Below are 57671 nucleotides of genomic sequence, written 5' to 3'. Positions count from 1 at the left end.
TTTTCCTGCTCAACCAGCTAATTCTTCGCAAATAAATCCTGCGGTACGCATTGCCGACATCAACTCCTCAACAGGCAGGTCTTCATATTCTATTCTCAATATCCTGTCGCAATCATCTAAATCAAAATTCCATTTGCCGCGGGTCGTAACCAGCTTATCGAGCAGGTACGCAACCTGCCGGGCCTGCGTTTTATTTTGTACCGATGTTTTGAATACCCAAATCATAGAGCTAATTTAACCTGTTGCTTTTTTTGAATATGGTTGTTTAAAAAATACATGAGCAATATGGCTACCATCATAGACAGCACTACTACATAACCGAGTGTGTTGTAATGCACCAAAGCGCCGCTGCTGTTTTGCACCACAATCATTCCCGCTATAGCTGAAGCTACGCCACCCGATATTTGCTGCACAGCAGCATTGATACTCATAAAAGCGCCCCTGTCCTGTGGCTGTGGAACCGCGGTTAATAATGCCGATGCTGAGATCATCCGTGATGAAATTCCTACAAACAATATTACATTCAGCGCTATGGCTATCCATAGCGGGGTAGCGCCTAAGTTTGTGTATATAAGGACCATGCACATGCTGAGCACAGATCCGAACGCAAAGATTTTATATTTTCCAACTTTATCGCTTACCCTCCCTATCAATGGCCCGAAAAGGATGGAAAAAATTCCCATTACACCATATAATAAAGGCAGGCTCTTTAACGGGATGTTCATATTATTGGTCATAAAAGCGCTGCCAAACGGCATTAGCATAAACCCGCCTGTAGCGAGTAAAATGGTGGCCGTAAACCCTTTCACATAATCAGGCTTGGAAACCGTTTTCCATAAATGCTGAAATGCACTCCTGTTGTGTTTTAAGAGAAGATGTTCGGTTACCGGTTGCATATATATCCAAATAATGCATCCCACAATAACAGTAAATCCGGCTATCATCCAAAACGGCGAATGCCAGCCGAAATAATTGGCCAGCAGCAGTCCAACAGGAATGCCTAATACCTGGCTTGCCGCAAAAGCCATTTGTACAAACCCCATTACGCTTCCTCTTGTTTCCAGCGTAAATAAATCCGTAATAATGGCAAAACTTACAGACCCTATAACGCCTCCAAATAAACCGGTTACTATGCGTGCTATCAGTAAAAAATGGTAATTGGGTGCAACGGCACACAATACAGTACCGGTAATAAACCCTGCATAAAAGAACAACAGCATTTTTTTCCTGTCGAATTTATCGGCGAAGCCTGCAGCCAGTAATCCGGAAACGCCGGCGCTGAAAGCATAAGCCGATACCACTAATCCAAACTGAGAGGGCCTGATATTTAATTCCGGCAGCAATATGGCTCCAAGTGGAGACAATACCATGAAATCTAAAACAATTGTAAACTGCAATATGGCCAATATGGCAATTACAAATTTTTGATACCTGGTAAATGTATGTTTAACAATGCTTCCCTGATGATTCATGTATGTTCAGATAAAAGTGAATACGATTTATTCGGGTTGTAATGCTTTTATAACCAGTTTAAATGTTTGTTTCATAATAGTATCGGTAAGCTTAAAGTTTTCATTCATCATAGACTTTTCATTAAGGTGAAACCGCACAAGAGCATAAAAACTACCATAGGCAAGCGACCAGAAAATTTCGGGTTCCATCCTGGCAAGTTCACCGCGCCTTATGGCATTCAGCACAAAATGTTTCATGTTATTCTTAAAAACAGACAGGTTAATATCGCTGTGATTAATTAAAGGTGAGTTCCTGAATTGCTCGTAAAACTGGTAATGCACCGGGTATTTCAGAATGAAGCGCAGCCTGTTTTTCCATTGCAACCATAAGCCTTCTTCAAAAGACAGCTCGGGACTGAAACCCGCCAGCGCTACATCCGAAAAAGTTTGTTGTACCTGTATAAACAACTGGTTCAGCAGGTCTTCGCGGTTTTTAAAATAGATGTAAATAGTAGAGGCGGAGATATTGGCAGCCTTAGCTAATTTTTGCATGCTCAGCCCGTCAAAGCCATCCATCACAATCATTTCCATTGCTTTTTCACGGATGGCTATTTCTTTATTTTCATCTTTCTTACGCATGATGAAACAAAATAAACGAATATTCGTTCATTTTATAATAAAAGATTTCCACATTCGTCTGTTTATCTCCCAAGTTTCATGAAATAAAAATGACGACATTATTGCGTAACCAATCGGTTTCATATATATTTGTGGAGACTAAAAATGAAGCGCAATGAAAAATGAACCTTTTATAATAGAACGCAGTTTTGCTGCTCCCGTTAAAAAAGTATGGAAGGCCATAACCGATAAGGATGAGATGAAACAATGGTATTTTGATCTGCCGGAATTTAAACCAGCGATTGGATTTGAATTTCAATTTTATGGTGGAACTGAAGAAAAACAATACCTGCATAAATGCAGGATAACAGAAGTAGTAATTGAAAAAAAACTTACCTATAGCTGGCGGTACGAAGGATATGAGGGCATTTCCTTTGTAACTTTTGAATTATTCGCCGAAGGGAATACTACCCGGCTAAAACTTACTCACGAAGGACTGGAATCATTCCCGTCAACGAATCCCGATCTGGCCAAAGAAAATTTTGCCGAAGGATGGAAACAGATCATTGGTGAATCTCTGAAAACATTTGTTGAAAAGTGACTCCATACAGCTTTAACAAAACTGCTGTATAATAAATTCTAATTTGCAGGCGTTTTGTAGGTTAAAAAGCCATATTCTGCAAATTAGCTCCCATGAAAAAACTTATCTACTTATTCGTGTTCTTTTCCGCTACGGCCGTGCTGGCACAAAATAATAAAAAACCTGCAGCATCCACAGCATTGCCTAAAATAGCCATCACCATTGGTGGCTTTAAAGGCGGCGATATTACTTCGGATATACTATCCCGTATAATTGATTCATCGCTGGTGGCCCGCGACCAAAATGGAAATAAGTATCCTATTGCCCGTTTCCGTTCTATATACAAATTTAAAAGCAGCTACGAAGATCCGGATACAGGAGAACGCAAAACAACCGATGACATGCGGGTAAATGATTTCAGCGATACGAATATAATGTCTGAACTGTGGCGGCAAAGTATTAAAGATAATATTATCAAAGGTGACCAGATGATCCTTGACAATGTGATCGTGCAATTGAAAAACGGAACCAAAATAATGGCGCCGGCCATTACATTTAAAGTAATCCAATAAAGCACTTAAAATCTGCGCATCTGCGGCTAACAAATAAATGATTTTTATCAACGGCTCAGCAAATCTACCGGTAAAATAAATTCCCACAAACCTTTATTCACTGCTCCTGCTATATCATTATCCAATAACCGGCTGTAGCGCACACCAAAAGCAACAGGCTGCTGGTTCCACCATTTGGTATCAAAAAAAACTTCCGCTCCCGTACTCCTGAATGAAAAAACATCACCTGTACGCAAACTTTTGGCCTGTGCATAATCGAAAAAAAGGTTTGCTCTTATCCGCATGAAATAAACGAGTTGTCCAAAACCCCAATCGGGATAAAACAATGGAAAATGGTAATTGACACTTCCCTTCCACATTCTTGGTGCATCAACACTATTGTATCCGCGGGCAAAAGGAAAATTATTTGAAAAACGGTATTGATCCGCTGTATCACGTGCCTGGAAAGCACCGCTAAGCACAAGGCTGTGATTGATGCCAATGCCCGGGAAATACAATGATCCGGATGCCAGCAACTGACTGGCGCTATAATCATTAACAACCGTGCGGTATCTCACCAAGAAACTTTGTGCGAAATGCGGATTGATGTGCTGTACCGCTTTTTGGGTTTGGCTACCCCAGTTCACCGAAAACTGGAGATAATTGAACACGGGACCTGCGATGCTGTCTTTATACTTTCCCGTGATATTTAATTGTTCTACGTTAAAAGAAGAAGCCAGCGTAAGGTTTTTATACCAGTTTCCTTTTGTAAAATTTAGCGGGAGGGAAAGCCCGATGTTGGCATTCAATTCATTCCAACGTATGGTTCTGATGCTGTCGCTTACTTTTCTGTTGAAGGTATAAGACAGTCCCCCCGTTATCCACGGGAACCATGCGCCGAACATTCCGTTAAACCCTGTTTTATGACTTCCTTCATTTTCATTATAGGTATAATACAATTGCGATTGAATGGTATTCAGAATATTTTGTCCGTATACTGTAAAACTCCATTCCGGCTGTTCGTAATAAGGCCGCCAGCTATGAAAATTAAACGGAGCCGATAATTTTCTATATTTCGAAACCGGCAATTGCTGGTATGGAATATGGTCTAAAATATTTCCGCCTGTTTGCTGCAATGCCGTGGGCAAATAAAGATCAGGTGTATTTATGGTGGCCGCACTCATCAGGGGTTGCCAGTCACCCGCTTGTAGCTGTTTTTCTTTGAGTTGAAGGCCTGCCGCCGTAAAACTGCTCCATACCAATCTTCCTGCGCCGTTGATAGCCGGCTGGTATGCGCCCAACGGTTCGTTGGTAAGTTTAAAAAGATTTCCTGTTTTTATATCCACCGTAAAAATATCATCCTGGTAACCTTTACCAGCCGAAAAATAAACCGTGTCGCCTTTCAGCACCGGAAATCCTTTTACTTCGTAACTCCATGGCAACAGGTTATCGGTTTCACCGGTTTGCAAACTGATCATAGCCAATGTCATTAAGCCCTGTTCATTTCTTATACAGGATATAACATGATTGCGGTCGTAAAATTTCGGATAGGTATAAACGAATTGCGCTGTCTTTTGGGGCACAACCTTCAGCAACAATCCGGTGGTTGCATCCAGCACATGCAACTCTGATCTTTGATCGGGCGCAAATTGCACTGCAATAATGGTGTTGCCGTCCTGCGAAAGATCGGGCTGAAAGTATTTGCTCCTGTGCGTTAATTGCTTTACCTGCCTCGTTGCTGCATCAAGCACTTTTATTACACTATAATCTCTTTGGCCCCAGCGTGCATCCGGCTCATACGCGGTATAAATAATTTTGCCGTTCCGGTAAGCATAGTAGTCATCACGCGAAATATCTTTAACCCTTATTTTTTCTTCTCCATTTTTTGTAACCCAGTACCATGCAGGATTGTTCCGGTACGTTTTTTTTAACACCAGTATGGAGTCTTCTCCTTCAAAATAAGGCAATACATAATCCGATACATATTTGTCATTCCCTTTTGTGATAAAAGAAGTGCCGGAAGAAAGGTCAGATTTTTCTTTATAAAACTGCATCGCATTTTTTACAAAACCATTATATGGCAATCCTGCATACTTTTTTACAGCATGCTGAAAGGGATAAAATAAACCTTTAAATCTTGCCGCATCATCTGTTACCCTGGTCCAGAACCTGTCTCCATATTTTTCCCTGCCATAGCCTGTCAATAAATAGCCCAGAGCATAATGATCCGGAATATAATGCCGCAATGACCCGTTCCGGAGTTTCATATAGCTGTATTTTTTATCGGCCTGCCACAATGAACGGTAAGCGTTAAAAAAATAAGGCAGTCTTCCCCTCCCCTGCTCACTTACTGCCGTTTCCTGAAAAACAGCATCACCCTCAAAAAACCAGTTGGGGATGGCCGCACCGTTGGCAATGGCCTCTCCCTCTTCCCCCAGGATGATATATGCCAGTTTTGATAATCCCTTCCTGTAATTCATATACTGTTGTACATGCCTGTATTCATGAATGGCTAAATTATCGGCCCAGGGTAAACTGCCCAGTTGAAAACTGTTGAGTTGCGGAGTGAGAAAAAATTCGCTGCGCCATGGCGCCAATCCAACATAGGCATTGGATTGGGTGGTTTGGTTTTGCAGCACCATATTGATCTTACGCTGAGCCGTACCCGCAGTGGCATTGGTATGTTCATTGAGGTACTGAACAATACCCGCAATACGCCGCGCTATTGAATCGGTACCATAGGGATATATCACACGAACTGCCGGTGTATTTACCTGCTGCCATTTAACCGAAGGCGGATTGCCGCCAAATTCCTGTGCGAAAACGGAAACCGATGTAATGAGTAATAAAAAAAACAACAGGGAATATGAACGCATATTCAAAAAATTGCAGCCTAAATATACGCTCAAAATGGATAGCCCTTAACCCACATCATCAATATGCCTCATCAATAACATTTTATTCAAATGATATCCGGCTTCATTAGAGTATAAAAATCAGATTTACTTTTTGACATGATTTGTTTGTTTTTTTTATTAAAAAATCCGATAATTACAGGATAGTTATTATTTTTTCATCATCGTATTCAAATTACACGGCCCATAGAAATGCAGTTTTGCAATCCGGATTATTTCCATCCGGCATTCATTAAGCCCTTACCGGCACTTCCATATCCTTACCTGTAATTAACAATACCAATATGTATACATATGATTAAGGCCAGGCGGACCGGCATTCCACATGGCAAAAAATTGATCTTTAAAAAAGCTATCGGGTTAAAATCCGTTAATGCAATATTAAGTCAGGCATTGTTTCCTGCATTGCAATTACACGACAGCACATGACAGCACATGACAGCTTTAACAAGGGTATAGTATACTTTTGAACATAGATTGTTTCCACCACTTGAAAAGACAAATGAATGCAGGTAATTTTAGGAATTGTTTATCATTTTATCGGAGGTTTTGCATCGGGCAGTTTTTATACTCCCTTTAAAAAAGTAAAGGGCTGGGCATGGGAAAGTTACTGGATAGCGGGCGGCATTTTTTCATGGTTAATTGTTCCCCCATTGGCTGCTTATTTAACCATTCCCGGTTTTGCGGAAATCATTAAAAGCACCGATGGCAGCATTTTAGGCATTACTTATTTGTTTGGTGTGCTTTGGGGCATAGGAGGATTAACCTATGGTTTGGGCGTACGTTACTTAGGCATTTCGCTGGGCACCAGTATTATATTAGGCTTGTGCATGGTATTTGGTTCACTTATACCTTCCATATACTACAATTTTTTTCCAAAAGAGGGTAAGGATACTTTTAGTATGCTCATCCATTCAACATGGGGACTGTATGTACTTGCAGGACTGGCAGTATGTGTATTGGGAATCATTTTCTGTGGTAAAGCAGGGATGATGAAGGAAAGAGCGTTAAACAGCTCCGGAACCGATCCGCATGGCATGCAAATGAAGATTGAATACAAGTTTGGGCTGGGTTTACTGGTATCCATTGTGTCGGGAATCTTAAGCGCCTGTTTTAATTTTGGTATAGAATCGGGAAAATCAATGGCGCATACCGCCAATGAAATATGGAAAACAGCACATCCCGGGCAAGGCGAATTTTTGTTCCAGAATAATGTAATTTTCGTTGTAATACTCTGGGGAGGGCTTACTACTAATTTTATTTGGTGTATGATCTTAAATGCACGCAATAAAACGTTTGGAGATTATACGAATGCAAAAACACCACTACTGTCCAATTATATTTTCTCCGCTTTGGCCGGCATTACCTGGTTTCTCCAGTTTTTCTTTTACGGCATGGGCGAAAGCAAGATGGGCAATGGCGCCAGTTCCTGGATATTGCATATGGCATTTATTATTTTAATAGCTAACTTTTGGGGTATTGTGCTCAAAGAATGGAAAGGGGTAACCGCTAAAACAAGGACCATGATCACGCTGGGAATTGTTACCATAATAGTAGCTGTTTTACTGGTTGGATATGGTAATTCGTTAAAATAAATTTATTGAAACACTAAAATAAAAAATATGCCTTCTGTTACAACAAATGAATTTAAGCATGTGAGTTATTTATGGGATGATGCAAAAGCTGCAGCGCTTGCAGGAGATGAAGTGGGCTTACTGATTTATCGTTCCAATTTATTAGGCGCCGATCTGCGGCTAACGAATTATGGCGGCGGTAACACTTCGTGCAAAGTAATGTCGAAGGATCCGCTTACCGGCACGGAAACAGAAGTGATGTGGGTTAAAGGTTCAGGAGGCGATTTAGGGACATTGAAGAAAAGCGGGCTGGCCGCTTTGTATGTAGACCGTTTAAGAAGTCTCACCAATGTATACCGTGGCATTGATCATGAAGATGAGATGGTGGAACTGTTTAATCATTGCATTTTTGATCTGAGTTCCAAAGCTCCTTCTATTGACACGCCTTTGCATGGTTTTCTGCCTTTTAAACATATTGACCACCTGCACCCGGATGCCGCAATTGCCATTGCAGCCGCCAAAGACGGCAAACGCATTACACAGGAGCTTTTTAACGGCACCATAGGCTGGGTTGAATGGCAGCGGCCGGGCTTTGATCTTGGATTAAAATTAAAACAATGCCTTGATGAAAATCCGGGAATACGCGGCATTATGCTCGGCTCGCACGGTTTGTTTACATGGGGTGATACGGCATTTGAAAGCTATATTAACACATTGGAAGTGATTGAGCGCTGTGCAGCCTACCTCGAAGAAAACATAAAAAATAAATCCGTATTCGGTGGCGCAAAAATAGAATCCTTACCGAAAGAAGAAAGGCTGGATAAAGCAGCCCTTTTAGCACCTGTGCTCAGGGGATTTTGTTCTTCCAATGTAAAAATGATTGGTCATTTTACAGACGATGACAGGGTTCTGGAATATACCAACTCCAATGACCTGGAAAGATTAGCGCCTATGGGCACCAGTTGCCCCGACCATTTTTTAAGGACTAAGATCAGTCCCCTGGTACTGAATCTTACTCCCGCTGAAAACCTGGCGGATGTAGCGGCCATAAAAGAAAAACTGAAGCCGCAGTTTGAAGCCTACCGGAAAATGTATACGGAGTATTATGAAAAATGCAAACATGCCAATAGTCCTGCTATCCGCGATGCCAACCCGGTGGTGATACTATACCCTGGTGTGGGCATGTTTACTTTCGCTAAAGACAAACAAACAGCGAGGGTAGCCGCCGAATTCTATATTAATGCTATTAATGTAATGAAGGGTGCCGAGGCCATTTCTGAATATACTTCCCTGCCCCGGCAGGAGGCTTTTAATATTGAATACTGGTTGCTGGAAGAAGCTAAATTGCAACGTATGCCAAAGCCAAAAGCTTTGTCGGGAAGGATTGCTTTGGTAACAGGCAGCGCAGGAGGAATTGGTAAAGCCATTGCTAAAAAGTTTGCAGACGAAGGCGCTGTGGTAATGGTAAATGATAATGATGCGGAAAGATTAACCAATGCAAAAAAAGACTTTGCAGCTCATTATAGTAAAGATGTTTTTTCGGCAGAACTATTAGATGTTACGGATGCCAACACCATTCGCAAAACTTTTAAAGCTACGGCATTGGCCTTTGGAGGCGTTGATATTGTAGTAAACTGTGCCGGTTTATCTATTTCCAAACCATTGGAAGAGCATACCGAAAAAGACTGGGATTTATTGTATGATGTATTGGTAAAAGGTCAGTTTCTCATTACACAGGAAGGCGCAAACATGATGCGCAAACAGGATATGGGCGGTGATGTTATTAATATTGTAAGTAAAAACGCACTGGTAAGCGGTCCTAACAATGCAGGCTATGGCTCTGCTAAAGCGGCACAATTGCATTTAAGCCGTTTGAATGCCGCTGAATTAGGGAAAGATCATATCCGCGTTAACGTGGTAAATCCGGATGCAGTTATTTCCGACAGTAAAATATGGGCAGGCGCATGGGCACAGGGACGTGCCAAAGCATATGGTGTAACAGTTGAAGAGCTGCCGGCTTTTTATGCCAAACGTACCTTACTGAATGAAATTATTCTGCCCGAAGATATAGCCAATGCATGTTTCGCTTTTACAGGAGGGCTATTGAACAAGGCCACAGGCAATGTGCTGAACATTGACGGCGGCGTTGCCATGGCTTTTGTAAGATAGGAGTAAACATTAAATCCGAAGCCTTAAATCCGAAATTCGAAGAAGGCTGTCAGCAATCAGCTTTGGGCAACGAGCAATACAAGAAGAAGAGATGTTCAGCCTGTCATTAGCAGTTACTCAGCTGATAGCTGACGGTTGAAACCTGTAACTTGAAACCTGTAACCTGTAACTTGCAACTGAATCAAATTTTAAATCTCAAATTCATACATGCACCGTCTCGCGTTTATAATGAAACTGAATAAAGGCTTTGAAGCCGAATACCAAAAGCGGCATAACGCGATATGGCCGGAACTGCAGGCATTATTAAAAGAAAGCGGCATACAGGAATATTCAATTTTTCTGGAGGAAGCAACAGGAAACTTATTTGGTTATTTACAGGTCGGTGATCAATCGGCTATGAATGCATTACCCCAGCACCCCGTTATGCAACGCTGGTGGCATTATATGAAAGATATTATGGAGGTGAATGATGATGAATCTCCTGTAAGCATTCCGCTTAAAGAAGTGTTTTACATGCCATAAAAACAAACTTATGCAGATAGAAAAATATAAAATTGAAAACCATAATGAATCTTTGCTGAAAGCACATCGCAGCAAATTTGAGTATAGCAGTGCAACTATTGAAAAAGCGGAAAGCATCGTAAAAAAACTTACAGATTTCCAGGTAGCCATTCCCAGCTGGGCTTTAGGAACAGGTGGTACAAGGTTTGGAAGATTTTCGGGTGGCGGCGAGCCCCGCAACCTGGAGGAAAAAATTGAAGACATTGGTTTGCTGCATGCCCTCAACAAATCAAGCGGCGCCATATCGCTTCATATTCCATGGGATATTCCCGAAAATCCTTCGCACATCAAAGCGCTGGCGGCACAAAACGGCTTACAGTTTGACGCCATGAATTCCAATACCTTCCAGGATCAGCCCAACCAGCAACTGAGCTACAAGTTCGGGTCGCTGCAAAATGTAAACGCGGCGGTTCGCCGGCAGGCAATTGATCATAATATTGAAGTGATCCGTTATGGTGCAGAACTGGGTTCAACCTCTTTAACCGTATGGCTTTCCGACGGCTCCTGTTTTCCGGGACAACTCAATTTCCGGGAAGCATTTCAAAACACATTAAGCGGGTTGCAGGAAATTTACAAGGCCTTACCAGACAACTGGAAGATATTTGTGGAATACAAAGCATTTGAACCCAATTTTTATTCCACTACAGTTGGCGACTGGGGGCAATCGTATTTGTATACCAGCAAACTGGGCAATAAAGCATATACATTGGTAGACCTCGGGCATCACCTGCCCAATGCCAATATTGAACAAATCGTTTCGCTTTTACTGATGGAAGGAAAATTGGGTGGCTTTCATTTCAATGATTCCAAATACGGAGATGATGATCTTACTGCCGGAAGCATTAAACCCTACCAGCTTTTTCTCATATTTAATGAACTGGTAGAGGGAATGGACGCCAAAGGAATGAACCATGCCACAGATCTGGGCTGGATGATTGACGCATCGCACAATGTAAAAGATCCGCTGGAAGACCTGGCACAATCTGTAGAAGCCATACTCATTGCCTATGCCCAGGCTTTATTAACCGATAGCAAAGCATTACGGCAGGCCCGCCAGGACAATGATGTAGTAAAGGCACAGGAAATATTACAGCATGCTTTCCGTACGGATGTACGTCCGTTAGTAGCCGAAGCCAGGCTGCGCGCCGGGGCGGCATTGGATCCTATAGCCTTGTTCCGTAACGAAAAGATACGCGAACAGCTCATCAAAAACCGGGGAACAAAAACGGTAGCTACCGGGCTGTAGAAGAGGTGAGTGGCGAGAAGTGAGTAGAACACCTTATGCTTCTCTTGTATGCATTCTTTTTTCACACGCTGATTTTTGTCTTTAAACCCCTACCGCTTACCTTTACAATTATGAGTAATAGTTTGTCCGTTATTGCCATTTATGATATTGGCAAAACCAACAAAAAAGTATTTCTGTTTAACGAAGCATACGAAGTAGTATATGAAAAAAGCGCCACCCTTCCTGAAACAACAGATGAGGATGGATATCCCTGCGAAAACCTGGAATTGCTAACACAATGGATCAGGGAATCGTTTACCGAAATAGCCGGATTAAAGGAATTTAATATCGCAGCTATCAATTTCACTTCCTATGGCGCCAGTTTTGTGCATATTGACGAGAATGGTAAGCCTCTAACGCCGTTGTACAATTACCTTAAACCCTACCCGGAAGATTTAAAAAAGAAATTCTATAGCCGGTACGGAGGAGAAATAATGCTCTCCATGCATACGGCTTCCCCTGTATTGGGCAGCTTAAATTCGGGCATGCAACTGTACCGTTTAAAATATGAGCAAAAAGTGGTATTTGACCAGATCGCTTATTCCCTGCATCTTCCACAATACATAAGTTATTTGCTTACCGGGAAAACCTGCTCGGATATTACCAGCATTGGCTGCCATACCAACCTGTGGAATTTCCCGCAGAACAATTATCACGAATGGGTATACAGGGAAGGACTGATAAGTAAATTGCCGCCCATTTTTGCTTCAGATAAGGTAAAAGAGCTAATACTTTCAGGAAAAAAAATCATGGCCGGCATGGGCTTACACGATAGTTCAGCAGCGCTTATCCCCTATCTCACCAATTTCAGGGAACCATTTATATTGATTTCCACGGGCACATGGTCCATCAGCTTTAACCCATTCAACAATATGCCCCTCACGGTGGAAGAGCTGCAGCAGGATTGTTTGTGTTATATGACCTATCATGGCGCGCCGGTAAAAGCTTCGCGTTTATTTGCAGGATACGAACATGAACAGCAGATAAAAAGGCTGGCTGAACATTTTAACAAGGGCACAGATTATTATACTACTGTACAATTTGATAAAAGCATTGTTGCGGCATTGCGATTGCAACCGCCCGCCCCTGCAAAAAACGCATCTTCCATAACAGTGTTCCCCGAAAGGGACATTAGCTCATTCGGGAGCTATGAACAGGCCTATCATCAGCTTATACTGGATATTATCAGCCGCCAAATCAGTTCTACCGGACTGGTGCTGGAAGGCACGGATGTGAAAAGGATTTTTGTTGACGGAGGATTTGGTAAAAATCCGCTGTATATGCATTTGCTGGCAGAGGCCTTCCCGGGTATAGAAGTATACGCCGCATCTATAGCCCAGGCAACTGCCCTGGGTACTGCGCTTGCCATACATCCCCACTGGAACAGCAAGCCTGCTCCGGCGGATACTATTAAATTGGTCTATTACAATATCGGTTCCGAACAAAAGAAATAGCACTGAACCCCGGAACTGAGCTTTTAAATACCATATATCTCTACTTGTCCACCTGCTGTGGAAAAAAAGAATAGTATATATCCATTTGTGCAACCGATATTTATCTAAATTCTCTTACAATAAAAGGCGGATTCATGCGTCTATACCTTATTCATAGTTCCCATGGAAGAAACCCGTGAAATAAATGCGTTGCTGCATCTTATAGATGATCCGGATAACGAGGTATTTGATACCGTGAGCAGCAGGATCGTAAGCTATGGCAAACCCATCATCCCCAACCTGGAACAGTTGTGGGAGAACACTCCTGATGAAATAATCCAGGGAAAGATTGAATTACTCATACACCGGCTCCATTTTCATGAATTACAGGCTGATATTTCAGCCTATGCAAAAGCAACGCGCCATGATCTTTTGGAGGGGGCACTGCTGGTAGCAAGGTACCAGTATCCCGACCTGGCAGATACACCTATTTTTCAGGAGATAGAAAAAATAAAGCGCAATATCTGGCTTGAGCTCAACAGCTATCTTACCGCACTGGAGCAGGTAAATATCATCAATCGTATTTTCTTCACTTATTATAAATTTAAAGGTGTTGAAGTTTCTTATCAGCACCCCGAAGAATTCCTGGTCAATAAAGTGCTGGAAACCAAACGCGGCAATTCGATAATGAACGGCATAATATACCAGTTGCTGTGCGGGCTGCTTGATATTCCGGTAAAGGCAATTAAGATCCCGCGCCAGTATCTGCTCGCTTATTTTGATACATCATACGACTATTTTAACCCCAAAAAAGAAAATGACAATAACATACATTTTTATGTTGACCCTATGAACGGTCATGTATACACGCATAAAGATGTGGAAAATTATTTCAAAAAAATAGGCGTCCCCATCACTACATCCTATTTCAAGCCAATGGACCACAGGCTCATTTTGCAGTTTCTGCTGGAAGAATTGGCCAAATGTTTCGACACCAGCGATAAACTGTACAAGCAAACGGAATTGCTTATTCTTGCCGATGTTATGGGGCATGACAATACCTTAAAATGAAGAAGGGACGTTTAACGCGGTATCTTATTTTACTGCTGGTATGCTGCGGCTTGTTCTGGTTGTATTACAGCAACAATGCTCCGCAGCAGGATACTGAAGCAGATGGCAGCTTTAACCGTGATCTTACGCCGCTTATTTATACCCGTCATGCACGGTGCAGGATGGGCTGCAGGCATATTGACGACAGCGAAATAAAAGAGATACTGCAAAAAGGGAAGATCAATTACAGTAAGAGTGATCTGCATTCGAAACCAGATCCCAAATATGCTTTGGAAGGCATAACACATGATGATCAGCAGGTACGTATTGTTTTTGCACCTTCAAAACGGGGCATGGTAGTTATTACCTGTATAGATATGAATGAAGAATGGGAGTGCAACTGTAATTAAATACATCACGAAGAACATAACTGTTCATGAATCTGTTGGTTAAAGCAGTTCGGTGGCTCTACAATATTTATGCAATGCTTCTGTTCGTATTGCTTATGCTTATTGTATTCCCCTTTGTGCTGATTGCTTCTTTTATGGGGCCTGTACAGGGAGGAAATGCCATATACCGTATCTGCATGTTATGGGGTGATATATGGTTTCCGCTGGTGGGTATTATTCATAAAAATATTTATGAATCGCCTCATGATAAAAAGAGAGCATATATTTTCGTCACCAATCATATTTCCTTTCTTGATGCTGCTGTAATTGTAAAAACCTACCGGCAACCCATACGTGCTTTAGGAAAAAAAGAAACAGCCGGCGTTCCGGTGTTTGGCTATATCTATAAAAATGCAATAGTAACGGTAGACCGCGACAATGCAGCGGATCGTTCAAAAAGCGTAAGAAAATTAAAAGCAGTGCTGAGAAGACATATTTCCATTTTAATATTTCCGGAAGGAACTTTTAATGAAACAGGCAATGCGCTCAAGTCTTTTTTTGATGGTGCTTTCCGCATCGCCATTGAAACACAAACTCCCATTAAACCCGTACTGTTCTTAGATGTATACAACAGAATGCCTTATGGAAAATTATTCACGCTTACGCCGGGCAAAAGCAGGGCTGTTTTTATGGAAGAAATTGCAGTAGCCGGCTTAACGCTAAAAGATATAGAAACACTGAAACAAAAAGTATATGCACAAATGGAAGAACGGCTATTGCATTATGGAGTGGGCCGGATAAGTTAATGCAGGGTGCAGGGTGCAAGTTTCAGGTTAGCGGGCACAGAGTGCAAGGCACACACAACTACTCACTATTCACCTCTCACTTATGCAGCTTCACCTCCTCAATCGTATGATTCAACCTGCTTTTTTCGGCGGCAAAAGCCATCAGGTGACTCACTACAGACACATCAATAGTGGAAGAAAGGATTTGCGCATCGTGATGCCCTACAGCCTGCACCCAGTCCTGCACTAAGCGGTGATCGCCGCCACCATGGAAATCGGTTTTTAAGCTCCATGTGGTTTTTTGCCCGGTTCTGAAATCTGTAATGGTATAGGCTTCCATATCTCCAACAATATCGCCTTTGGTACCCATTATACGGGTGCTTCTGCCTTCATAGGAAGTAAGTCCTTCCATAGAAAAAGCCGCGGTAATGTTTTTTCCGAAACGCATATTAACCGTTAGATGATCGGGCTGGTCGTTATCCATCCGGTATACACAACGGCCGTAATCGGTTGTTTTTAATTTCTTTAGAATAATATAATCCCAGTTGCGGCGCTGTTCGGGCAAATCAAAAACATACAATCGCTTCCTGTCGCGGTAATAAATCTGCAGGGCAGAAAAAGGACAGGTATCTTCCACGGCGCAATTATCTGTGCATCTTTCGGTGCTGCCGGCAGGTGCATTTTCTTTCGTAAACAACCGCAATCCTCCAAAACATTGTATATCTTCAATGGGCTCATTAATAAGCCATCGTAAGATATCAGTGTCGTGGCAGGATTTTGCCAGTATAATGGGTGAAGATTTAGTGCTGTTGTGCCAGTTACCACGTACATAAGAGTGCGCCATATGATCAAAGCCGATAGGTTCTATATGCTGCACACTTACAATATCTCCGATGGTATTAGAAGTAATAATTTCTTTAAGCTGTTTGAAATAAGGAGAATATCTTAATACATGACATACGCCTACGATTCTGCCTGTTGCTTTGGCCTTTTCGTGTATCAGCCTGCATTCTTCTTCTGTAAGAGCGATGGGTTTTTCCAGCAACACATCGTAACCTGCATCCAAGGCGCGCAGGCAGGGACCGGCGTGCAAAGCATCAGGGGTTGCAATAATTACCGCGTCTGCAAATTTTTCTCTTGCAAAAACAGCTTCCCAGTTGTAAAAGCGGTTCATTGCCGGTATATTGTGCTTACGTGCAAATCTTCCGTTACGCACGGCATTTTGGTCGGCAACACCGGTTATGTTTAATTCATTGGGATGAATGAGCGCATAATCTGCATATATGTTTCCCCTGTTGCCCGCCCCAATCAGAATAGCAGATACAGGTTTACTGAGCGGACGGTGTAGAGGATTTTTATAAATATCCTGGTTCAACCCTAATAAGGCCGCAATTTCTTTCCAGGTAAGGATAATGGATTCTGTTGCCTGATTAAATGTGTCTACCGCTATGTTCCTGAATGAAAAATTTCTTAAAGGCATGAATGTAATTTTATATTCATCAACTGTACATATCCTCCTGTAAATTTAAAGATCATATGCCAAACGGCAAATCAAAGCATGATATTGGCATTCTGAAAAAATTGCTTACCTTAATTTCAATTTATAAAAATAAAATTCATGTCATCAAGAAGAAATTTCATTCAAACATCTGCCATTGCTTTGTCTGCCTCTTCCCTGCTGCCATTTGCAGGTGCTGCAAATACTATGCGGAATAAGTTAATGATGAAAAAAGAATTTTTACAAACAGGAATGGCGGGTTATTCTTTTGTTAATTACAATATTGATCAAACCATTGCTATGATGAACCGTGTGGGAATAAGTAATCTTTCTGTTAAAGATTTTCATCTCCCGCTAAACAGTTCGCAGGAAACAATTGATGAAGTATTGGCCAAATTTAAAAGTGGCGGCATACAGGTATATACAGTAGGGGTTATTTACATGAAAACGGAAGCGGAAGTTGATCGCGCCTTTGATTATGCAAAGCGGGTCGGTGTAAATCTGATCATTGGCGTTCCGGGTTATGATTTACTGCAGTATACAGAAAAAAAAGTAAAGGAATATAATATCAGGATGGCTATTCATAATCACGGACCGGAAGATAAATTGTATCCTGCTCCTAAAGATGTGTATGACCGCATCAGCAAAATGGACAAACGCATGGGACTATGTTTGGATATAGGACATGCATTTCGTGCAGGAGCGAAACCTGAAAAGGCCGTGACAGATTATGCGGCAAGAATTTTTGACCTGCACATTAAAGATGTTACTGCCCCAAAAGCAGACGGCAAAGCAATAGAATTGGGACGGGGTGCTATAGATTTCGTTGCATTAATACAGGCATTGCGTAAAATACAATACAAAAGTGTATGCAGTATAGAGTTTGAAAAAGATATGAAGGACGCATTACCCGGGATTGCTGAATCGGCAGGATATTTAAAAGGAGTGATGAGCTGATAAAGATCAGATCAGTTTACTTTTAATTTATTCACGAGGTTAATATATTCCTGCATTGCCACCTCTTTTGTCTTTCCTTTTATGCCCAACCATGCTTCGTACTTGGCTTTAGCAACAAAATCGAAAGGATTAGACGGAGGGTCGGTAGTATTATCGCCTTCAGTTGATTGTTTATACAAAGAATAGAGTTGAAGCAACGTGTCGTTACTTGGTTTTTCCGGCAGCATTTTACTTTCTGCTGCAGCCTGCTCAAATTGTTGCTTCAATTCCATATGTTCGTAATTTTGTGTGAAAATAACAAGTCTTGCTCATAACAAAGGATCTGGTTTAAATATTTATTTACCCTGAACTTTTTACCATATGAACTTTTGGGAAACTTTATACAATGAGGTTATTGGCTTTTTTGGTATGGGCTCTCTTATTAATATGTTCAAATCGGGCGATTACAGAGAGTTACTAACACTGAAAGGAATTATCGGCGCCATCTCTCCCTTCATCCCATTACTGCTTATTATTGAGATCATCCGGAGTGCTGCGTATAAAAAATTTAAAGTAGAAGATTATAAAGTCCCATTCCTCATTTATGTTTTCAATCGCTTTGTGTCGCGGTTCATATCCATAGCTGCTGTTGCCTTTTGCATTGGATTGTTTGAAAAATATGCCGTCTTTAAAACTTCGTTTACGTGGTACTGGCTGATTTACGGATATGTGATATGGGAATTTTCGCATTTCATCTATCATTATCTCGCACATAAAGTAAGGATATTGTGGTGTTTGCATTCCACACATCACGCTCCTCAAACCATGAATCTTTCGGTTACTTATACCCATTTTTTCTTAGAAGCCCCTTATGCTGATGTAATACGGACTACGATCTGCATTCTTGCCGGCGTAAACCCGCCTCTGCTTTTCTTTATCATGTTCATTGACGGCACATGGGGTGCATTTATTCATGTAGGCGAAAACATTATGAAAGATGGCCGCATGGGCTTTTTAAACAAGATCATTCTTACACCCTCGCACCACCGGGTACATCATGCCAGGAACCCGCTGTATATGGATACCAATTTCTGTAACCTGCTGAATATATGGGACAAGGCTTTTGGCACACTGGAAGATGAGCGTAAAGATATGCCACCAGAATACGGCATTACCCGCCCCATGAACGCCAACAGTTTTATTGATGTAAACTTTGGTGAGTTTGGGGTTTTGTGGAAGGATATCCGTCATGCACCCGGTTTCAAAAATAAATTATTGTATTTAATTAAGCCCCCTGGATGGAGTCATACCGGCGAAAATAAAACGGCAAAAATGGTTAAGCGGCAATATCTCGAAATGCATAACCGGTTGAAAGATTAGTGTTTATACCATTCAGAACATAATTATTGAATGGTAGCTCCTGAATATAAAGACTCTTTTAAACCAGGTAAGTATTCCGGCAAACCCTCTTTACACTAATTGTTGCATGATTATTGCACGGGATTTTTTCTATAAAAGGTAAAATACCGGAAAAGACGTAAAGCACGGTTTAATGGCGCATAGCATATCCCTGAATTACATTACCTCATTTCCATTTTAAGAATTTCTCTGTTAAACGCAAAAGAACGGTTTCTTATCGTATGAAATTAACTGAGTTTTAATTAACCGGAAGGGATACATAATGTTTGAAACCAACCGTTTATGTTCCCGATAAAAATTTAAATCTTTCCTCTCAGATATTGTTAAGAGGATCAATAATTTACTAAGGTCAGAAAGAAGATTATACCAATCATGCAAAAAATTAACCTTAAACCTTATTGCTGCTTTTTAAAAAGATCTGCAACAGAAAAAATATTGCCATTACACAAAATCCGCTATGCCAGCCTGCGAATAAATAAAATTATTCTTACAGCACTGGCAATATTATTAACATGCACAGTTGGTTATGCGCAGCCCGACCTGGAAGGGGCCGTACCATCAAATTACACGGCAAAAAAGGGTACACTTTCCATAAGTGACCGGCATTACCGCCTGGGAACCCAATCTTTACAATGGGACTGGACGGCAGGCGATACGCTTGTTATTGAGCTTAGTGCCGGGGAACAACAATACATTAATGCAAATTTGCTGGTTTGGGGCCAGAATCATTTCGAGATGTGGGCGCACAATGAAACCCCATCTCCCGATACATTCGATGTGAAATTCCTGAGTAAACGGGATATTTATCAATTCCGGTTCCGGTTTAACATCAATTATGAAGGGTGGAGGAAACTGCAGCGCAGCTATCGTCACGATATGATAAAAGAGCTTGTAACGTATGATCCATACTGGTGGAATGTAGTGCAGATTCATATCCTTGCACCGCTATCGGGTAGTGGCACTATATTCATTGATAATATGCAGTACATGCGAACTTCTGAGATGAAGTATGCCGACAGGCAAATGCCCGATTTATCTGCATTGGCCACTGAGCCATATTATTCCAGCGATTTTTTTCACCAACTGGATACACTTACGCCAACGATCCCATTGAGCCAGCCTACCGCAAAAGAGGTAGATGATCTGAACCTTATTCGTGGACGCATTAAAGTTATTGACAGGGGAACAGCACCTTCTGCTTCGGAATTAAGTGATGCCAATGCCCTGTACGCCACTTACAACATAGTGCCTGACGGAAACCTCATTAAAGGAAAAGACATTTCCGATTTATCGGAGATTGATACCATGTTCGCCGTTTTTACCAGGAGCTATATACACAACAACAATACCGATAGCAGGGATAAAGCAATTAATATTCTGAAGCTGATGCTGGATAACGGTATTGCGGCCGGCAGCGGCAGGTGGTTTGCCGGAAATTCGTGGGGCTATGATGACATGCTTTTTTACAAGGCTCTGATTAATGCCGAAGATTTTATTGATGAAGATTTAAGATATAAGATATGGGATTGGTTGAAATGGAGCATGGGCATAAATATGGGCTGGAATGAAAATTCAGATGGGCTTTTTGATGAAGACAACCTTTATGTATTGCAGGACGCCTTTTTGTGCGTTATTTTATTTAGCCCGGATGATGCTCATGCCGTTCAGGACCTTCAGCGCCTTAAATTGTACATCGAAAGGTTTTTAAAAAATCAAAAGGGAAACACCGATGGCATGAAGCCCGATGGAACCACCTTTCATCATTATGGGCATTACAATTCGTACGCGTATTCTTTTCAGGCCATTATTGATCCGGTACTGTATACATTCAGGGGTACTGACTTTCTGATAGATGCCGAAGCATATGAAAATTTAAGAAAAGTAGTATATGCACAGTATTTAATGTGCAATACCATTCAATTTGCCAATAGCCTTACCGGCAGGCATACTTTTTTCTCTCCTATTACCTTTTCGGGTGGGTTCTTTACCAGGATGGCACAAATTGGGGGCGAAATCCTGAATACCTCCATTGATCCTATCGTTGCAGGCATGCGCACCCGGATATATGGAATAGACAGACCGCCTTCAGGCGTTCCGGCAGAGCCTTTTCCTTCAGGCTTCTGGCAAATGAACTACAGCCCCCTGGCGATGCACAGAAAAGATAATTGGGCAGCCACCATAAAAGGCATTAACAATTATTTCTGGGGAACAGAAATCTCTACCGGCGCCAATCGCTATGGGAGATATCAGAGCTACGGCGCCCTTGAAATTATGTATCCCGGAGGGCTTGCCGCGAGTGGCTTAACGGCTACCGGCTGGGACTGGAATAAAGTACCGGGAGCAACCACTATTATCCTGCCCTTTTCCCAACTGATGGCGCCGGCCTCGGTATCTTACCTCGCAGAAAAAAATGCCTACAATTTTGCCGGCGGAGTGAAGTTTGGAATACCTGCACCCAATGCACCATCTGATGTCATCCTGGCTGACCTGCATGGTGATTACGGCATGTTTGGATTAAATTTTAAGCAAACAGCCGCTACAGCTACCCATAACCCAAGCTTTATTTTCCGCAAATCCTTCTTTTGCTTTGGTGATAAGATCGTTTGCCTCGGCAGCAATATCAACAACAACGATGACGCCAATAAAACCATTACCACTCTGTTCCAGGGTGCTTTATCTTCTACCGGAACACCAACGGTAGTAGATGGCGCTTCAAAAACAGGGGTTTCCCAGTCGGAGAATCTTGACAAAGCCAGCCCTCACTGGCTTATTGATGCCTATAAAACAGGTTACTATGTTTTACCGGGCAATACCATACATGTAGAAAGGCAATCGCAAACCAGTCCCGACCAATCGGGTTCAGGCGCCACTACTACGGCTAATTTTGCCAATGCGTTTATCGATCACGGCAATGCACCGGCAAGTGCTAAGTATGCATATGTTATTGCACCCAATACTACTGAGAATGATATGACTGCCTTTGCCGCTGATATGCAGTCTTCATCTACCCGTGCTTTTGATATCCTGCAGCTGGATACAGCCGCTCATATCATCCGCGAAAACGCAAGCGGGGTTACCGGCTTCAGTCTTTTTTTACCCAATGACAACCTGGTTTCCAATGATATTTTAAAAGGCAATGATGTGCCCTGTGTTGCCACGATGCAGGTAAATATTGACACCCTTCGTATTTCACTGGTGAACCCTGATTTAAACCTGGTGAATAATGTAAGCACAGCAGTTCCCATTACCTTAACACTCTATGGCAAATGGTCAAAGCTCCCCGGTATACCTTCAAAATATGCCAACGTAATATCAGCAGAACCAACCCAAACTATTGTTCAGTTTAATCCTGCCGATGGTTTGCCTGCAGAGATTGCCCTCATTAAAAGCAATGAAGTGATCCTGCCAATAGAATTATTGTCTTTCGCGGGCCATTCTGATCTTTCCGGCAACAGGAATGTGCTCGAACTGAAAGTTGAAAATGATAATGAAACGATGGACTATTATCTTGAACGTCAAAACGCGGATAATGGCGCATGGACTACCATAGACAGCTACACTTTTGCAGCAACAACCGGTGAACAGCAGTATACTTTCTACGATAAAAATATTGAAGCACCTGCTTATCTGTATCGTGTAAAATGGCAGGAAAGCGCAGGAATTTGGCAATACTCAAATATTGTACTGCTTAAAAACAAGCAACAAAATGCCATTACCATTGCTCCTAACCCGGCAAAAGATGAGTTTTTCATTCGCTTAAAACAAAAGCCGCAGGGTTCAGTGAACTGGCTACTGGCTGACGCTTCCGGAAAAACAGTGAAACAGGGACGCCTCACCAGCGCATCTGAAAGAATATCCGTTCAGGGACTTGCATCAGGTATGTATTTTTTACGTTTATCAACCGGCGAAACAATGGGCATTTCGGTGATTCGCTGAAATTTGTTAACCAAAAAGGAAAAGCATAATCCAATAAGCAACATTATTGCAGCAGAGATTTATTACAAAGATCCAGTACATTTTTTCTGTATATTATCTGCCATTTTCTGCATGGGCAGGTCATTGCGTCTTTTCCAAATGGCTCCTCAATAATTGATGCATTTTTTCAAAAAGAAGCGGTTCGATTAAGGCAGCCCAGGCATTGTTTGGTTATGCCTTTATCGGAAAAATGCCTCCAAACTCCCGCTTTAAATTGATATCCAAAACACTTACCTTTGCCCGTTCAAAAAAATAAAAAAAGGAGTTCCGCTTTAAGGGAACAGGGTACATGAAGCATATTCGGAATTTTTGTATAATAGCACATATTGACCACGGTAAAAGTACCCTGGCCGACCGCCTCCTGCAGGTTACTCATACCATAAGCGACCGTGATATGATGGACCAGGTTTTAGATAATATGGACCTGGAACGTGAAAAAGGGATTACCATTAAAAGCCATGCCATCCAGATTGATTATAAGCACCCTAACGGTGAACAGTATACGCTTAACCTCATTGACACCCCGGGACATGTAGACTTCAGCTATGAAGTAAGCCGTGCACTGGCAGCCTGTGAAGGTGCTTTATTACTGGTAGACGCAACACAAGGTATACAGGCCCAAACCATAAGCAACCTCTATCTCGCTATTGATAATGACCTGGAGATCATTCCTGTTATTAATAAAATAGACATGGACGGAGCCATGATTGAAGAAGTAAAGGACCAGATCATTGAACTGATTGGCTGCAAACCTGAGGAAATTCTGCTGGCAAGCGGTCGTACCGGCGTTGGCGTAGATGATGTTCTTGATGCTATCGTGAACAGGATACCTCCTCCAAAAGGCAACCCCACTGCTCCTTTGCAGGCGCTGATCTTCGATAGCGTGTTTAACAGTTTCAGGGGAATTATTGTGTATTTCAGGATCCGGAATGGTTCCATTAAAAAGGGCGATAAAGTAAAATTTGTTTCCACCAACCAGGAATACGAGGCTGATGAAATAGGTATCTTAAAATTAAAGATGACTGAAAAAGCAGAAGTGAAATGTGGCGACGTGGGCTATATCATTACAGGCATCAAAAATGCGAAGGAAGTAAAAGTGGGTGATACCATCACCACATCTGTTAATCCAACACAGGAAATTATTAAAGGTTTCCAGGAAGTGAAGCCCATGGTATTTGCAGGCATCTTTCCAATAAACACCGATGAGTTTGAGGAGTTGCGCGATTGTATGGATAAGCTGCAGCTCAATGATGCCTCTCTTACGTTTGAGCTGGAAACATCACAGGCTTTGGGATTTGGTTTCCGTTGTGGATTTTTGGGCTTGCTGCATATGGAGATCATCCAGGAGCGCTTAGAAAGGGAATTTAATCAAACGGTAATTACCACTGTACCCAACGTAAGTTTTATAGCCTATACCACCAAAGGAGAAAAGGTTATTGTAAATAATCCTACCGAATTTCCGGATCCTGTAAAAACGGAGCGGATTGAAGAACCTTTTATTAAAGCACAGATCATCACCAAACCCGAATATATTGGCAATATAATGACGCTATGTCTCGGTAAAAGAGGTATGCTCATTAACCAGAGTTATCTTACTACTACCCGCGTGGAACTGGCATTTGAAATGCCGCTTACCGAAATTGTATTTGATTTTTACGATAAATTAAAAAGTCAGACCCGTGGTTATGCTTCTTTCGATTATCATCCCATCGGATACCGGGAAGCCGATATTGTAAAAATGGATATCTTATTAAACGGTGATAAAGTAGATGCATTAAGTGCATTGATCCACCGCAGTAAAGGGCAGGACTTTGGGAGAAAGCTTTGCGAAAAATTAAAGGAGCTGGTTCCCCGCCAGCAATTTCAGATAGCCATACAGGCAGCTATTGGCGCAAAAATACTAGCCCGTGAAACGATTTCGGCTATGCGTAAAGATGTTACGGCAAAATGCTATGGTGGCGATATCAGCCGTAAACGCAAATTATTAGAAAAACAAAAAGAAGGTAAAAAGCGCATGCGCCAGATTGGTAATGTAGAAGTTCCGCAGGAAGCTTTTCTTGCCGTGCTGAAGCTGGAAGACTGACGGATTTGAAATTTATGATTTGAAATTTGAGATTGTATTCCCTATGAAATGTCATGCAAATGCGGGATGAGGATCCCTCCATTTCAAATCTTAAATATCAAATTACAAATCATAAGGCCGAAACGGCTGCAATACCCGGTAATGTTTTTCCTTCAAAATATTCGAGCATAGCGCCGCCGCCGGTAGATACATAGCTCACTTTATCTGCAAATCCAAACTGGTTAACGGCAGCTACAGAATCACCGCCACCAACTAAAGAATAAGCGCCGTCTTCGGTGGCTTCAGCTACGGCCTCAGCTATGGCTTTGGTGCCCAACTGAAACTTTTCCATTTCAAAAACGCCCATAGGCCCATTCCACAAAATCGTTTTTGATTTTTTGATCACATTGGCAAATTCACTTCTGCCCAGTTCACCAATATCTAAACCTAACCAGCCATCGGGGATATTATTGCTGGGGGCAGAAGAAACTTTTGCATTGGCATCAAACTTATCGGCAATAATGGAATCGGAAGGTAAATGAATATTTACGCCCATATCTGCTGCCTTTTTTAATAATTCATTTGCCATATCCAGGCGGTCTTCTTCACAAAGTGAATTGCCTATTTTACCACCCTGCGCTTTAATAAAGGTATAGGCCATTCCGCCACCAATAATGACGTCATTGGCCTTCTTTAATAAATTTTCTATGATCAGTATTTTATCAGATACTTTAGCACCGCCAATAATAGCGGTAAACGGCTTTTCAGACTTGTGCAATACTTTTTCAGCGCTTTTCACCTCTCCTTCCATCAGCAGTCCGAACATTCTTTTTTCTACCGGAAAAAACTTAGCGATCACTGCCGTTGAAGCATGTGCACGATGCGCCGTTCCAAAAGCATCATTCACATAAATATCAGCAAGTCCGGCCAGTTTTTTCGCAAAGGCCTCATCTCCTTCTTCCTCCTGCTTATGAAAACGAAGATTTTCCAGCAGCAGCACTTCCCCCGGCTTCATCATACCGGCCGTTGTGTAAGCCTGTTCTCCTATACAGTCGTTGGCAAATAAAACGGTTATACCGCCTAAAAGATCGCTTAAATGTTTGATGAGTGGTTTTAAAGAATATTTTTCTTCGGGACCTCCTTTTGGCCGACCCAGGTGACTCATTAATATAACCATGCCGCCATCATCCAGTATTTTTTTAATGGTAGGCACGGCTGCACGCATACGGTTATCATCCGTAATTTCAAATTTATCATTGAGCGGAACATTAAAATCAACCCTAACCAATGCTTTCTGACCCTTGAAATTACAGGAAGAGAATTTAGACATAGTACAAACGATTTAAAGATACCAACCGAAAAGAGACGGTTAGCAGTAACAAAGCCGCCATGATTTCCGGTTTCCCGGAAACAAACACATTATTTGCCGATCAGTTTGGCAAAATAATGAACCGTGCGCACCAACTGGCTTACATAGCTCATTTCATTATCGTACCAGCTCACCGTTTTCACCAACTGCGTATCGCCTACAGACAACACCTTGGTTTGCGTGGCGTCAAAAAGAGAACCATAGCTCATACCAATAATATCACTGCTTACAATTTCATCTTCATTATAACCGTACGACTCATTGGAAGCTGCTTTCATAGCGGCATTTATTTCATCGGCGGTTACTTTTTTACCGAGTATGCTGGTTAATTCGGTTAATGAGCCGGTAAGAACGGGCACACGCTGTGCGGTACCGTCTAACTTTCCTTTCAGTTGTGGTAATACCAAACCGATTGCTTTTGCAGCGCCGGTACTGTTGGGAACAATATTTTGCGCAGCGGCTCTTGCACGGCGAAGATCACCCTTGGGATGCGGGGCATCCTGTGTGTTCTGATCGTTCGTGTATGCGTGAATGGTAGTCATTAAGGCCGAAACGATACCGAACTTTTTGTCTAAGGTATCGGCCATGGGCGCCAGGCAGTTGGTGGTACAGGAAGCGCAACTGATAACCGTTTCACTACCGTCTAAAATATCATGATTTACATTAAATACAATGGTTTTGATATCGCCTGTGGCAGGTGCGGATATAACCACTTTTTTAGCGCCAGCCGTAAGGTGTGCCGAAGCTTTGTCTTTATCGGCAAAGAAGCCGGTACATTCAAGCACTACATCTACCTGGTGTGTTCCCCAGGGAATTTGTGCGGGATCTTTTTGCGCGTATATCTTAATTTCATCGCCGTTTACAGTAATCGAATTTTCGGTTGCTTTAACATCCGCATCAAAGCGTCCCTGTGCCGTATCGTATTTTAATAAATGCGCCAGCACTTTGGGGCTGGTTAAATCATTGACAGCTACTATGTCAATGCCTTCCATATTATATATCTGGCGGTATACTAACCGTCCTATTCGTCCGAAACCATTAATTGCAACTTTTACTGTGCTCATTGTACAATTGTTTAGCTTTTTAAAATGAGATGCAAATTTACGACATGAAATCAATAAACAGGGAAGAAATGATTAAACTGTGTTATATTATGCATGTAAAAAAGCCGCTAAATGCGGCGGGAAGCGGAATTAAAACTATTTAAGAAAAAGTTTTGGAGGGATATGCCTGTAACTTTATCTTTGCACTCCCAAAATTGATAAGGCCCGTTGGTCAAGGGGTTAAGACGCATCCCTTTCACGGATGAATCACGAGTTCGATTCTCGTACGGGCTACCACCTAAACCATGAGATATAATACAGTATTATGTTTCATGGTTTTTCTCTTTCTATTACTATCAGTTTTATTAATAAATTGATCCCAATGGCAATAAGTATTGCAATAAAGCAAACTGTACTGTTTTCGATGTGATTAAGTTTCAAGGTTGAAAGATGAAAACGTAAGCTATTTAAAAAGCCAAATAAACCCAATTTACAAAAGCGGCTTCCTTTTCTGGGTCAAAAAACTTTTCCCTTCCTCCGATAGCTTACCAATCATTACCGCGTCAAACTTCAGTATCCGGTATCCGCTGTACTGTGTTTCTGCCTTTAGTGGATATTGCCTTTAGGGATTATAACTCGTGGATCAACTGATGGCATATATTAAAACATATAACAAGGAAAGGGCAAAACCTTTTAACTGGACATACAATGCAAGTTAGTATACTTATTAAGAGATTGCTACACTAGCAATAGCGTAACCATTGAATGGGAAAGGACATTTAGCACCTGATGGAGAGATTGGCTGTCTGGTAAAAAAAGTACCTTTATTCATCAGCGGTTTTTTTGTGTGGCAACTTAAAATACCGAAAAGGTGACTTCCCCGTCTCCTTTTCATATATTCAATCCAGTTTTTACCGGACACTAATGATGCGAATTCCTTAACGTTTTTGTAAACTAAATAACGCACAGGCATTGCTCAGCCATAGGGTATTTCACAGGTCTGCCTCATTCACTTATCAATTCCTACAAAAGCTTTGCGAGTGCTGCATGTCAAACCTGTCTCTTAAACTCAGAAGGTGTTTTTCCAGTTATAAGCTTAAAAAATTTATTGAAATTGGAAATGCTGTTGTATCCACATTCATACGCAATGGCTTTAATGGCTGCATCTTTTGCCGTTAACAGTTTGATAGCCTGTGCAATCCGTATTTCGTTGATAAACTCCACCACTGTTTTTTGTGTTCTGGCTTTAAAAAACCGGCAAAAAGCCTGCTTATTCATATTAGCAAGGCTGGCCACATCGTCCAGTTTTATTTCAGTGGAAAAGTTATTGAACAGGTATTTAAACACTTTGTCAATTCTTTCATTATCCCTTGCATGGTATGTATTGATATAACCTGCTCCTGCCAGCAACTGATATTTTTTTGTGACACATAGAATCTGTAATAGTTGTAATAACAAGATCAATTTTTCTGATCGTTCTGTATCTGCCATTTTCAATAACAACGCTTTCAACTGTTCTTTGGCAGAACCGTGAAAACTTATTCCTCTTCTGGCGGTTTGCAGTACTTGCTCCAGTTTCTTTGTATTATAAAAGCAGGATAACAGTTTAATTAATTTATCCGGATCAAAAAATAGCGCAACAGATCTGACATGCTTTTTTTGTTTTGCTCTTTTATTTAAGTTTTTTTCTTCATTGTGCCATACATGAGGAATGTTGCTGCCCAAAAGGATCAATTCGTCACTCGTAAATTTCTCAACGCTATCCCCGATGATTCTTGTACCCTCACCTTCTAAAATATAACTCAACTGGCACTCCTTGTGAAAATGAAATTCGGTGGTGAAATAAGGACGGTCAATATACCGGGTAGCATACACTTCATTATCCCATCCCTCCAGCACTTTAGCAAAAACAGGTTTCATATTAGCTGCAATATTCAAATTTATTTATCAATTGGCTAATATAAAGTAAGCAATTGTCAATAACGGATCATACATTTTAAAAACCGGCAGGTAATTTTGCTATCTCGAACATTGAAGTAAAACAAACGTAATGCTTTCTAACAAAGTTATTCTTCTAACAGGTGGCGGCGATGGTATCGGATGGGAGTGTGCGAAGGCCTATGCCAAAGCCGGCGCCCTTGTTTGTATTGCTGATAAAAGCCCCGAAAATCGGGATAAACTTTCTTTATTAAACGGACATGGCCATCAATACCTGGTATGCGATATTTCCAGCGAAAATGAAGTGAAAAGTCTTTTCGATAACATTTCAGATAAATTCAAAAGGCTTGACGCGATCCACAACAATGCTGCTATTGCTCATCCATCTCAACCCTTGCATGCTACTACTGACGAACAATGGGACACCCTGTTCAATGTAAATGTAAAAAGCATTTTACTGACCACTAAACATGGTATTGATCTTTTGAAATTGTCCAAAGGAACAATACTCAACACCGGTTCGCTGGTGGCATCTATTGGCCAGGATAACCATGCTGCATATGTTGCCACCAAAGGGGCTGTGAATGCATTAACCAAGGCTATGGCGCTTGACTATGCGCACTGGGGCGTAAGGGTAAATGCCATTGCTCCAGCCGCCGTTAAAACACCTATGCTGGAAGCATGGATTAAAGAGCAACCCCAGCCGGATGAAATGGTGAAATACCTGGACAACCTCCAACCCCTTGGCAGGATGCCAGGAGGCGATGTAATTGCTGATGTTGCTATTTTTTTATTGAGCGATTCGGCAAGATTTATCACGGGTTGTATACTGCCGGTAAGCGGAGGCGCCGAACTGGGTTACCGAAAGTTATTATAAATAGCTGTTGAATATTTTATGATAAAGAAAGCGGAAATACACGACAAAAGATTTACACTCCGGTCCAATGCAGGCAGCGATGCCATTCATAAAAACCCGCAATACTCCTATGCTGTTACCCGCCTAACCGATGATGGTGGAGAAACCGGTGCCGGTTTGGCATTTACACTTGGTGACGGAAACGACCTTGTGTGCGGGGCTGCGCAGTTTTATGCCGGGAAACTGAAAGGCCGGGATATTGAAGAATTGATGCACAGCTTTGGTAACACATTTAATAAACTGTCAAATGAACAGCAATTCAGGTGGCTGGGACCCCACAAAGGTATAGTGCACCTGGGATTGGCTTCGGTTACAAATGCATGCTATGATCTGTGGGCAAAAAAAAGAGGTGTACCACTTTGGAAATTGCTCATTGATTTATCTCCCGAACAAATAGTAAACACCCTTGATCTTTCTTATTTGGAAGATGTATTGACAAAAGAAGAAGCGGTTGATTTACTAAATGTTCAATTAAGTGGCAAGTTCGACCGTATGAACATTTTACAAAAAGGCTACCCTGGCTATGATACTTCGGTGGGTTGGTTTAATTATGATGATAACCAGGTAAAAGAGAACTGCAAAAATGCAATTGCCAAAGGCTTTACGGCCATGAAATTAAAAGTGGGTTCTTCAAACCCTCAAAGGGATATTCGCAGGGCAAATATTGTGCGGGATGCTGCTGGTGCAGATGCAAAGGTAATGCTCGATGCCAATCAGCAATGGACCCTGCCGCAGGCTATTGCTATCTGCAACGAATTTAAAAAAATGAACCCCTACTGGGTTGAAGAGCCAACGCACCCCGACGATGTGCTGGCACATCAAACACTGGCTAAAGCCATAGCACCAGTAAAACTGGCGCTTGGTGAGCACGTTCCCAACCGTATTGTATTTAAAAACTATTTGCAAACGGGCTGTGCCGGATTCGTTCAGGTAGATGCCGTACGTGTAGGCGGTGTGAGCGAGTTTATTACGGTCAGTTTGCTTTGCAAGAAATTTGGCGTACCGGTGGTACCACATGTAGGAGACATGGGCCAATTGCACCAGCACCTTGTATTGTTTAATCATATTGCCATGGGACATGAAGCATTATTCCTGGAACACATTCCGCATTTAAAAGAACATTTTGTTTACCCGGTAAAAATTGAACATGGTGCATATGTAACGCCCCAGGAGCCGGGTAGCAGTTGTGATTTAATATAAGAATAAGCAGCAAGATGCCGGGAGGCCGCATATCTGTCACCAGGATTGCACAAATTGTTTTATAAGAGGCCTGATCACTTTGCCTAAAAAATGAGTGTCAAAACGGTTCTAACGACTAAATAAATAAACAAGAATGGTCAGCACTCCCGACATCATTATCACGATTGCTTATATCCTGTTTATTGTAACGATCGGACTTTGGGCAGGCGCAGGTAAAAAAAGAAGAAAACCACGTCTGCTGAAAATTATTTTTTAGCCGGCAAAACGTTGCGCTGGCCGATGATAGGACTGGCATTGTTTGCGACTAATATTTCATGCATCCATCTTGTAAGTCTTGCCCAAAGCGGATTTGATACAGGTTTGCTGAATGGCAATTTTGAATGGATGACTGCTTTTGTACTTATTTTATTGGCTTTGTTATTTATTCCTTTCTATATCCGTTCGGGGGTTTCCACCCTTCCGGAATTCCCGGAAAGACGTTACAATAAATCCTGCCGCGACTGGTTGGCTTTGATTTCCATTATATCAGCGATCATCATACATATCGCTTTTTCCTTTTTGGCAGGAGGCACCAAAGGCCTAACCGTTCCAGCTGCACCACCGAGTATCTGTTGATTATGCCAGCCATTGGTGAGTACCGTCACGATTCATATTGACGGCTATCATTTTTATATCAATAACTTCAAAATAAATTTGTATGTCTAACCCAAATTTATGGAAGCCGGTAACATCGTTATTAGCAGTCTTCGCAATTGGCAGGAGTATTAGAGAAAGGAGACCTTAAAACAGCGACTCACCAAAAGCAGCCGGAGACAGCTATTGCCGGGATTTGCAAGCGGGATGTCATAACAGAAACGGAAGGAGCATTTAAGACGATTTCAATACCCCGTTTAAAATTGGTAAACTAAATTTTCATAAAATTCATTTCGATGAAGCGAATACTGGTTCCCATTGATTTTTCCCCTTATGCAGGCAACGCAATTGATTTTTCTGTAAAGATGGCTAAAGTTCTGGCGGCGGAGATTGTGCTTCTGAATGTATATGAACATCCCGGTTCAACATACACAGATTACGTGGGACTCAACAAAGAGTTCAAAGCAGCAATGATGACTGAAAGATTGCAAAAATTAAACCAGTTGAAAAAAAATATTGAAGAAACAGAGCGCATCACAGTGTCGGTCGTACAATATGAAGGGTCTGTAAAAGAGAATATCATAAAATCATCAGAACAGAGCAAAGCATATATTATTGTAATGGGAACATTAGGGAATGGTGGTATAAAGGAAAGATTATGGGGAAGCAGCACAGCTGCAGTAATAGGCGCGAGTAAAATCCCTGTAGTGACCATTCCTTTGGAATATGATGGACATCTTCCTGATAAAATCCTGTTTACCACGAACCATTTTGAAGGATCGCCCGGGATACTGGATACCCTGTTTGAACTGGCTGCCATTAATATGGCACAGGTGTTTGTGCTGCTTTTCATTACCGAAAATGCAGAGTACACCGTCGGAATCAAAGACAGGTTAAAGAAATTGGTGGAATATGGGCAGAAGCTGCAAAATAGTTACCATGATCAAAGTCTTGTAACGGAATATTTGTCGGGCAATGAATTTGAAAAGACCATAGAGCAATACATCAGCAATAATGACATAAAACTACTGGCAATGATAAGTTACAAGCGAAGCTTTTTTGAGAGGCTGGTTTATCCAAGTATGACAAAGAAAATGTCTTATCATATAAAGATCCCGCTACTGGTTATTCCTGCAGAAAAATAATTGACTAAATTCTTTTTTTCATCCCGTTATTTATCCGTACAGGAATCTGCTCCCGGAAAGTCTTTTCAAAGATGTGCATTCCATTCATGTGTAGCAATGAGAGTCATTGGCTGTAAGTATGATGATGGTCAAATATGGTTTAAGGAAACCAAAACAGCTATTGAGATCAATGCGCAGCCAGACCGGCTCGACCTTAAAGATGATTTGGTAAAGGAAGCTATTGGAATGGGTGTGATTATTACGATCAGTACGGATGCTCACATGCTGAACCAGTTTGAGTTTATGGAACTGGGTGTTTCCGTTGCAAGACGTGGCTGGTGTACAGAGAATAGTATTCTTAATACAAAATTATGGGAGGCAGTTGAAGCATTTAAAAGAAATAAATCCGGGAAACAAAAAAGAAAAGCAAAAGCGATCCATTAATACTTAAAAAAATATATGTCAAAAGAAAAATTGATAGATGATGATTTGCACATGTTACAAAATGCTAAAGGAAATATTTGTATTTCCATTATTGTGCCGGCACATCGCAGATCACCTGAGCGAAGAGCAGATATATTAGTAATAGAAAAAGCTGTTGATAAGGCAAAACAATTACTGAACTATAAATACCCGGGGCAGGAAAAAATAAAGCCATTGCTATCTTCAATGGATGAATTATTCCAGGGCATTGATTTCATGCACAACGAGGAAGGAATCGGTTTATATATATCTTCAGACCTTAAGCTTTCCGTGAAATTCCCCTTCGCTGTAGATGAAAAAGTGATAGTGGCGGATAGTTTTGAAATGCGTGACCTGCTATATAAAGTAAATTATACAAATCCTTATTTTGTTTTAGTGTTAAGTGAACAGGGCGCCCGTCTTTTTCAAGGCAAATGGGATAACCTGCTGGAAATAAAGGATAATAATTTCCCGATGAAGTATGAAGATGATTATGAGCACAAAAAACCCGTCCACAGTTCATCCCTTGCCGGGTACGCTCATCTAAAAGATTTTGCAAAGGACAAATCGCAACTGGAAGCCATCCGGTTCAGCGATTTTTTTAGAAAGATGGATAAACTAATTGGCACATACCTGGCTGAGGATGTGCCCCTCATCGTAATGGGGGTTGAAAAAGAACTCTCTTTGTTTTCGGGGGTTAGCAGTCACAACAAGCACATTATTGATACAATTGCCGGCAGCCATAATTATGATAACACAAAACAACTGGCTGATCTGGCCTGGCCGGCTATGCGTACTCACCTTGAAAACGAATCGAAAAAAGTTGTAAAGGAATTTGAAGAGAAAATTGGCGAAGGCCTCGGTCTTACCGATATTCAGGACATCTGGAGGGCAGCACAGGAAGGCAGGGGATTCAAATTAGTGGTAGAAAAGAATTACAGGATCCCTGGATTTTTGGCAGACAATGACGATCACCTTTACCTGCGTCCTCCGCAAAAACCACATAAAATTTTACCTGATGCCATAGATGATATTATCGAAACAGTTTTAAATAAAAATGGTCATGTTTTTTTTGTTGACAACGGAGCACTCAAAAATTATCACAGAATCGTCTTAATCACACGATACTAAAAAAAATATTCCGTAACAAGAGAATATGAAAAAAAAAATCGGCAAAAGACTTACTAAAACAATGAAAAAATACAGAAACATGTTGACCGCATAATTGCATCTGTACATTCGCTTACTGATATACTCAATGACTTCCTGCCCCTCGGCAAAATTGAGGATGGCAAAATAAGGAATAATATTGACGAGCTTGACGTTGTTGAATTTTGTAAAAGATGAAGGTTTGGGCATACCGGACGAAGATCAGTCTCATCTTTTTCAAACATTCTTCAGAGCAAATAATTCCCCGGGCATACAAGGTACCGGGATGGGTTTGTATATCATAAAAAGGTACCTTGATATAATGGGTGGGCTAATTCAATTTACAAGCAAACTGAATAAAGGAAGTATATTACTATTCAGTTCCCTTCACCGGAACCGGCAGGTGCAAACTAATTGTTCTTTATGCGCTGACACTATCAAAAAAGTGATGACAATTTCTATATTTCCTGATTGTGGTTATTTGGCCTTTGCTACTTATTTGCGAATTTTGTTAAGATTATGATACGGCATGAAAAAGATCAACATGCCGCACACCTGTTCATTTTTTTATAAACCCATGAAAACTGGAAAAGCAGGGTTAGCAGTTGCTGTTAAGAATAAGCCTGACCTGATTATATGTGATATAGAAATGCCGGATATGAATGTATTTGAAGTGCTCAAAAAATTGAAAACGGAAACCTTTACCCAAAAAATGCCATTTATATTTTTGACCGCCAGGGCTGAAAAATCTGAAGTAAAAAACGGAATTACATCCGGAGCAGATGATTACCTTACCAAGCCCTTTCGGGGAGATGAGCTATTGGATATGGTTGCAAAGTATTTAGAAGTTTAATCAATTCCTGTCTGGAAGCCTGAGTGATATTTTTTAAAACACTATACAATGGAAACAGAAGTAATCAATGAAATGCAAATAAAATCCGAAACATTAAAAACCATCTATGAAAGAAGGGCAGTAAGAAAATACAAAGATCTGCCTGCTGATAAAAAAGTTATTGAAAAGATACTGGATGCAGGAAGAATGGCTCCCTCCGCCCTTAATGAGCAATCCTGGAAATTTTATATTGTCACCAACAAAAAAACCATCCATTTATTTTCAAAAGCAATAACCAAAATAGCTGCCAAAGAATTTATTAAAGCGGGGCCAAAAAAAATTATAAAAAGTATTATAAACCTGTTTCGCTTCTCTCACGGTTTACATTTCCCCAAAATCACAGATCATGTATTTTATGAGGCTCCGGCAGTAATTTTTATTACTGCGCCAAAAGATAATGAGTGGGCTGCTTTAGATATCGGCATGTGTGCACAAAATATGATGCTTGCTGCAAAATCAATGGGATTGGACAGTTGTCCGGTTGGATTTGGAAAATACATTAAATATACAGAACTCTACCCTCAATTGCATATCCCATCATCAGAAGAAATACATCTTTCCATCATCTTTGGATACGGAGATGAAACCCCTGAAGCTCATAAAAGAGTTACTAAAAATGCAACTTTTATTGATTGAAAAGATTAGCTGAGTTAGCATCCGGCAGTGGTGGCATCCCGATCACACCTATCAGCGGCGACAACGTGTTTTATAGATAGCTTTTTAATACAGGCAATCAGTTTCTATTGCTTTAGCTTTTTACAGAATGAAAATAATTATCACTAATAAGATAAAATGCTTTCTGCTAATTTACTCAATCGAACTTATTATATAGTGAATGGCATAACACTCTACCGCAAGATAGCTGCCTTCTTGCTGATTTTATTGATTGTAAACCACCAGCCTGAAATATTTTTGACAGATGCTGTTGATGGTTGCCTTGCACGCCGATATAAAGTAGTTAGCGTGTTGGGGCAAAACTTGATTCCATTGCTGATGATCTCATAGAAGAAATTATTCTTGTATTGATACTGCCCCATTGGAAAACAGACGTAAAGGGTTTGTATTGGGTCATCCACGGGAGGCACTCACGACGATTATAAAGAACTCCTGGCGGCCAACCTTGGCGCAGGATTCTTCAGGGGTTGTCAAGAAGATTTACATTCCAGGAATGTTTTCTTATTGCCTGCTCCAAGACCATTCGACTGGATAGAATTTAATGATAATTTCCGGTAAACCAATGTGTTGAATGAAGTAGCATTTCTTTGTATTTCTTTGTATGGCAGTATTCTATTTATTATAAAAGCTACTGTGCCAACATACGTACAAAAGTCAATAACCTCCGGGCAAAGAGTACGGAAGACAGCACTGAAAGTATAAAAGCCCTTTTTGCCGTTGATAAATATCTTTCTTTGAATGGATAGCTATTTCAAATCCAAGTCTACTGTATTAAAGCAATAAATCCATCAGCCCGCAATCCATCCTCCGTCAACAGACAGCGCATGGCCTGTAACAAAGGACGCAGCATCAGAACATAACCACACCACGGCTTCAGCAACTTCTTCCGGGTGCCCCATCCGTCCCACCGGTTCCATGCCGATGAATTTTTTTTCAGCTTCTTTGTCTTTGCCTGTAATACGATCAACCATGGATGTTTTAATTACCCCGGGACATACCCCATTGATCCGAATGCCTTGTTTTGCATTTTCCAATGCAGCTGTTTTGGTCAGTCCTATTACTCCATGTTTACTTGCCACGTAGACCGGAAGACCAACAAGTCCAATAAGCCCGGCAACAGATGCACAATTAACGATGGACCCTTTTCCCTGTTTTAGCATGTAGGAGATTTCATATTTCATGCACAACCATACACCTTTCAGGTTGATGCCAATTGTTTTGTCCCAGTTCTCTTCTGTGCATTCATGAGTATTAGCGGTGGCTCCTTCAATACCGGCATTATTAAAAGCAAAATCTATCCGGCCATATGTGGAAATAGTTTTCTCTGTCATGGATTTCACATCGCTGCTATCAGATACATCGCACTTGATAAATATTGCTTCACCACCACTTGCCTTGATCATTTTCATTGTTTGCTGGTCTTTATCCTCCACCCAGTCTGCAACAACTACTTTAGCTCCCCGGGAAGCAAAAGCGACTGCTGTGGCACGGCCAATGCCAAAACTTCCTCCTGTAACGATAGCCACTTTGCCATTGAATATTTTTTCCATATTATTTTTTTTATAAAATATATTTTCTGACACCATTTATTACACTTTTACCGTACTGGTCAGTTCATCAGGAGGTTCATTTTGGTTTTTAACCTGTTGTTTCACCATCTTGTTCAATTTCCTGACTACTTCTTTTGCTGATGTTTCAAAATCATCTGTTCTGGCACGGGCAAGAAGGTCGTTGCCATAAACAGTCAGCCTTATTTCGCAAACCTTATTTTCAGCCGGAATAAAAGTTTCATCCTCTTTTAATATAATTTCAGCTCTTGAGACCTCCTTATTGATATGTGAAAGTTTTAGCATTTTATTCCTGGTATTATTTATCAGCTTTTCTGAGACTTTACAATTAGGTGTGTGAAATTCTATTGTCATAAAAAAGTGTTTTAACCAGTTGTCGCGGCTTAACAACAGTGAAAATAAATGATTGTATATTCAGCAGGAATGATCTTCATCAGCCTGGGAAATGATATTGGAATGCTCAATCAATGTAACCTGGTTTATTTCTTTTGCTTCATTATGTAACTAATCAATTGCCGTAACGTAGCAATCTTTCCATAATCCGCTTCCGGTGTTTCGATGCCAAAATGCGCATCCAGCGCCACAACAAATTGCAATGCATCAAAAGAATCTATTTCCAGTGTGCGCCGGATATCATCGTCAGGCTTTAATTTTTCCGGTTCAGTGTCCGGTGCAATTTTCTTCAGCAATTGAAAAATCGTTTGTTTTATATCCTGTTCGGTCATAGCTCTGCTGGTTTATCTAAATAATTTTTTACTGTCATCAAAAAACGACTGCCTGTTGCTCCGTCTGTTGCCCGGTGGTCGGCTGACAGAGTAATGTTTAGTACAGGCCGGACATCCAGCATTCCCGTTTCTGCCCAGGGTTGTTCGACAATACTTCCAAAACCAATAATGGCCACCTGTGGCGGATAAATTATACCATACACTGTTTCTACGTTGCCTTCACCCAAATTGGTAACGGTAATAGTTGATTCACTTAATTCAGAACTCCGCAACTTCATGGCCCTTGTTCGTGGAATAATATCATTCAGTGATGCCATCAGTTCATCAATTGATTTTTTATCAGCATGATGAATAGCCGGTATCATGACGCCGCCGGAACGTAACGAAACAACAAACCCAATATTGATATCATCCTTTTGCTGCAAACCGTTTTCCCAGTAACCATTCAACTCAGGTACTTCGGTTAATGCTTTAGCAACTGCTTTCAACAATAAAACCACAGGCAGTAGTCGTTGCTTTACACTTCGCTGCTTGTTTGCTTCACTCAGCCAAACCAATGCCTTGCTCATATCCACTTTTGTTTCTAAATAATAATGAGGTATTTCACGGTTTGATTTACTCATAGCCGCTGCAACCGCCATCCGTATACTCTCCGTAGAATCAATTTTCCTCTCTTCTTTAGGTGCTATATTTTCTACTATTGCTCTTTCTACATCTTCTTTTGTAATGGCGTCACCTTCACCTGTTCCTTTTATTAAATTTAAATCTATTCCTTTTTCCACCGCTATTCTTTTCGCCAGTGGAGAGACTTTAATGCCGTGCCGCATTTCAGTTACTGGTAATTTTTCAACAGGCTTTTTTTCTTCAGTTATCTTTGCAGGCATTTTTTCTTCTTGCTTTACAACCGGTTCTTTATCGGATGCTATCAATGCCATCACTGTACCTACCGGCACCTTTTCCTTTTCTTTGATCAGCAATTCATGAATAATCCCTTCATCGAATACTTCAATATCAATCAGTCCCTTTTGTGTATCTACTACGGCAATAACATCGCCCCTCTTTACCAGGTCGCCGGGTTTTACCAGCCATTCTGCCAGGGTACCGGCTTCCATATCGGCACCTAAACTGGGCATCTGAAATTCAATCATGCTGTAACATTTTCTTTACCTTAGTAATAATATCTGCAGGCTGCGGAATAGATGCATTTTCGAGGTGTTTTGGATAAGGAATAGGCACTTCTACACCTCCCAACCGCTGCACCGGTGCATCCAGTTCATAAAAAATGTTCTCCATAATTCTTGCACTTGCTTCTGATGACACATTAACAGAGCTCCATGCTTCTTCTACCAGCAATGCCCTATGTGTTTTCTTTACTGAATTAAAAATGGTGGTTTCATCCAGCGGCCGCAATACCCGCAGATCAATTACTTCTGCATCAATCCCTATACTGTTTAAGTCAGCTGCTGCATCCAATGCTTTATATACTCCGGCTCCATACGTAATGATCGAAATGTCTTTGCCTTTACGCAATACTTTTGCTTTTGTAATATCGACAGCACCTGCATTGGCAGGTAATTCTGCTTCTTTGTTTAATAAAAAGGTGTATTCAAAAATGATCACCGGGTCAGGATCCTGCAAAGCCGTTAACAACATTCCTCTGGCATCTTCATGTGTTCCGGCTGATAAAACTTTCAACCCGGGAATATGTGCATACAATGGTTCCCAACTGTGCGAATGCTGTGCAGCCAATTGCCTTCCGATACCACAACCCATTCGTATAACCACCGGTACATTCAATTGCCCGCCCGACATGTGCAATAGTGTAGCAGCATTGTTTACTATCTGGTCCATTGCCAGTAAACTAAAATTTACCGTCATCACTTCTACAATGGGCCGCATGCCATTCAACGCGGCGCCGATACCGGCTCCCACAAATCCCGATTCAGACAAAGGCACATCCATGATGCGTTCTGGTCCAAACTCCTGCAACAATCCTTTGCTCACAGCGAATGCGCCGCCATAGCGGCCCACATCCTCACCCATTAAAAAAACTTTTTCATCTTTTTTCATCGCTTCACGGATGGCCTGTTTAATGGCTTCGCGATAGGTGATCTTTAAAGTGCCGTTATTATCCATTTATTTTTTTTGTTTAACTATCTGCCCTCATTTTAATGCACTATTAGCAGGTCGATTGTCTTTTCTTATTTCGTTAAATTGATTACTTGAAAGCAATTCTGAAATAAAGTTGTGTAAGGCCTTCGCCAAAATGTGTGATTTACAATATTGTTTATGGAGCGTTTTGCATATCACTTATTCTGTTTCATTACCTTTTTAAAATTCTTTACCATTTTTCCAAATTCCTTGTCTTTTCTACGCTTCTCCTGAATTGTACATTCAAAATGCTTTTTCTCTTTTTTCATTTTTAGGTAGTTTTCATAGGAAGCTTTATCTATTTCTCCATTTTCAACGGCTTCAATAACAGCGCAGCCAGGTTCATTAGTATGAGTACAATTTTTAAATCTGCAATTGTCTGACAGGTTAACAATCTTATCAAAGGTTATTTCCAGCCCACTATTTGCATCTGCAATGCCAACTTCTCTCATGCCCGGGTTGTCAATTATAATTCCTCCGTTTTCAAGAACAAATAACTCCCGGTGGCTGGTAACATGCTTCCCTTTATTTGTACTTATACTTATTGCATCTGTTTTCATTCTTGCTTTTCCTGATATCTTATTCAATAAGGTTGATTTACCTACACCTGATGAGCCGAGTAAACAACTTGTTTTCCCTTTCCGGATATACGTGTTTAATTTTTCATAACCCGTATTTGTTTCATTACTAATAGCGACTACCGGGACATCTTTAATACGTTCATTTATGCTGTCCAAAATTATTTTGAGCCGCAAATCATTAATTAAATCAGTTTTGCTAAGTACAATAACTGGTTTTACGTTTGAAGTATTACAAATGGTCAAATACCTTTCTAATCTATTGATGTTAAAATCTCTGTCAACCGCCTGAACTAAAAGAGCATAATCAACATTTGCCGCTATTATCTGAATCGCTCCAAGTTGTCCAACTGCCTGCCTTTTAATTATTGAATTTCTTGGAAAAATCTTATGAATTAATGCAGACCAGGCACCATGTGTCGTAAAAGCGACCCAATCACCGACAGCAGGATAATCTTCCCTGACTTTAGCTGTGAACCGTATGTTACCGGTAATCTCAGCCGCATACTCGCCTTTTTCTGTCTTAACAATATAGCGTTCTTTATTTTCTGCAATAACTCTTCCTATCTCAAAATTGACCAGGCCCTGTTCATTTCTGAATTTTTCAAATTTATGATTGTATCCTAAATCTTCTAGTGTCATGTCAATTTCTATCGTTGTATCAACTTTGAAGGATTGTGCGTTTGTATTTCTGCACGGCAAAATGTCCGTATGCTAATGCTGTCCTCAGATGATTTATGTGATCACAATGAAACTGTTTTAGCTCTCCATCTTTTCAGGTTGGGCAAACTGCTAACTGCCATGTTAATTATCCCAGCGTCTATCTTTCTTTTTTCCATTTGTTCTTTCACTAATGTTTTCATTTCATTCAAAGTCATAGTTGGATTAATGAATGCTCCATTTTGGTAGCAGTAAGTACAATACTCTTTACTTTTGCTGCCATCTTTTTCAGTGCCCATCATTTCGGGTTTGTCGAGCGGCATGCTGCAACTTTGACAAAAAACTTTGTTTTCCATAATTTAAGTTTTTATTTTTTAGATGTAAACAATTATACTGTTTTAAGTTGCTTTCTTTCTTTATCGTGAGCTTCCCGTATCCACTCAATCAATTCTTCATCTATGTTATCGTCCTTCATTATATCAATCACATGCAGGTAACGATGAGCCGACATTTGAACCCACCGATTAATCCGCCTGCTCTTTATCTTGCGACTTAGACTAAAATCAGCCCGTATTTTGTCTTTGAATATTTTAACGGCTGCAAATGTGAAAGTGCTTACAAACTGCCTTCGGCATTTTGGACAAGTCCATGATCTTTTTATTTCAAGATTGGTTTTCACTGTAAACGAATTTCTTAAGTTCTTCTACCGGCTCCCATGTTCCTGCTTCTGCAAATTCAACTGCTTTTTGCACTTCTTCTTCTATCTGTTTGTTTACAGTATCAATTTCATTTTGTGTTATCGCTTTTTCCTTGAGCAGTAATTGCTGCAATCTGGCAATGGGATCACGTTTCTTCCATTCCTCTACTTCGGCTTTTTCACGGTAAAGTTCAGCATCAAACATGCTATGCGCCCGGAAGCGATAGGTATTGCATACTAAAAAGAATGGTTTTCCTGATGCTCTTATCTTGTCAGCGGCTTCCTTTGCTGCCTGTTCCACAGCTAAAACATCCATACCGTCCACAACTTTTGTTTCTATTCCATAGGCCGGACCCTTCTTTTCTATCTCTACAATGGAATGTGAATATCGAATGGCCGTACCCATCGCATACAGATTATTCTCACATACAAACCATACCGGTACGCTCCATAATGCGGCCAGGTTCATGGCTTCATGAAATTCACCTTCGGCGGCCGCTCCTTCGCCAAAGAAACAGCAGGTAATAGTATTTTTCTTTTGTTTTTTGGTGGCCAGGGCCATACCTACAGCAACACATAAGTGCCCTGCCACAATTGCATTGCCCCCATAAAATTTCTTCGTTGCATCAAATAAATGCATGGAACCACCACGACCCCGGCTGCAACCTTCCTGTTTGCCATACATTTCTGCCATGATGGCTCCCGCATCAATACCTCTTAACAATGCGTGTCCATGTTCACGATAAGTGCTGAGCACATTGTCTTCTAAGGTCAATGCCTGCATCACACCTGTAGCTACTGCTTCTTCTCCCACATATAAATGAAGAAAGCCACGGATCTTTTCTTTTGTATATAGTTCTGCGCTTTTCTCTTCAAACCGCCGGATCAGCATCATTTGATAAAGAAGTTCAATGCCGTGATCTCTTGCTATCACCGAGGCTTTTGGTATAGTTAATTTCTGCTCCATAGTTACTATGACTGCTCTAATGTTGAAATATCGCCCTCGGGCAATCCCAGCTCTCTTGCCTTCAGTAGCCGTCTTAATATTTTTCCGCTTTTTGTTTTAGGAAGACCTTCCACGAAAGTGATTTCCTTTGGCGCAACTGCAGGGCCTAATTTTTTTCTCGCATGGCCGATAATTTCCAATTGCAATTCTTCACTGGCTGTAAACCCCGTTTTTAATACCACAAATGCTTTGACCAATTCGCCGATCATGGGATCCGGCTTACCGATCACGGCCGCTTCAGCTACTGCAGCATGTTCCATCACTGCGCTTTCAACTTCAAAAGGTCCTACCATATGACCGGAGGTTTTGATAATATCATCTGCTCTTCCAACAAACCAGTAATAACCGTCTTCATCCTTTTTTGCCAGGTCACCAGTGAGATACCAATCACCTCGAAAACATTTCTTATAACGTTCCTCATCATGCAGGTAGCCACGGAACATGGAAGGCCATCCCTTTTTCAGCACCAAATGACCTTGTTTGGGTTCAGTTATCAGTTTTAATTCCGCATCCGTTACTTCTGCTATTGCTGCTTCTACACCAGGCAGCGGTTTGCCCATGCTGCCGGGTTTTACTTTCATCGTTGGGTAATTAGCAATCATAATGCCACCGGTTTCTGTTTGCCACCAGTTATCTAATATGGGCATGCCGAACATTTTCTCGCCCCATAGTACTGCTTCTGCATGCAAGGGCTCTCCAACACTGCAGATCAATCGCAGGTGGTCCAGTTTATATCTTTCTTTGGGTAAAATATCCATCCGCATTAACCTGCGAATAGCAGTTGGAGCCGTGTACCACACATCTACTTTTTGTTCTTCCAAAATGGAATACCACCTGGCTGCATCAAATTCTTCTTCATCCACAATATTGGTTACGCCATTAACCAATGGTGCAATAACGCCATAGGACGTTCCTGTAACCCAGCCAGGGTCTGCTGTACACCAGAAAACATCTCCTTCATGAAAATCCAGAACATATTTACCTGTAGTATAATGCATCAACACAGCGCCATGCACATGCAAGGCGCCTTTTGGCATACCGGTAGTGCCACTGGTGAAATGCAATAATGCCGGATCTTCAGGATCAGTTGGAGGGATAAAAAAACCGTCATAAGCTTCTTCCATTAATCTTGGAAGTGATAAAATTTTTTGATTGGTGTGAGATTCTTCATCAGCCAGTAAAATGTATTGAAGAAACGGTAATCTATTCAGCAGTTGATTGACTTTTTTTTCAAACAATGCCTTTGTTGTAACCAGAACTTTTGCATCGCCCTTACTCAACCGCTGGTACACCGGTTCAGGGCCAAATACAGCATATAAAGGGCAGAATACGGCTGTTGCCTTTAAGGCGCCTAACATGGCAATATATAATTCAGGGATTCTACCCATTAATGCAAATACGCTCTCCCCTTTTTTAACACCTAAGGTTGTCAATACATTGGCAAAACGGGAACTGAGTCTATGTAACTCCTGGTAAGTAAAATCTTTTGTTGTTCTGTCCTTTTTTATCCAACGAAGGGCAATGGTGTCCTTTAATTTTCCTGCAGCATATCTTTCTGTTGCTTCGTAAGCAATATTCAATCCCTTATGTCCAGGCAATCCGGTTAGAAAGTTTTGCTCATTCTTCCAGTTGAAAGAATGGCAGAGAAACTCATAATCATTTAAATTAGGAGTGATAAGCGGCGTCAAAAGAGTTGCTGTTGGGTTCACCATTAGTCGTTCTTTTTCTTTAATCTTTCAGATAAAAACTCAGAACAGGCGTACCTTGTATCAATGTATTCCTTTTCCGTTTGTTGCATATCCCACCGCAACCCGTTCTGCTTCTTTTCTGTTTCGGCATGTATTAATTTATCATCAATAAATGCGCTGTCGGTTTTAAGTGCGGCTCCCTGTTTCCGTATTTGTATCCGGATCCGGTTAAACTTTTTCATCATCACATTCAACTTATCCTGCTGTTCTTCCACTTTCGCTGCAATATTGGGAATGGAATTTCGCTGAATCACCTCAGCCAGTTTGGTTTCAAATTCAGTTGCCTCCTGATCATAGAAGGCAATCAGACGGCTCCAGTCAACCAGTTCGCCTGTATAATGCTCCGCAATAGTTGTTGCCATACTTATGCATTTTAATTAATACCTAGTGCGTCTGCCAAAGAATTCAGTTTTATTAGCTCAGTATAATTTTTCCGGGCTTTCCCTCACCTTATGTAAAAAACGACTATACCTACTGCTTGCTTCCGGGCTTTTTTGATGCTACTGTAAAACTCAATTTTCAGATAACGATAAAAATCGGAGAAAACTTCCTGAGTTGTCTTATCCTTGATTTCTATGTGCATATTGATTGTTTATCTGCTGCTGTAAAGTCTCTTCGAAGGTATTCATTCCATTCACGTGTAACAATGACAGTCATTAGCGGTAAGTATGATGATGGTCAAAATATATTCTTAAAGAAAAGCCATAAGGCCCGTCATAAAACCTTTTGACAATCATTGTTTATCCAGCGATATCGGAAACTTCATTTGCAGTAACTGAAAAATAATAACATGGAGCGTTAAAAATCAGGACATTGTTGTGTTATTGGCGGTTTGTTAAGCGGTTGTGATACCGCTTCTCATATAAACGTGGATATTCATTACACAAACCTGCGTGGGCGCCGCCATATTGTGCAGGAGTAAGGTATTATTACCTTTCGGATATTGAAGTGTATTACGATCTATCCAACCAGGAATTTGCCCTCCAAAAGTATATCTGAAGATTCCTTGTAAGCTTACATACTGACCAATCTCATGGATTTTACTGACCATCATCTTTGGTGACGGCTGCCGCCGGAAATAGTTTTGTAACGTAAACAAAAATTAAAAATTTAAGAAACAAGGAGGTTAATATGTCAACACAAACATTGGCCAAAACAGGCACACGATTTCCATCATTATTCAATGATTTTTTTACACCATTCACCGATTGGTTTGATGGCGCCGGTTTAGCGGGAAGGGAAATGAACATCCCGCCAGTAAACATCACCGAACAAAAAGATGATTACCTGGTTTCACTGGCAGCACCCGGATTGAAAAAAGATGATTTCCACATTGATGTGGATGGCAACATGCTCACCATCAGCTGCGAAAAGGAAGAAAACAAAGAAGAGAAAGATATAAGGTACAACCGCCGAGAATATAGTTATTCTTCTTTTGAACGCAGTTTTACTTTGCCCGATGAAGTGAACAAAGATAAAATTGATGCAAAATATGAGGATGGTATTCTTAAACTTGTTTTACCCAAAAAAGAAGAGGCAAAAAAAGCAGCCATCAGCAAACATATTGCTGTAAAGTAAAAAAAACAGGAATACCTTAAATGCCCCGCCAAAAGCTCAGAGGCTGGCGGGGCAAAATAATACGGGTGTTTGAACCAATAGGATCATCAACTTTTAAATTAAAAATTATGAAACACGCTAACATGATGTTGTTCTTTGGCGCCTTACTAGCCGTATTCGTTTATCTTCTTTTGCACAGGAAGTATTGCCCGAAGTAACTGTAACTGCCGTAAAGTATAAATATCTTTCAGCGGTTAACAACAAAGAGCTTGCCCAGCCAGTAAAGCTTCTTGAACGGAAGGCTGCGGAATTTGATATTAAAAATTCAGAATATTACGATGATGAGTATGATGAATATTCTATTACCTTTTATATTCCTGACAGATATATCCTTGCTACATATAATAACGACGGGAAGCTTTTGCGTACGGCCGAAAGATTTAAAAATATTGCTCTGCCCCTGACTGTGTCTAAGGCTGTGGCAAAAAGATTTCCCCAGTGGAGTATTCCAAAAGATGTATATCTGGTAACTTATGAGGATGAAAAAGGAGCAACAAAAGTTTGGAAGCTCTTATTGAAAAATGGAGATAAGAGATTAAGAGTAAATGCAAATGAGAAAGGTGAATTTATGGAATGAAGCCGTAAACGATCTCTTCGGTTTTTATAATTATCATTCTTATATTGGACAATGGCAGGGAACTTTACTTTTATGTTTTCTTTGCTATTTGCGCTTAAGCATTAAGGAATTTAGTCATCGCAGGTATACGAGGGTTAAAAGCCTTTAATTACTTGTACGAGGTATTAAGGTTTTACTATAACCGAAAACAGCAGACAGCCATTAAAGCGAAATATTACACCGATGAATTGATTGAGTGGACCCGTAGCATTATATTCTATAAATGGGAAATAAATTACCCCGAATCTAAGCTTGCGGAAGCAATTCGCAAAAGCACTGTACCTGATATTGCTGCAAAATAGCACAGCTTAAACCAACAACTTCTTCCGCCTCTTCATTAATTGAAAACATACAGATTGCAAGCGGTAAACTGAACGACAAAAATAAGCCGGTGGGCATGATCCTTCATTATGAAGAAATAGCAAATGACCTGAAAGAGATCATAAACGTCTGAAAACAAGCAGTAAGAAATTAGGTGAGTACCTTGAAGCTATTCAGCATAATTTTCTGTTCAGTGACTTTTTCAGGAAAAAGGCAAAAAATAAAACCACTAAAAAACAACAGGTATCAGGAAGTATAAATAAAGTCAATTCCGCATGCTCATTATAATAACAGTTCTGGCCTTTCTTTCTACCCTTGCCGGAGGGTTGTTTGCTTTAAAGTTTAAAGATAAACTGCACCTGATACTTGGATTCAGTGCCGGGGCTGTTATTGGTGTAAGTTTTCTTGATCTGCTGCCTGAAGCTTTATCACTTGGTCGGGATCATTACAGCATTGATTTTATTCTTACGATAGTTGCCTTGGGGTTTATCATTTATATGATTCTTGACCGGTTGACTTTACTCCATTTTCACCATAGAGGAGTTTCAAACAATCACCGCGCAAACCTCGCTGCCGGAAGTTTAAGCATACATAGCTTTTTTGATGGCGTTGCCATCGGGCTTGCATTCCGGATTTCGGATGCTGTCGGGTTATTCGTTGCATTGGCAGTGATTGTTCATGATTTTTCTGATGGCGTGAATACGGTGAGCGTTGTATTAAAAACCGATAATCATCCTGCGAGATCATTCAAATGGCTGCTGGTTGATTCCATCGCACCTGTATTGGGAGTTGTATCAACTTGTTTTTTTAATCTTTCTGAACAATCTTTTGCTCTTGTTATTGCTTTATCTACAGGTTTTTTTCTGTATATAGGTGCAAGCGATTTACTGCCTGAAAGCCAGCATGAGTATTCATCGTTCTGGACAACGCTAATGACAATTCTCGGAGTAGTGACCATGTATGTCGCCATTAATTTTTTAACCTGATATTGTATGCCGATTGTAATTAAGATAGAAAATTTAGAGAAAACGTACAAACAAGTGCAGGCTGTAAATCGAGTAAATCTTTCTATAGACAAAGGAGATATTTTTGGATTACCGGGACCTAACGGCGCAGGCAAAACAACCCTGCTAAAAAGAAATGATAAATAATGAAAACGATACAACTTCTGTTCGAAATGAAAGGATAAAACCCAGGTCATGGTTACTATTTTTCATATTCTTTGTTATTGCTTTCATTTTAATAATCTATTATTAAAGATATGTTGCCCGGGTGAGGTTTATTTTATTCCTGATTGAAGATCATCGGGCTCCTTGCCATAAATAACCCCATTATCAAAGGGTTTAAAACAAGGTTGCTAAACTTAACCTTGGATAAGCCTGAAGGAAATCTGTTCACCGATCCATCGCCATCAGTTACATAGAGGATTTTACAAGGAACATGAGAACCTTTCGTCAGATGCTAAGGGAGAAATTTAAGCAGACTATTGCGAAGTGTACTGCAATGGCTTTGCTGATCAAATACAATAGTTTCATTCGAAATTCTCTTTTGGAGGAATATTTATACAAAAAATATTTTTGAGGAAAAGATAAGATCAATTTACCGGCTTGCATCCAAGCTTTTTCAGCATCCTTGCATGTTCCCAAATTGCTTTCAGGAAAGTTGGTTGAACATGATATGGCAATCCAAAGGCTGCTGTTGTAGATTGGACGATGGGGGCCAATTTTTTATAATGGACATGGCAAACGCCGGTAAATAAATGATGTTCGATCTGGTAATTTAATCCGCCTATAAACCACGACAGGATTCGACTATTGGGAGCAAAATCAGTTGTATTTTCCACTTCATGCACGGCCCAGGTATCTTCCATCCGGCTCTTTCCATCTGTTATCACCGGCAGGGAAAAAGCTGAAGTTTCCATAATATGAGATGGCTGAAAAACACAGGAAAGGAAAAGACCAGAAGCAAAATGCATCAGTAAAAAACCAGCCACGACAAAATACCAGGGCATACCCGAGAATAAAATTGGCATTGCCATTATGTAGGCATAATAAAATAGCTTGGATACAGTGATCCGCCGAAGCGCTTTTGGCAGGGAAATGTTTTGCTTAATCAATAAGCCATGTCGTTTATAGCGGACTATTTGTACATAATCTTTGGCCGTCATCCAGAAAAGCGTCATTATCATATACAGAAACCATGCATAAATTTGCTGGTAACGATATAAGGGGCGCCATGGCTGCCGGGGTGAAAGCCTCAATAAACCCATGGTGTCAATATCTTCGTCCAGCCCCTCCACGTTGGTGTATGTATGATGCAGAACATTATGCTGAATTCTCCAATTGACTGAATAACCTCCTATTATCTCAAGGATGTGGCTGATAAAATTGTTTACCTTTTTGTTGGGTGAATATGTACCGTGGTTAGCGTCATGCATTATAGCCGTTCCAATCCCGCTCATACCCATCCCCATCAGGAACCATAACGCGAAAAATATCCAAGGATTAGCAGCTCCCAGTCCACTGATCATTATTAAATAGGGCACCAAATACAGTAACAGGATGACGATCGTTTTTATCCACATTTCTGTATTTGCGTAAGGCGAAATACCATGAGTTTCAAAATAAGCTTTTGCCTTTCCTACGACAGCATCATAAAAACTATTTTGACCTTTGGGTGCAAAGCGTACAATATTCAATTTTATGTCTTTCATTCAACTATCTCTTACAGGCACAAAATAACCTCTGTTGCCGATCACCAGCATTGACTTTTATCATCCGTTTTTTTGATAGTGATCAGCAAAACAACTATAGCTTGCGTAAGTACCAGACATTGATCGTTAACACATTGATAGGCGGTTCCATAAAGAAGTCGCCCTGCCGCTTAATCCACTTGAGATTTAATCCCATCAGGATCGTTCTTGCTAATATTGATCCAACTCCGACGAAACTTTCCCTTTAAAGAGTAGTGTGCAGGCAGGTTAACGGCGCATGGCCCAACCGGTAAATATATTGGAAAAATTATTCAGAGCGATTCTAAAATGGCACTTCAATCTTTTTAAATGATGTACTTTTTATACCAACGACACCTAACCAATTCAGCAAACGGATTATTCTTCATGAAAGCACTGATCATCAGCAGGCAGCAGAGCATTTGCCGGCGGTGGCCGAATACCCCGTAAAGATTTGCAAATGGAACTACAACCTCACCATATATCCGAAGAAAATTGTAGCACGATTTATTTCTAAAATGAATCAATTTATTAAATGATATCCGATGCTTTACTGAGGAACCTTTAGTAGTTTACAACTGATTGCCTTTTCAGATTCAACAGGCCGTGCATAATGAGTCTTTTTTTTGATTAAGGCCCTTCTGCAGGAGGAGGCGGTTCATAAGGAGGTCTCGTTTCCAGTTCTTCATCAGGTGATGGTATCGTGTCAGGATCATCATCAGAAATAGCAGGCTCACCTGTTTCATCAACCAGCACCTTAGGCTCCGGTTTTTTCTTTGCCGGTCGAATTTCGACCTGCTTATGGGTTTTTTTTATCTTTGCCATGTTATTATTTTAGTTTTAGTTTTAATTTATTTTATATCCCAAACGGATAAGTTTCCGGCATTTGGTGCCCATCAGGCGCTATATGAAGCGGATGCAATGCACTGGTTTCGTTTATATAGATAAATGCATCATAGCGAAGCGGTAAAACAGTAGGAACATAATTGCCATATTGCTCATATTGCGGATTGTATACTACCCCGATTGCCCGGTGACCGATGCGATTCTCCATCATCGTATCGTTAGCTGCAAAATCTTTCATCAGTAATAACTTGTTTTCTTTACCGGCTTCGTGCAACAGGTATTCCCAACTGCCTTCCCTTGCTTCAGGCATGATCATGGTTTGCATTGGAGCGCCCCAGTTCCGACCTGCAGTTACTGTACCTTTATATGAACCAAAACCAACCAATACCACTCCTTTATCGTGATGCTGCAAACGGGCCAGTTCGCCTATGTTGAACATGCCTTCGTCTGTCATGTCCGTTGCCCTGGCATCCCCTACGTGGGTATTATGCGCCCACACGATTGCCTTTGAGTTTTCACCATGAAAAGCCAGCAGGCGCTCAAGCGTATCGCCCATATGCCGGTCACGGACGTTCCAGCTATGCGAACCCCCTTTGACCATAGCACGGTAATATTTTTCTGCGTTCACCGCGACCAATGCATTTTGTTCGGCGTTAAAAACATTCTCATGGTCGGTATTATATTGAGGTAGCTTACGTTGGATTTCTTTGAGCAACTCAATCACTTCCTGCTGACACGCCTCGGGAACGAACAGGGTGGATTGTGCGTATGAACGCCCCTCATCCTTCCTGTACGGCTCAAAGCAGCGGAATGCTTCTTCGGCTATTTTCAAAGCAGCAGGATCGGTCTTTTTCAAGTATTGCATGATGCTATCCATACTTTCCCAAAGACTGTAAACATCCAGCCCGTAAAACCCGGCTTTCCTGTTTGCAGGCAATCGCTTGTTGTGTTGCTGCAGCCAGTCGGAGAGTGCGATTATTTCCCAATTGGCCCACATCCAGGTAGGCCAGCGGTTAAAGGCATGCAATACGTGAAAAGCGCTTTTGTTATCCACATCATAGCCCTTCACAAAACGGTTGAGCCGGTAACAATCGGGCCAATCGCCTTCAACGGCAATAAAGTTGAATCCTTTTTCTTCGATCAGCTTGCGGGTAATATATGTTCGCCACTGGTAATATTCATGTGTACCATGGGTTGCTTCCCCAAGCATCACTATCCGTGAATCACCTATGCAATCAAAAAGTGGTTTCAGATCAGCCTTACTTTTTAACGGATATTTCCGTTGCTTAATAGCACTCACCACCTCATTTTCATTTACAGGGGGATGTTTTGTGAAATACCTGCCCATGAACCAATTAATTTTTAATTAACAATTCTTCAAAAGAAAATCATTCAACGTCACAAAACAATGACTATTGTCAGACCTGTTTTGACAGTGGTCATTGTTTCAACCGTCTGTACACCGGTAGATTTACAACTGTAAAAGCGAAAAATAATATGGAAGAGAAGTACCACACTATTGCCACCCTTCATGAACTACTTCATTATGAAGCCAGCAAATTCACAGCATCTGAAATACAGTTGAAGCACAGCCTGGGTGAATGGATCAACCAGGCTGGTTCCCTGCAATTAAAAACGGTGTTACAGAAATACCTCGGTTTTGTACAGCAACATGTGCAAAAGCTGGAAAGCTTCCTGGAAGAAGAAAAGATCAGCTCGCTGAGTATTTCCGACAGAGTAATGAAGGCTTTTGTGGAAGAAGCAGATCAAAAGATGAAATATTGCGCAGATAATGAAGTTAAAGATGCCTGTCTGCTGGCTTGCATACAGGCTATCAATCATTTTAAAATAAGTGAATATGGTACTGCCGCAGCTTTTGCAAAAGAACTGAATATGGAAAAGTCCGCAACAGTTTTTCATGAAATGGAGATCAATGAAAAGCATATTGACGACCGTTTGTCTCAATTGGCTGAATACGAAATAAACAGAAAAGCCAGGGCACCCATTGTAATAGCTGGATAAAAGTAAAGGATTATGTATAGAACCTTTCATGAAGAAGTGAGAATACAGGTTGATAAAACAATCCTGGAGGGCGATTTAATTATACCGCCGGGGGCACACGCCATAGTTGTGTTTTCCCATGGAAGCGGTAGCAGTCGATTTAGTAAGCGCAACCAGCAAGTAGCCACATACCTGCGGGACATGAATTTTGGAACGTTGCTGTTGGACCTCCTTACGCCCGCAGAGGATAACCAGTATCACAACCGCTTTAACATTGAACTGCTCGCCAAAAGATTAGCCGGTGCGACTGAGTGGCTAGAAAGACTTCCCGTCGCAAAGGATTGTCGCATTGGCTATTTTGGCGCCAGTACCGGTGCAGCTTCTGCCTTACAGGCTGCTCCAGCGCTGAAGCAGGTCGGTGCAATTGTTTCAAGGGGCGGGCGGCCTGACTTGGCATCAATGGACGCTTTAAAAAGTTTAAAAGCACCGGTTTTATTGATTGTCGGAAGTCTTGACACAGAGGTGTTGCAATTAAACAGGCAGGCATTTCAAAAACTACAGTGCTATAAGGAATTGGTGATTGTAGACGGAGCTTCACATTTATTCGAAGAACAGGGAAAGCTGGATGAAGTGGCAGTACTGGCATCAGCGTGGTTCAAAAAATACCTAAAGCCGGTTCCTGTAATAAAATAGATTGTAAAATATCAATTGAAATAAAAGAAAATTAAATGTTCAAAGATAGAATAGAAGCAGGATTGTTGCTGGCAGACAAGTTAAGGAAATATAAGAATGATCCCGGGGTAGTCTTGGCCGTACCACGAGGCGGTGTGCCGGTTGCTTATGCCGTAGCAAGAGAATTAGGATTTCCAATAGAAGTCGTTCTTACTAAAAAGGTTGGTCATCCCATGAACAAAGAATATGCTATCGGTGCGGCAAGTTTGACAGATTATTTCATTATGCCCCACGAAAATGTTTCCGAAACCTACATTCAGCAGGAAATAAAAGACATCCGCATCAGGTTAAAAGAAATGTATAAAAGATTTATGGGCGATCAGGAGCCACAAAAGCTGGAGGGAAAGACTGTGATCGTAATTGACGATGGTATGGCAACGGGCAATACCATCCTGGGAACTGTACATGTGTTGCAGAAAAGCAAGCCGGGCAAAATTATTATTGGCGTTCCGGTGGCATCCCGGAGTGCCGTCCGGAAATTATCCAGGGAAGTGGATGACGTAGTAGCAGTATTGATCCCCGAAGAATTCCATGGCGTGGGTGCGTTTTATGAAGATTTCTCGCAGGTAAACGATGAAGAAGTAATGTTTTACCTGGATAAATTTAGCGAATTGCGAAAAGCAGGGTAATTCTTTTTGCCGACCCTATGAAACCCTGCAAATTGAAAGAAAGACAGAAACCATAAAGGTTTACCGAATCAATTGGAGTAGGTTTCAGCAGGGAGTAGCGGGTATGCCGTTCGATGACGTAAAAAAAGTGCTGGGAAACGGAGCAAATGTGGTATTTACAGATAAAGATGTGCTCAATTATTTCTTAGCAATACAATATTCTTAAATCAAAATACAGTTTTTATGAAAACAATACTAGTGGCAACAGATTTTTCTCCGGCTGCCTTAAATGCAGCTAATTACGCTGTAGACATGGCCTTAAGAATTAATGCAGCTATACATCTGATCCATGTGTTCGAGGTGCCTATAAGTTATAGCGAAGTACCGGTAGTCGTGAACCTGGAGGAAATGATGCAGAGTGCGGAAAAAGAAATTAATGCGCTAAAAGCACAATTAAACCGAAAAACAATGGGCAAAATAATAGTAGCCACAGAAGTTAAAATGGGTGAATTTTTTCTGGAACTGAAAACTGCCTGTGAAAGACTACATCCATATGCCGTGCTGATGGGCAGTCAGGGCACAACAGCCGCGGAGCGTTTATTCTTTGGTGGCCATGCAGTGTATGCAATGACACATCTAATGTGGCCATTAATTACAGTCCCGGCCGGCGCTGCGTTTTCATCCATTAAAAGGATCGGCCTGGCTTGTGACCTTGACAATGTTGTTGATACTACACCGGTTAATGAGATTAAGAAGCTGATCAACGATTTCAAAGCGGAATTACATATTCTCAACACGGGAAGAAAAGAGGAATTTATTCCTGAGGTGGTTGTCGAATCGGGTTCGTTGCGGAGACTACTGGACCCAGTGAAACCTGAGTACCATTTCATTTCAAATAAAAATGCAACGGAAGGTATTATGGATTTTGTCGAAAAGAATCAAATTGATTTACTGATTGTATTACCAAAACGGCACGGTTTGATGGATAAGCTGATTCATAAAAGTCATACAAAACGTTTCGTGTTACATAGTGATGTTCCCGTAATGGCGCTTCATAAATAGTCAATTTCAATTACCATTTAATGAATTTATACATAAAACAGTTCAATGAAATCAGTATAGCTGATATAGCACTGGTTGGCGGCAAAAATGCTTCTTTAGGCGAAATGTTTTCAAAACTTTCTTCAAAAGGAATTTCAGTGCCGGATGGATTTGCAACTACTGCTTATGCCTTCGAAGAGTTTCTTACACATAACTCATTGCATTCAAAACTGGATGATTTGATGAGTCAATTGGATAGAAGTAATTATGAGAACCTTAATGAAACCGGTGCGAAAGCAAGGGAATTGATGCTTGCCGGTGAACTTTCTCAAAACCTTCAGTCTTCGGTTTTGCAGGCGTATAAAGAATTGTGCGGCGAAAATGATGATGAAGTGGCGGTGAGAAGCAGCGCTACTGCAGAAGATCTGCCGCAGGCCAGTTTTGCCGGGCAACATGAAAGCTACCTGAACATCAGGGGCGGCGCGGCTTTGCTCAATGCCATAAAAAAATGTTACGCTTCGCTTTACACCGACAGGGCGATTAAATACAGGGCGGAAAACGGTTTTGCGCATCAGAAAGTAGCCCTGTCGGTGGGTATTCAGCAAATGGTGCGTTCCGATAAAGCTTCATCCGGCGTTATTTTTACGCTGGAACCTGAATCTGGTTTTCGCGATATTGTACATCTCAGCGGCGTATGGGGATTGGGAGAAAATATTGTACAGGGAACCGTTACGCCCGATGAATTTTTGGTTTTTAAACCCACTTTACTTCAGGGTAAAAACGCCATCATTCAAAAGAAGTTAGGTACCAAAGCAAAAACCATGATCTATGATATTGGCGAAAATGAATCTATCATTAATAGCGACACGCCTAAAGAAAAACAGGAGCTTTTTGTTTTGAGCGATGAAGAAATTATGAGGCTGGCTAACTGGGCTTTAATTATAGAAAACCATTACCAGAAACCAATGGATATTGAATGGGCCAAAGACGGTATTACCAACGAAATCTTTATCATCCAGGCAAGGCCGGAAACGGTTCATTCACAAAGAAATCCTCTACTGGTAAAAGAATATAAATTATTGGATAAAGGAATTGCGCTGGTGCAGGGTGAAGCAATTGGTTCAAAAATAACGACCGGACGGGCAAGAATTCTAAAATCGCCTGATGAAGAGAGCAAATTGCAGACCGGTGAAATAATAATTACCGATACAACCAGCCCCGACTGGGATCCGATACTGCAGAGAGTCTCGGCCATTATTACCAATAAGGGCGGCAGGACGAGCCACGCTTCTATTGTGGCCAGAGAAATGGGTGTAGCTGCAATTGTCGGTTGCGGCGATGCTACTGCTAAAATTACTGATGGGGAAATGATC

56 protein-coding genes and 1 tRNA gene are annotated in these 57671 nt (G+C 41.1%); 34 read left to right on the top strand and 23 right to left on the bottom strand.

Annotated elements, in window-relative coordinates; translation table 11 throughout:
• Positions 1-9 precede the first annotated feature (9 nt).
• The 3 genes from FRX45_RS18900 to FRX45_RS18890 are packed head-to-tail and all read right to left on the bottom strand — an operon-like array spanning position 10 to position 2090.
• The gene (locus FRX45_RS18900; RefSeq protein WP_152270040.1) at positions 10-225 is read right to left on the bottom strand and encodes a hypothetical protein; all 216 of its coding nucleotides are present in this window, start codon (positions 223-225) and stop codon (positions 10-12) included.
• A complete protein-coding gene (locus FRX45_RS18895; RefSeq protein ID WP_152270039.1) occupies positions 222-1472 on the bottom strand; it encodes an MFS transporter in 1251 nt (416 codons plus the stop codon). Before FRX45_RS18895 ends, FRX45_RS18900 begins: the two co-directional genes overlap by 4 nt.
• Before the next feature lie 27 nt (positions 1473-1499).
• Positions 1500-2090, bottom strand: a complete 591-nt coding sequence (locus tag FRX45_RS18890; protein ID WP_152270038.1) for a TetR/AcrR family transcriptional regulator — start codon at positions 2088-2090, stop codon at positions 1500-1502.
• A gap of 154 nt (positions 2091-2244) precedes the next feature.
• Here FRX45_RS18890 and FRX45_RS18885 point away from each other — a divergent pair, with 154 nt between their 5' ends.
• Both FRX45_RS18885 and FRX45_RS18880 read left to right on the top strand, forming a co-directional pair.
• The gene (locus FRX45_RS18885) at positions 2245-2670 is read left to right on the top strand and encodes an SRPBCC family protein (RefSeq protein WP_152270037.1); all 426 of its coding nucleotides are present in this window, start codon (positions 2245-2247) and stop codon (positions 2668-2670) included.
• 92 nt (positions 2671-2762) lie between these two features.
• Positions 2763-3221, top strand: a complete 459-nt coding sequence (locus tag FRX45_RS18880) for a hypothetical protein (protein WP_152270036.1) — start codon at positions 2763-2765, stop codon at positions 3219-3221.
• Between the two features lie 47 nt (positions 3222-3268).
• On the opposite strand, the gene FRX45_RS18875 is transcribed toward FRX45_RS18880, so the two are convergent.
• Positions 3269-6076 carry a hypothetical protein gene (locus tag FRX45_RS18875; RefSeq protein WP_152270035.1) on the bottom strand — a complete coding sequence of 936 codons (2808 nt, stop codon included), beginning with the start codon at positions 6074-6076 and terminating at the stop codon, positions 3269-3271.
• A 333-nt stretch (positions 6077-6409) separates the two neighbouring features.
• Between FRX45_RS18875 and FRX45_RS23740 the strand changes: the two genes are divergently transcribed.
• The 9 genes from FRX45_RS23740 to FRX45_RS18835 all read left to right on the top strand — a co-directional run bounded on the left by FRX45_RS23740 (position 6410) and on the right by FRX45_RS18835 (position 15382).
• Positions 6410-6544, top strand: coding sequence for a hypothetical protein (locus FRX45_RS23740; RefSeq protein WP_262884217.1), 135 nt, complete (start codon positions 6410-6412; stop codon positions 6542-6544).
• Positions 6545-6621: 77 nt separating this feature from the next.
• Entirely contained in the window at positions 6622-7710 is a 1089-nt protein-coding gene (rhaT, locus tag FRX45_RS18870) for an L-rhamnose/proton symporter RhaT (RefSeq protein ID WP_152270034.1), read from the top strand.
• 27 nt (positions 7711-7737) lie between these two features.
• On the top strand, positions 7738-9858 hold the full coding sequence (locus FRX45_RS18865; protein WP_152270033.1) for a bifunctional aldolase/short-chain dehydrogenase: 2121 nt from the start codon (positions 7738-7740) through the stop codon (positions 9856-9858).
• Positions 9859-10065: 207 nt separating this feature from the next.
• Positions 10066-10380, top strand: coding sequence for an L-rhamnose mutarotase (gene rhaM / locus FRX45_RS18860; RefSeq protein ID WP_152270032.1), 315 nt, complete (start codon positions 10066-10068; stop codon positions 10378-10380).
• A 10-nt stretch (positions 10381-10390) separates the two neighbouring features.
• Positions 10391-11665: a sugar isomerase gene (locus FRX45_RS18855; RefSeq protein ID WP_152270031.1), complete on the top strand. Its 1275-nt coding sequence runs from the start codon at positions 10391-10393 to the stop codon at positions 11663-11665.
• Positions 11666-11775: 110 nt separating this feature from the next.
• A complete protein-coding gene (locus tag FRX45_RS18850; RefSeq protein ID WP_152270030.1) occupies positions 11776-13158 on the top strand; it encodes an FGGY-family carbohydrate kinase in 1383 nt (460 codons plus the stop codon).
• Between the two features lie 162 nt (positions 13159-13320).
• On the top strand, positions 13321-14208 hold the full coding sequence (locus FRX45_RS18845) for a transglutaminase-like domain-containing protein (protein WP_152270029.1): 888 nt from the start codon (positions 13321-13323) through the stop codon (positions 14206-14208).
• Positions 14205-14597 carry a DUF4258 domain-containing protein gene (locus tag FRX45_RS18840; protein WP_152270028.1) on the top strand — a complete coding sequence of 131 codons (393 nt, stop codon included), beginning with the start codon at positions 14205-14207 and terminating at the stop codon, positions 14595-14597. The genes FRX45_RS18845 and FRX45_RS18840 overlap by 4 nt, the downstream gene beginning before the upstream one ends.
• A gap of 74 nt (positions 14598-14671) precedes the next feature.
• Positions 14672-15382: a lysophospholipid acyltransferase family protein gene (locus FRX45_RS18835; RefSeq protein ID WP_226805458.1), complete on the top strand. Its 711-nt coding sequence runs from the start codon at positions 14672-14674 to the stop codon at positions 15380-15382.
• A gap of 76 nt (positions 15383-15458) precedes the next feature.
• Here the strand turns inward: FRX45_RS18835 and FRX45_RS18830 are convergent, their stop codons facing one another.
• Positions 15459-16841, bottom strand: a complete 1383-nt coding sequence (locus FRX45_RS18830; protein ID WP_152270026.1) for a Gfo/Idh/MocA family protein — start codon at positions 16839-16841, stop codon at positions 15459-15461.
• Positions 16842-16979: 138 nt separating this feature from the next.
• Between FRX45_RS18830 and FRX45_RS18825 the strand changes: the two genes are divergently transcribed.
• The gene (locus tag FRX45_RS18825) at positions 16980-17816 is read left to right on the top strand and encodes a sugar phosphate isomerase/epimerase family protein (RefSeq protein ID WP_152270025.1); all 837 of its coding nucleotides are present in this window, start codon (positions 16980-16982) and stop codon (positions 17814-17816) included.
• A gap of 11 nt (positions 17817-17827) precedes the next feature.
• Here the strand turns inward: FRX45_RS18825 and FRX45_RS18820 are convergent, their stop codons facing one another.
• Positions 17828-18088, bottom strand: a complete 261-nt coding sequence (locus tag FRX45_RS18820; RefSeq protein WP_152270024.1) for an acyl-CoA-binding protein — start codon at positions 18086-18088, stop codon at positions 17828-17830.
• Positions 18089-18176: 88 nt separating this feature from the next.
• On the opposite strand from FRX45_RS18820, the gene FRX45_RS18815 reads away from it, so the two are divergent.
• From FRX45_RS18815 to lepA, 3 genes are all read left to right on the top strand, one after another.
• Complete coding sequence (locus FRX45_RS18815) at positions 18177-19175, top strand: sterol desaturase family protein (protein ID WP_152270023.1); 999 nt, start codon at positions 18177-18179, stop codon at positions 19173-19175.
• Positions 19176-19586: 411 nt separating this feature from the next.
• Positions 19587-23150: a chondroitinase family polysaccharide lyase gene (locus FRX45_RS18810; protein ID WP_152270022.1), complete on the top strand. Its 3564-nt coding sequence runs from the start codon at positions 19587-19589 to the stop codon at positions 23148-23150.
• A 328-nt stretch (positions 23151-23478) separates the two neighbouring features.
• A complete protein-coding gene (gene lepA / locus FRX45_RS18805; protein WP_152270021.1) occupies positions 23479-25272 on the top strand; it encodes a translation elongation factor 4 in 1794 nt (597 codons plus the stop codon).
• A 109-nt stretch (positions 25273-25381) separates the two neighbouring features.
• Here the strand turns inward: lepA and FRX45_RS18800 are convergent, their stop codons facing one another.
• Positions 25382-26581, bottom strand: a complete 1200-nt coding sequence (locus FRX45_RS18800; RefSeq protein ID WP_152270020.1) for a phosphoglycerate kinase — start codon at positions 26579-26581, stop codon at positions 25382-25384.
• 89 nt (positions 26582-26670) lie between these two features.
• A complete protein-coding gene (gap, locus tag FRX45_RS18795) occupies positions 26671-27684 on the bottom strand; it encodes a type I glyceraldehyde-3-phosphate dehydrogenase (RefSeq protein WP_152270019.1) in 1014 nt (337 codons plus the stop codon).
• 201 nt (positions 27685-27885) lie between these two features.
• Between gap and FRX45_RS18790 the strand changes: the two genes are divergently transcribed.
• A tRNA-Glu gene (locus FRX45_RS18790) sits at positions 27886-27960 on the top strand.
• A gap of 753 nt (positions 27961-28713) precedes the next feature.
• Here the strand turns inward: FRX45_RS18790 and FRX45_RS18785 are convergent.
• On the bottom strand, positions 28714-29583 hold the full coding sequence (locus FRX45_RS18785; protein WP_152270018.1) for an AraC family transcriptional regulator: 870 nt from the start codon (positions 29581-29583) through the stop codon (positions 28714-28716).
• A 130-nt stretch (positions 29584-29713) separates the two neighbouring features.
• Here FRX45_RS18785 and FRX45_RS18780 point away from each other — a divergent pair, with 130 nt between their 5' ends.
• The 9 genes from FRX45_RS18780 (at position 29714) to FRX45_RS18740 (ending at position 36613) form a co-directional block, all read left to right on the top strand.
• Positions 29714-30478, top strand: a complete 765-nt coding sequence (locus FRX45_RS18780) for an SDR family NAD(P)-dependent oxidoreductase (RefSeq protein WP_152270017.1) — start codon at positions 29714-29716, stop codon at positions 30476-30478.
• Between the two features lie 18 nt (positions 30479-30496).
• Positions 30497-31717: an enolase C-terminal domain-like protein gene (locus FRX45_RS18775; protein WP_152270016.1), complete on the top strand. Its 1221-nt coding sequence runs from the start codon at positions 30497-30499 to the stop codon at positions 31715-31717.
• Between the two features lie 279 nt (positions 31718-31996).
• Positions 31997-32332 carry a sodium:solute symporter family transporter gene (locus tag FRX45_RS18770; protein ID WP_262884216.1) on the top strand — a complete coding sequence of 112 codons (336 nt, stop codon included), beginning with the start codon at positions 31997-31999 and terminating at the stop codon, positions 32330-32332.
• Between the two features lie 314 nt (positions 32333-32646).
• Positions 32647-33495, top strand: coding sequence for a universal stress protein (locus FRX45_RS18765; RefSeq protein ID WP_152270015.1), 849 nt, complete (start codon positions 32647-32649; stop codon positions 33493-33495).
• Positions 33496-33591: 96 nt separating this feature from the next.
• Positions 33592-33918 carry a PHP domain-containing protein gene (locus FRX45_RS18760; protein WP_152270014.1) on the top strand — a complete coding sequence of 109 codons (327 nt, stop codon included), beginning with the start codon at positions 33592-33594 and terminating at the stop codon, positions 33916-33918.
• 15 nt (positions 33919-33933) lie between these two features.
• The gene (locus tag FRX45_RS18755; protein ID WP_152270013.1) at positions 33934-35067 is read left to right on the top strand and encodes a baeRF3 domain-containing protein; all 1134 of its coding nucleotides are present in this window, start codon (positions 33934-33936) and stop codon (positions 35065-35067) included.
• Positions 35068-35245: 178 nt separating this feature from the next.
• Positions 35246-35608, top strand: coding sequence for a sensor histidine kinase (locus FRX45_RS23890; RefSeq protein WP_394350039.1), 363 nt, complete (start codon positions 35246-35248; stop codon positions 35606-35608).
• Between the two features lie 54 nt (positions 35609-35662).
• A complete protein-coding gene (locus FRX45_RS18745) occupies positions 35663-35938 on the top strand; it encodes a response regulator (protein WP_193311774.1) in 276 nt (91 codons plus the stop codon).
• A gap of 48 nt (positions 35939-35986) precedes the next feature.
• The gene (locus tag FRX45_RS18740; protein ID WP_152270011.1) at positions 35987-36613 is read left to right on the top strand and encodes a nitroreductase; all 627 of its coding nucleotides are present in this window, start codon (positions 35987-35989) and stop codon (positions 36611-36613) included.
• A gap of 827 nt (positions 36614-37440) precedes the next feature.
• Here FRX45_RS18740 and FRX45_RS18730 read toward each other — a convergent pair.
• From FRX45_RS18730 to FRX45_RS18685, 11 genes are all read right to left on the bottom strand, one after another.
• The gene (locus FRX45_RS18730; RefSeq protein ID WP_152270010.1) at positions 37441-38202 is read right to left on the bottom strand and encodes an SDR family oxidoreductase; all 762 of its coding nucleotides are present in this window, start codon (positions 38200-38202) and stop codon (positions 37441-37443) included.
• Positions 38203-38241: 39 nt separating this feature from the next.
• Positions 38242-38574, bottom strand: a complete 333-nt coding sequence (locus tag FRX45_RS18725; RefSeq protein ID WP_152270009.1) for an HPF/RaiA family ribosome-associated protein — start codon at positions 38572-38574, stop codon at positions 38242-38244.
• Positions 38575-38699: 125 nt separating this feature from the next.
• Entirely contained in the window at positions 38700-38945 is a 246-nt protein-coding gene (locus tag FRX45_RS18720) for an acyl carrier protein (protein WP_152270008.1), read from the bottom strand.
• Entirely contained in the window at positions 38942-40093 is a 1152-nt protein-coding gene (locus FRX45_RS18715; RefSeq protein ID WP_152270007.1) for a dihydrolipoamide acetyltransferase family protein, read from the bottom strand. Before FRX45_RS18715 ends, FRX45_RS18720 begins: the two co-directional genes overlap by 4 nt.
• Positions 40086-41081, bottom strand: a complete 996-nt coding sequence (locus FRX45_RS18710; protein ID WP_152270006.1) for an alpha-ketoacid dehydrogenase subunit beta — start codon at positions 41079-41081, stop codon at positions 40086-40088. The genes FRX45_RS18715 and FRX45_RS18710 overlap by 8 nt, the downstream gene beginning before the upstream one ends.
• A gap of 170 nt (positions 41082-41251) precedes the next feature.
• Positions 41252-42316 (bottom strand): ribosome small subunit-dependent GTPase A, encoded by a 1065-nt coding sequence (gene rsgA / locus FRX45_RS18705; RefSeq protein WP_152270005.1) that lies wholly within the window; start codon positions 42314-42316, stop codon positions 41252-41254.
• 101 nt (positions 42317-42417) lie between these two features.
• Complete coding sequence (locus FRX45_RS18700; protein ID WP_152270004.1) at positions 42418-42690, bottom strand: zinc ribbon domain-containing protein; 273 nt, start codon at positions 42688-42690, stop codon at positions 42418-42420.
• Positions 42691-42722: 32 nt separating this feature from the next.
• A complete protein-coding gene (locus FRX45_RS23640) occupies positions 42723-43013 on the bottom strand; it encodes a DUF5655 domain-containing protein (RefSeq protein WP_226805455.1) in 291 nt (96 codons plus the stop codon).
• Entirely contained in the window at positions 42997-43998 is a 1002-nt protein-coding gene (gene pdhA / locus FRX45_RS18695; protein ID WP_152270003.1) for a pyruvate dehydrogenase (acetyl-transferring) E1 component subunit alpha, read from the bottom strand. Before pdhA ends, FRX45_RS23640 begins: the two co-directional genes overlap by 17 nt.
• A 5-nt stretch (positions 43999-44003) precedes the next feature.
• The gene (gene acsA / locus FRX45_RS18690) at positions 44004-45749 is read right to left on the bottom strand and encodes an acetate--CoA ligase (RefSeq protein ID WP_152270002.1); all 1746 of its coding nucleotides are present in this window, start codon (positions 45747-45749) and stop codon (positions 44004-44006) included.
• A complete protein-coding gene (locus FRX45_RS18685; protein WP_152270001.1) occupies positions 45749-46147 on the bottom strand; it encodes a hypothetical protein in 399 nt (132 codons plus the stop codon). The genes acsA and FRX45_RS18685 overlap by 1 nt, the downstream gene beginning before the upstream one ends.
• Positions 46148-46916: 769 nt before the next feature.
• Between FRX45_RS18685 and FRX45_RS18680 the strand changes: the two genes are divergently transcribed.
• The 4 genes from FRX45_RS18680 (at position 46917) to FRX45_RS18665 (ending at position 49490) form a co-directional block, all read left to right on the top strand.
• Positions 46917-47363, top strand: a complete 447-nt coding sequence (locus tag FRX45_RS18680; protein ID WP_152270000.1) for an Hsp20/alpha crystallin family protein — start codon at positions 46917-46919, stop codon at positions 47361-47363.
• A gap of 184 nt (positions 47364-47547) precedes the next feature.
• The gene (locus FRX45_RS18675) at positions 47548-47979 is read left to right on the top strand and encodes a nicotinate-nucleotide adenylyltransferase (protein WP_226805454.1); all 432 of its coding nucleotides are present in this window, start codon (positions 47548-47550) and stop codon (positions 47977-47979) included.
• Between the two features lie 635 nt (positions 47980-48614).
• A complete protein-coding gene (locus tag FRX45_RS18670) occupies positions 48615-49325 on the top strand; it encodes a ZIP family metal transporter (protein ID WP_152269998.1) in 711 nt (236 codons plus the stop codon).
• A gap of 6 nt (positions 49326-49331) precedes the next feature.
• On the top strand, positions 49332-49490 hold the full coding sequence (locus FRX45_RS18665; protein ID WP_152269997.1) for an ATP-binding cassette domain-containing protein: 159 nt from the start codon (positions 49332-49334) through the stop codon (positions 49488-49490).
• Between the two features lie 443 nt (positions 49491-49933).
• Here FRX45_RS18665 and FRX45_RS18660 read toward each other — a convergent pair whose 3' ends face one another.
• From FRX45_RS18660 to FRX45_RS18650, 3 genes are all read right to left on the bottom strand, one after another.
• A complete protein-coding gene (locus FRX45_RS18660; protein WP_226805453.1) occupies positions 49934-51052 on the bottom strand; it encodes a fatty acid desaturase family protein in 1119 nt (372 codons plus the stop codon).
• A gap of 648 nt (positions 51053-51700) precedes the next feature.
• Positions 51701-51895, bottom strand: a complete 195-nt coding sequence (locus FRX45_RS18655) for a hypothetical protein (protein WP_152269996.1) — start codon at positions 51893-51895, stop codon at positions 51701-51703.
• 31 nt (positions 51896-51926) lie between these two features.
• Positions 51927-53264 (bottom strand): erythromycin esterase family protein, encoded by a 1338-nt coding sequence (locus tag FRX45_RS18650; RefSeq protein ID WP_152269995.1) that lies wholly within the window; start codon positions 53262-53264, stop codon positions 51927-51929.
• Between the two features lie 149 nt (positions 53265-53413).
• Here FRX45_RS18650 and FRX45_RS18645 point away from each other — a divergent pair, with 149 nt between their 5' ends.
• From FRX45_RS18645 to ppsA, 5 genes are all read left to right on the top strand, one after another.
• A complete protein-coding gene (locus FRX45_RS18645; protein ID WP_152269994.1) occupies positions 53414-53938 on the top strand; it encodes a YciE/YciF ferroxidase family protein in 525 nt (174 codons plus the stop codon).
• Positions 53939-53950: 12 nt separating this feature from the next.
• Positions 53951-54610: a dienelactone hydrolase family protein gene (locus FRX45_RS18640; protein ID WP_152269993.1), complete on the top strand. Its 660-nt coding sequence runs from the start codon at positions 53951-53953 to the stop codon at positions 54608-54610.
• 35 nt (positions 54611-54645) lie between these two features.
• Positions 54646-55278 (top strand): phosphoribosyltransferase, encoded by a 633-nt coding sequence (locus FRX45_RS18635; protein WP_152269992.1) that lies wholly within the window; start codon positions 54646-54648, stop codon positions 55276-55278.
• Positions 55279-55500: 222 nt separating this feature from the next.
• Positions 55501-56319, top strand: a complete 819-nt coding sequence (locus tag FRX45_RS18630) for a universal stress protein (protein WP_152269991.1) — start codon at positions 55501-55503, stop codon at positions 56317-56319.
• Between the two features lie 20 nt (positions 56320-56339).
• Positions 56340-57671: phosphoenolpyruvate synthase (gene ppsA, locus FRX45_RS18625; RefSeq protein ID WP_152269990.1), on the top strand; the 1332-nt coding region annotated here is incomplete at its 3' end.

Source organism: Agriterribacter humi (assembly GCF_009192765.1).
Taxonomy (GTDB): domain Bacteria; phylum Bacteroidota; class Bacteroidia; order Chitinophagales; family Chitinophagaceae; genus Agriterribacter; species Agriterribacter humi.
The sequence above is the reverse complement of the archived record's forward strand: the minus strand, read 5'-3'. Positions and strand labels throughout refer to the sequence as shown.

Bases quoted from the DNA above. Each gene is read 5' to 3' on its own strand.
- FRX45_RS18670 (WP_152269998.1), top strand. From the start codon at position 48,615: ATGCTCATTATAATAACAGTTCTGGCCTTTCTTTCTACCCTTGCCGGA.
- FRX45_RS18880 (WP_152270036.1), top strand. From the start codon at position 2,763: ATGAAAAAACTTATCTACTTATTCGTGTTCTTTTCCGCTACGGCCGTG.
- rhaM (WP_152270032.1), top strand. From the start codon at position 10,066: ATGCACCGTCTCGCGTTTATAATGAAACTGAATAAAGGCTTTGAAGCC.
- lepA (WP_152270021.1), top strand. From the start codon at position 23,479: ATGAAGCATATTCGGAATTTTTGTATAATAGCACATATTGACCACGGT.
- FRX45_RS18845 (WP_152270029.1), top strand. From the start codon at position 13,321: ATGGAAGAAACCCGTGAAATAAATGCGTTGCTGCATCTTATAGATGAT.
- FRX45_RS18785 (WP_152270018.1), bottom strand. From the start codon at position 29,583: ATGAAACCTGTTTTTGCTAAAGTGCTGGAGGGATGGGATAATGAAGTG.
- FRX45_RS18850 (WP_152270030.1), top strand. From the start codon at position 11,776: ATGAGTAATAGTTTGTCCGTTATTGCCATTTATGATATTGGCAAAACC.
- FRX45_RS18715 (WP_152270007.1), bottom strand. From the start codon at position 40,093: ATGATTGAATTTCAGATGCCCAGTTTAGGTGCCGATATGGAAGCCGGT.
- FRX45_RS18760 (WP_152270014.1), top strand. From the start codon at position 33,592: ATGAGAGTCATTGGCTGTAAGTATGATGATGGTCAAATATGGTTTAAG.
- FRX45_RS18635 (WP_152269992.1), top strand. From the start codon at position 54,646: ATGTTCAAAGATAGAATAGAAGCAGGATTGTTGCTGGCAGACAAGTTA.
- FRX45_RS18780 (WP_152270017.1), top strand. From the start codon at position 29,714: ATGCTTTCTAACAAAGTTATTCTTCTAACAGGTGGCGGCGATGGTATC.
- FRX45_RS18640 (WP_152269993.1), top strand. From the start codon at position 53,951: ATGTATAGAACCTTTCATGAAGAAGTGAGAATACAGGTTGATAAAACA.
- pdhA (WP_152270003.1), bottom strand. From the start codon at position 43,998: ATGGAGCAGAAATTAACTATACCAAAAGCCTCGGTGATAGCAAGAGAT.
- FRX45_RS18630 (WP_152269991.1), top strand. From the start codon at position 55,501: ATGAAAACAATACTAGTGGCAACAGATTTTTCTCCGGCTGCCTTAAAT.
- FRX45_RS18685 (WP_152270001.1), bottom strand. From the start codon at position 46,147: ATGGCAACAACTATTGCGGAGCATTATACAGGCGAACTGGTTGACTGG.
- FRX45_RS18830 (WP_152270026.1), bottom strand. From the start codon at position 16,841: ATGCCTTTAAGAAATTTTTCATTCAGGAACATAGCGGTAGACACATTT.
- FRX45_RS18820 (WP_152270024.1), bottom strand. From the start codon at position 18,088: ATGGAATTGAAGCAACAATTTGAGCAGGCTGCAGCAGAAAGTAAAATG.
- FRX45_RS18650 (WP_152269995.1), bottom strand. From the start codon at position 53,264: ATGGGCAGGTATTTCACAAAACATCCCCCTGTAAATGAAAATGAGGTG.
- FRX45_RS18825 (WP_152270025.1), top strand. From the start codon at position 16,980: ATGTCATCAAGAAGAAATTTCATTCAAACATCTGCCATTGCTTTGTCT.
- FRX45_RS18885 (WP_152270037.1), top strand. From the start codon at position 2,245: ATGAAAAATGAACCTTTTATAATAGAACGCAGTTTTGCTGCTCCCGTT.
- FRX45_RS18720 (WP_152270008.1), bottom strand. From the start codon at position 38,945: ATGACCGAACAGGATATAAAACAAACGATTTTTCAATTGCTGAAGAAA.
- acsA (WP_152270002.1), bottom strand. From the start codon at position 45,749: ATGGTGAACCCAACAGCAACTCTTTTGACGCCGCTTATCACTCCTAAT.
- FRX45_RS18655 (WP_152269996.1), bottom strand. From the start codon at position 51,895: ATGGCAAAGATAAAAAAAACCCATAAGCAGGTCGAAATTCGACCGGCA.
- FRX45_RS18835 (WP_226805458.1), top strand. From the start codon at position 14,672: ATGCTTCTGTTCGTATTGCTTATGCTTATTGTATTCCCCTTTGTGCTG.
- FRX45_RS18645 (WP_152269994.1), top strand. From the start codon at position 53,414: ATGGAAGAGAAGTACCACACTATTGCCACCCTTCATGAACTACTTCAT.
- FRX45_RS18875 (WP_152270035.1), bottom strand. From the start codon at position 6,076: ATGCGTTCATATTCCCTGTTGTTTTTTTTATTACTCATTACATCGGTT.
- FRX45_RS18840 (WP_152270028.1), top strand. From the start codon at position 14,205: ATGAAGAAGGGACGTTTAACGCGGTATCTTATTTTACTGCTGGTATGC.
- rhaT (WP_152270034.1), top strand. From the start codon at position 6,622: ATGCAGGTAATTTTAGGAATTGTTTATCATTTTATCGGAGGTTTTGCA.
- FRX45_RS18700 (WP_152270004.1), bottom strand. From the start codon at position 42,690: ATGGAAAACAAAGTTTTTTGTCAAAGTTGCAGCATGCCGCTCGACAAA.
- FRX45_RS18755 (WP_152270013.1), top strand. From the start codon at position 33,934: ATGTCAAAAGAAAAATTGATAGATGATGATTTGCACATGTTACAAAAT.
- FRX45_RS18890 (WP_152270038.1), bottom strand. From the start codon at position 2,090: ATGCGTAAGAAAGATGAAAATAAAGAAATAGCCATCCGTGAAAAAGCA.
- FRX45_RS18660 (WP_226805453.1), bottom strand. From the start codon at position 51,052: ATGAAAGACATAAAATTGAATATTGTACGCTTTGCACCCAAAGGTCAA.
- FRX45_RS18730 (WP_152270010.1), bottom strand. From the start codon at position 38,202: ATGGAAAAAATATTCAATGGCAAAGTGGCTATCGTTACAGGAGGAAGT.
- FRX45_RS18775 (WP_152270016.1), top strand. From the start codon at position 30,497: ATGATAAAGAAAGCGGAAATACACGACAAAAGATTTACACTCCGGTCC.
- FRX45_RS18770 (WP_262884216.1), top strand. From the start codon at position 31,997: ATGATAGGACTGGCATTGTTTGCGACTAATATTTCATGCATCCATCTT.
- FRX45_RS18815 (WP_152270023.1), top strand. From the start codon at position 18,177: ATGAACTTTTGGGAAACTTTATACAATGAGGTTATTGGCTTTTTTGGT.
- FRX45_RS18865 (WP_152270033.1), top strand. From the start codon at position 7,738: ATGCCTTCTGTTACAACAAATGAATTTAAGCATGTGAGTTATTTATGG.
- gap (WP_152270019.1), bottom strand. From the start codon at position 27,684: ATGAGCACAGTAAAAGTTGCAATTAATGGTTTCGGACGAATAGGACGG.
- FRX45_RS18665 (WP_152269997.1), top strand. From the start codon at position 49,332: ATGCCGATTGTAATTAAGATAGAAAATTTAGAGAAAACGTACAAACAA.
- FRX45_RS18855 (WP_152270031.1), top strand. From the start codon at position 10,391: ATGCAGATAGAAAAATATAAAATTGAAAACCATAATGAATCTTTGCTG.
- rsgA (WP_152270005.1), bottom strand. From the start codon at position 42,316: ATGACACTAGAAGATTTAGGATACAATCATAAATTTGAAAAATTCAGA.
- FRX45_RS18895 (WP_152270039.1), bottom strand. From the start codon at position 1,472: ATGAATCATCAGGGAAGCATTGTTAAACATACATTTACCAGGTATCAA.
- FRX45_RS18810 (WP_152270022.1), top strand. From the start codon at position 19,587: ATGCAAAAAATTAACCTTAAACCTTATTGCTGCTTTTTAAAAAGATCT.
- FRX45_RS18900 (WP_152270040.1), bottom strand. From the start codon at position 225: ATGATTTGGGTATTCAAAACATCGGTACAAAATAAAACGCAGGCCCGG.
- FRX45_RS18745 (WP_193311774.1), top strand. From the start codon at position 35,663: ATGAAAACTGGAAAAGCAGGGTTAGCAGTTGCTGTTAAGAATAAGCCT.
- FRX45_RS18680 (WP_152270000.1), top strand. From the start codon at position 46,917: ATGTCAACACAAACATTGGCCAAAACAGGCACACGATTTCCATCATTA.
- FRX45_RS23740 (WP_262884217.1), top strand. From the start codon at position 6,410: ATGATTAAGGCCAGGCGGACCGGCATTCCACATGGCAAAAAATTGATC.
- FRX45_RS18725 (WP_152270009.1), bottom strand. From the start codon at position 38,574: ATGACAATAGAATTTCACACACCTAATTGTAAAGTCTCAGAAAAGCTG.
- FRX45_RS18765 (WP_152270015.1), top strand. From the start codon at position 32,647: ATGAAGCGAATACTGGTTCCCATTGATTTTTCCCCTTATGCAGGCAAC.
- FRX45_RS18800 (WP_152270020.1), bottom strand. From the start codon at position 26,581: ATGTCTAAATTCTCTTCCTGTAATTTCAAGGGTCAGAAAGCATTGGTT.
- FRX45_RS18710 (WP_152270006.1), bottom strand. From the start codon at position 41,081: ATGGATAATAACGGCACTTTAAAGATCACCTATCGCGAAGCCATTAAA.
- FRX45_RS18740 (WP_152270011.1), top strand. From the start codon at position 35,987: ATGGAAACAGAAGTAATCAATGAAATGCAAATAAAATCCGAAACATTA.